The following is a 57,671-nucleotide window of genomic DNA, read 5'->3' as shown; positions in this document are numbered from 1 at the left end:
TGGGTCGGACACAAGGCAAGCAAGCAGCAGGGAGCGCATGACGTGCGGCCGGTAGGCAGCAAGTACCTGCTCGAGGAGCCGCTCGGACGCGGCGCCACGGGCACCGTCTGGCGAGCCCGCCAGCGTGAGACCGCGGGCGCCGAGGCGGCCGTGCCCGGCCAGCCCGGCGAGACCGTCGCCATCAAGGTCCTCAAGGAGGAGCTGGCGAACGACTCGGACGTCGTGATGCGGTTCCTGCGGGAGCGGTCCGTCCTGCTCCGCCTGACCCATCCGAACATCGTCCGGGTCCGCGACCTGGTCGTCGAGGGCGATCTGCTGGCGCTGGTCATGGACCTCGTCGACGGCCCCGACCTGCATCGCTACCTGCGTGAGAACGGCCCCTTCACGCCCGTCGCCGCGTCCCTGCTCACCGCGCAGATCGCCGACGCGCTCGCCGCCAGTCACTCCGACGGCGTAGTGCACCGCGACCTGAAGCCGGCGAACGTCCTGCTCCAGCAGCACGGCGGCCAGATGCACCCGATGCTGACCGACTTCGGCATCGCGCGCCTCGCCGACTCGCCAGGCCTCACCCGCACCCACGAGTTCGTCGGCACGCCCGCGTACGTCGCCCCCGAGTCCGCCGAGGGCCGTCCGCAGACGTCCGCCGTCGACGTCTACGGCGCCGGGATCCTGCTGTACGAGCTCGTCACCGGGCGTCCGCCGTTCTCCGGCGGCTCCGCGCTCGAGGTGCTGCACCAGCACCTGAGCGCCGAGCCCCGCCGGCCGTCCACGGTGCCCGACCCGCTCTGGACGGTCATAGAGCGCTGCCTGCGCAAGAACCCGGACGACCGGCCCAGCGCCGAGAGCCTCGCACGCGCTCTGCGCGTCGTCGCCGACGGCATCGGCGTGCACGCGAACTCCGCGCAGATCGCCGCCGCGGACGCGGTCGGCGTCCTGCTGGCGCCCGACCCCAGGCCCGCCGCGGTCCCCGGGTCCGCCGACCCGACCCAGGTGCTGCCCACGGGCCAGGCGCACGGGGCGTACGACCCGAACGCGGCGACCAGCGTCCTTCCGCACACCGGGGGGCCGGTCGGCGCCGCCGACCCCACCGCCGTACTGCCCAACACCGGACAGCAGCAGCCGGGCAACCCCGCGGAGCCGCACCCGTGGCAGTCCCAGCTGCGGGCCGCCCGGGACCGCAACGAGCAGACGCAGATCCAGTACCTCGACCCCGGCGAGGACCCGCTGCGCCGCCGTCCGCAACGGCAGGTCGCCCCCCGGCCGCAACAGCAGCAGCAGTCCGCCCAGCAGCAGCGGCCCCAGCAGCGCGGCCGGCAGGGTTATCAGGGCCAGCAGGGTCAGCAGGGCTATCAAGGCCAGCAGGGCTATCAGCAGGGACAGGGGTATCAGCAGGGGTACGGCTACCCGCAACAGCAGCCCCAGCAGCAGCCGAGGCAGCGGCAGCAGTACGCGCCGCCCCAGCAGCCGCAACAGCCCCAGCGGCCCGCGCGGGAGCCCAGGGAACCCCGGCAGCGCAGCGCCAACCCGACGAAGATCCCGGGTCTGGGCTGTCTGAAGGGGTGCCTGTTCACGATCGTCATCCTGTTCGTCGCCGCGTGGCTGATCTGGGAGCTGAGCCCGTTGCAGGAGTGGATCGGCACGAGCAAGAGCTTCTGGGGTGAGATCACCGACATGTACAAGCAGGTGTCGGGCTGGGTCGGAGGCCTCGGCGGCGGCGGGTCGCCGAGCGGCGACGGCAACTGACCCGACGACGGTGTCCGACGTCACCTGATCGCCAGCTTGGTGACTTGTCGACATCCGGCGGGTGATTTCCGCCCCGGCGGTGAAGGTTGGCTCTCCGGACGCGTAGTTTTGGCGACAACACGCGTCCGTAGGAGCAGCCTTGGCACGGAAGATCGGCAGCCGGTACGCCGCCCACCAGATCCTGGGGCGCGGCAGCGCCGGCACGGTGTGGCTGGGTGAGGGGCCGGAGGGGCCCGTCGCCATCAAGCTGCTGCGCGAGGACCTCGCGTCCGATGAGGAACTCGTGGGCCGCTTCGTACAGGAGCGCACGGCGCTGCTGGGGCTCGAGCACCCGCACGTGGTCTCCGTGCGGGACCTCGTCGTCGACGGCAACGACCTGGCGCTGGTCATGGACCTCGTCCGCGGTACGGATCTGCGCACCCGCCTGGACCGCGAGCGACGGCTCGCGCCCGAGGCGGCGGTGGCGATCGTGGCGGACATCGCGGAGGGCCTGGCGGCGGCGCACGCGGCCGGGGTCGTGCACCGGGACGTCAAGCCGGAGAACGTCCTGCTGGACATGCAGGGCCCGCTCGGTCCGGGCGGCGCCCACCCGGCGCTGCTGACGGACTTCGGGGTCGCGAAGCTGATCGACTCGCCCAAGCGGACCCGCGCCACGAAGATCATCGGAACGCCGGACTACCTGGCGCCGGAGATCGTGGAGGGGCTGCCGCCGCGGGCCGCGGTGGACATCTACGCGCTCGCGACCGTGCTGTACGAGCTGCTCGCCGGGTTCACGCCCTTCGGCGGCGGGCATCCGGGCGCCGTGCTGCGGCGGCACGTGACGGAGACGGTGGTGCCGTTGCCGGGCATCCCCGACGAGCTGTGGCAGCTGATGGTGCAGTGCCTGGCGAAGGCGCCGGCGTCGCGGCTGCGGGCCTCGGAGCTGGCGGCACGGCTGCGGGAGCAGCTGCCGACGCTGGCCGGGATGCCGCCGCTGGACGTGGACGAGCCGGACGTGGAACCCGGGGAGGACACGGCGGACGAGGCGGAGGAGCCGGCCGCGCCCGTCCGGGACCGGGGGGTGCGGCGGGGCGCCGTACCGCTGGTGCCGGGCGCCAGGCCGGACTCCAACCGGGACACGCACACGTCGATGCGGGTGCCGGGGCCGGACGAGCTGGCCGGCGGGGCGCGGGGCACCGCGCGGGCACCGCGGGCCGCGGGAGCGCCGCGTCCCGGGTCCGCGCGGCACCGGGCGTCGGCGCGGCGGCGCCGGGTGACGCTGGGGGCGGCCGCGGTGCTGCTGGTGGCCGCCGTGGGCGTCGGGACGTGGTGGGCGACGGCGGGGGACGACGCGGGGGCGACACCGCAGGACACGAAGCACTCGGCACCGCAATCCCCGTGACCTGGCACCGGCCTCCGTCGCCCCGGCGCTCGCCGCTTGGCGGAGCCGTTACGCTGGATGCGTGGCAGTCGTCGATGTATCCGAAGAGCTCAAGTCCCTCTCCTCGACCATGGAGTCGATCGAGGCCGTTCTGGACCTCGACAAGCTGAGGGCAGACGTCGCCGTGCTCGAGGAGCAGGCGGCCGCCCCGTCGCTGTGGGACAACCCGGACGAGGCGCAGAAGATCACCAGCAAGCTCTCCCACCTCCAGGCCGAGGTCAGGAAGGCGGAGGCGCTGCGTGGGCGGATCGACGATCTCGCCGTGCTGTTCGAGATGGCCGAGGAGGAGGACGACCCCGACACCCGTGCCGAGGCCGAGTCCGAGCTCGCCGCCGTCAGGAAGGCGCTGGACGAGATGGAGGTCCGTACTCTGCTCTCCGGGGAGTACGACTCCCGTGAGGCGCTCGTCAACATCCGCGCCGAGGCCGGTGGCGTCGACGCCGCCGACTTCGCCGAGAAGCTTCAGCGGATGTATCTGCGGTGGGCGGAGCAGAAGGGCTACAAGACCGAGATCTACGAGACCTCGTACGCGGAAGAGGCCGGCATCAAGTCGACCACCTTCGCCGTGCAGGTGCCGTACGCCTACGGCACCCTCTCGGTCGAGCAGGGCACGCACCGTCTGGTGCGGATCTCCCCCTTCGACAACCAGGGGCGTCGGCAGACCTCCTTCGCCGGTGTGGAGATCCTTCCCGTCGTCGAGCAGACCGACCACATCGAGATCGACGAGACCGAGCTGCGCGTGGACGTGTACCGGTCCTCCGGTCCCGGTGGTCAGGGCGTCAACACCACCGACTCCGCGGTCCGGCTGACCCACCTCCCCACCGGCATCGTCGTCTCCTGCCAGAACGAGCGCTCGCAGATCCAGAACAAGGCGAGCGCGATGAACGTGCTCCAGGCCAAGCTGCTCGAGCGGCGCCGCCAGGAGGAGCAGGCCGCGATGGACGCCCTCAAGGGCGACGGCGGCAACTCCTGGGGCAACCAGATGCGTTCGTACGTGCTGCACCCGTACCAGATGGTCAAGGACCTGCGCACCGAGCACGAGGTCGGTAACCCCGAGGCCGTGTTCAACGGCGAGATCGACGGCTTCCTCGAGGCCGGAATTCGCTGGCGCAAGCAGCAGGAGAAGTAAACAGCCGGACGATTTGTCGACAAGGCAACTGCGGCCAGACTGGCGGCAGTTGCCTTTCGCGTCCCGGATGTCTGGGCTTTACATCACACTCACACCTTCACAGCCAGGCAAAGGCCCCGTAGCTGGACATCGCGTACGCAACGGCCTTGACGTTGCTTTGAAAAGTGGGAAGGGTAAAGCGCGGCATGCGTATCTATGGGGCGCATGTGAACCGGGGGCGCCACACAGATGCACAGCTGTCCCCGTCGATCACCGCCCCGGACGCGGCCCTCACTGACGATCGGCTACTGGGGGTAGCAAACAGATGACCAAGAAGACGCGCATCCGCGTCGCGCGGATAGCCGCCGGCGCAGTGATCGCTGCCGGTGCCTCGCTGACGGCGGCCGGCGCCGCCTCGGCCCTCGACATCGGCGTGTCCGTGTCCGTCGACGGCGACGACTCGGGCGGCACCTCGGAAGGTGCCACCGAGGGTGCCTCGGTCGGTGTGACCGAGGGCACGTCCACGGGCACCTCCGCGGGTACCTCGACGGGTACGTCCGAGGGCACCTCGACCGGTACCTCGGAGGGCACGTCCACGGGTACGTCCGAGGGCACCTCGACGGGTACGTCCGAGGGCACGTCCACGGGTACGTCCGAGGGCACCTCGACCGGCACCTCGGAGGGCACCTCGACCGGTACCTCGGAGGGCACGTCCACGGGCACCTCGACGGGTACGTCCGAGGGCACGTCCACGGGCACGTCCGAGGGCACCTCGACCGGCACCTCGACGGGTACCTCCGCGGGCACCGACAGTGGTGGCTCGGACACCAGCGGCGGCTCCGACAGCACCGGGGGCAACCAGGCCGACCCCAACGGTGGCAACGACAACTCCGCGCAGGAGGAGGGCTCCTCCGCCCTCACCGACACCTCGGAGTCCAACACCTCCGCCCAGGGCAGCGGTGACCAGCTCGCCGAGACCGGTGCCGCGCAGACCACGTTCCTGCTGCTCGGTGCCGCCACGATGATCGCCGGTGGCGTCGGCTTCCGGGTGCTGCCGCGCCTCATGGGCGGCCGCGGCGGTGCGGCTGCCTGACGGTAGCCGCTCGGGTGCGGAACGTACCCGCACGCACATATGCGAAAGGGCCCGGAGCGAAGCCATCGCCCCGGGCCCTTCGTGCGTTCGCTGCGTCCCTACGCGGTCTGGTGGGCCAGCAGTGCCACCGCCGCGATCAGCACCGCGAGCAGAGCGATCAGCGCCATCGGGTTGAGGCTTGTGACGAAGTTCTCCTGCTGCAGCCGCTCACGGTTGGCGCGGCATACGGGGCATCGGCCCTCGTTCACGGGCGCCGCGCAGTTCGCGCACACCAGCCGGTCGTACGTCATGCGCTCGCCCTCCTTGCACCGGTTTCACGCCTACAACGCTCGGGGAAGCGGGAACGTTCCCACTTCCACTGTGCCAGGTTCCGCGGATTTCGGCGCGGTCCGCCTTATCCTGCCCGCCGTCTCGCCGGGCAGTCGCCGTTTTCCGGCCGGAAAGTGCCGTACAAAACCGCCCAATCCTCGCGCATCTCTGGTCGGTGCCTGCGCTTGCGCACCCAGGTCGCGTATGGTCACGCTCATCTACCCCCGGCGACCCGTGGTGCATCCGTGATCCGATTCGACAACGTCTCCAAGGTCTACCCCAAGCAGACCCGCCCCGCGCTCAGGGATGTCTCCCTCGAGGTGGAGAAGGGCGAGTTCGTGTTCCTCGTGGGGTCCTCCGGCTCCGGAAAGTCCACCTTCCTGCGGCTGGTGCTCCGCGAGGAGCGGACCAGCCAAGGCCAGGTGCACGTCCTGGGCAAGGATCTCGCGCGCCTCTCCAACTGGAAGGTGCCGCAGATGCGCCGCCAGCTGGGGACGGTCTTCCAGGACTTCCGGCTCCTGCCGAACAAGACGGTGGCGGAGAACGTCGCCTTCGCGCAGGAGGTCATCGGCAAGTCGCCCGGCGAGATCCGCAAGTCCGTGCCGCAGGTGCTCGACCTGGTCGGGCTCGGCGGCAAGGAGGACCGTATGCCGGGCGAGCTGTCCGGTGGTGAGCAGCAGCGCGTCGCCATCGCGCGGGCCTTCGTGAACCGGCCCAAGCTGCTGATCGCCGACGAGCCCACCGGCAACCTCGACCCGCAGACCTCCGTCGGCATCATGAAGCTGCTCGACCGGATCAACCGGACGGGCACCACGGTGCTGATGGCGACGCACGACCAGAACATCGTGGACCAGATGCGCAAGCGCGTCATCGAGCTGGAGAAGGGCCGCCTCGTCCGCGACCAGGCACGCGGCGTCTACGGCTACCAGCACTGACCGCACCGTCCACCGAAAGGCACAACCAGACGCCATGCGCGCCCAGTTCGTTCTGTCGGAGATCGGTGTCGGTCTCCGCCGCAATCTGACGATGACCTTCGCGGTGATCGTCTCCGTCGCCCTGTCACTCGCCCTGTTCGGCGGGTCGCTCCTCATGAGCGACCAGGTGACCACCATGAAGGGCTATTGGTACGACAAGGTCAACGTCTCGGTCTTCCTCTGCAACAAGAGCGAGGCCGAGTCCGACCCCCACTGCGCCAAGGGTGCTATCACCTCGGACCAGAAGAAGCAGGTTCTCGCCGACCTGAACAAGATGACCTCGGTCGTGCAGAAGGTCACCTACGAGTCCCAGGACGAGGCGTACAAGCACTACAAGGAGCAGTTCGGCGACTCCCCGCTGGCCAGCTCCCTCACGCCGGACCAGATGCAGGAGTCGTACCGGATCAAGCTGAAGGACCCGGAGAAGTACAAGGTCATCGCGACCGCCTTCGACGGCCGGGACGGCGTGCAGTCCGTGCAGGACCAGAAGGGCATCCTGGACAACCTGTTCGGCCTGCTCAACGGCATGAACTGGGCCGCGCGGGCGGTGATGGCGCTGATGCTCGTCGTCGCGCTGATGCTGATCGTCAACACCGTGCGCGTCTCGGCGTTCAGCCGACGGCGTGAGACGGGGATCATGCGGCTCGTCGGCGCCTCCGGCTTCTACATCCAGGCGCCGTTCATCATGGAGGCCGCGGTCGCCGGACTCATCGGCGGCGGCGTCGCCTGCGCGTTCCTCGTGGTCGCCCGCTACTTCATCATCGATCACGGCCTGGACCTGTCCCACAAGCTGAATCTGATCAACTTCATCGGCTGGGACGCGGTGCTGACGAAGCTGCCGCTCATCCTCGCGACGAGCCTGCTGATGCCCGCGCTGGCCGCGTTCTTCGCGCTGCGCAAGTACCTGAAGGTGTGACGCACGCCAAAAGGGCCGTCCGGGCAACCGTCCGCCCGGCCCTTCGCGTTGTCCTAGACTCACCGCCATGTCAGGTAGTGACCGCTTCTGTCAGCCCCGCCGCATCCGCCGCGGGGCCGCCCTGACATTGGTGTTCGCGAGCATCCTCGCCGCCGGTGCGGCCACGGGCTCGTTCCCCGACCCTGACGGTAAGGACGCCTCCGGCCCCGCCCGTTCGGCCGACCGGGCCGAGCCCGCCGGCCACCACGAGGACGTCGCCAGGGCGGCCGCCGAGGCGATGGCCGACGGCAAGTCCCCCATGGAGGCCGCCGAGCGCGCCGTCAGCCGCAGCGGGGACCGCTGGGCCGCGGTGTACTCGCAGGGGGAGTACGAGGAGTTCGAGGCGGCCCTCGACGGCCAGTACACCGGCGTCGGCCTGTGGGCGCGGCGCGAGCGGGACGGCCGTATCGAGGTGTCCAAGGTCGCCGCCGGGTCGCCCGCGGCCACCGCCGGGATCCGCGAGGGCGACCGGCTGCGCAGCGTCGACGGCGCGAAGGTCGACGGGCGGCCCGTCACCGAGGTCGTCTCCTTACTGCGCGGGGACGCCACCGACGCGGCCGCCGGCACGGCGGTCACCCTCGGTCTGGAGCGCGGCACGCACGCGTGGACCCGGACCCTGCGCCGGGCGACGCTGTCCACCGACTCCGTGACCGTGCAGAAGCTCGCCGGCGGTGTCACCGTCATCAGGGTCGCCGCGTTCACCAAGGGTGTCGGCGAGGACGTGCGCACCGCCGTGCGGCAGGCTCCGGCAGGCGCGGGGATCATCCTCGACCTGCGCGGCAACTCCGGCGGGCTGGTCACCGAGGCCGTCACCGCCGCGTCCGCCTTCCTCGACGGCGGCCTGGTCGCCACGTACGACGTGGACGGCGCCCAGCGGGTCCTGCACGCCGATTCCGGCGGGGACACCTCCAGACCCCTGGTCACACTCGTCGACGGCGGCACGATGAGCGCGGCCGAGCTGCTCACCGGGGCGCTCAAGGACCGGGGCCGGGCGGTCGTGGTGGGGACCAGGACCTTCGGCAAGGGCTCGGTCCAGATGCCGAGCAGGCTGCCGGACGGCTCCGTGGCGGAGCTGACCGTCGGGCACTACCGCACCCCGTCGGGCCGTGGCGTCGACGGGACGGGGATCACGCCCGACCTGGAGGCGGACGCCGCGGCGCTGCCGCGGGCGGTCACCGTGCTGAGCGGTCTGGGCGACACCTCCTGAGCCGGTCGGAATCGACTTTCCCTCGCACCCCCCTGTGGTGCGAAAATGTCAGCACTATGTCCAAGGGAATGTACGTACCGAAAGAGTCCCAGCAGAAGCAGCAGGGGACGGCCGCCAAGTCCAGGGACGGCGAGAAGGGCGGCAAGCGCAAGATCGTCGCGCAGAACAAGAAGGCGCGCCACGACTACGCGATCGTCGACACCTACGAGGCGGGCATCGTCCTGTCCGGCACCGAGGTGAAGTCGCTGCGCCAGGGGCGCGCCTCGCTCGTCGACGGCTTCGTGCAGATCGACGGGCACGAGGCGTGGCTGCACAACGCCCACATCCCCGAGTACAGCCAGGGGACGTGGACCAACCACTCCGTGCGTCGCAAGCGGAAGCTGCTGCTGCACCGCGAGGAGATCGACAAGCTGGAGTCGAAGTCGCAGGAGACGGGTCACACGATCGTGCCCCTCGCGCTGTACTTCAAGGACGGCCGGGCCAAGGCCGAGATCGCCCTCGCGCGGGGCAAGAAGGAGTACGACAAGCGGCAGACGCTGCGTGAGCAGCAGGACCGCCGGGAGTCGGACCGCGCGATCGCGTCCGCCAAGCGCAAGCAGCGGGGCGCGTAGCGGGCGGAATACGGTGGCACGCGTGCGTGTTGTTCACGTACGATGGGCTCGCACCTCACAGCGGGTGCGCACCCCCTCCTCGGAGGGATTGAAAAAACAACATGGGGATGATCGGTTTCGACAGCGGATGTTGAAGCAGGGGAAGCGTGTCGAGGAAGCGGCAATGATCTCGTTAACCATATGTCGCAACCAATAATCGCCAATTCCAAGAGCGATTCCCAGTCCTTCGCCCTCGCTGCCTAATAAGCAGTGAGTGAAGGACCCTTAATGGGTGTCAGCCCGGGGGTGTTCCCGACCCGGACCCTGGCATAATCTAGGGAACTAAACCATCCGGCCCGGTCACGGGGTCGGATGGGAAATCAAACAGTGACTGGGCCCGTCGGCGACTTGTTCGCGTGATCACCGGGGCCGAGAAAATCACAGCGAACTGCACACGGAGAAGCCCTGTTTTTGCACCGTTGGACGCGGGTTCGATTCCCGCCATCTCCACTCATCCCATGTTTTGCACACGACAAAGGCCCTACCGCTTTCGAGCGGCGGGGCCTTTGTCGTGTGTGCTCTCGTCGCGCGGATCGTTGCGCGGGGGCTGAGAAGTCGGACAACGCGGCCTCTGCCCACTCCGGCGCCGGCAAGGCTCGAAGCTCGGGGCTCGTGGCCCGCGCTTCGATCTTCCGGCGGGCGCTGCACCGTCATCATCGCGTACGTCGCGTACACGCCGCCGCTGCCGTCCGTGGGGTCTGAGCCCCGGGCTTCGGGTCGCGGGATTCGAGCTTCTCTTTCAAGGAACGGGTGGGAAGAACCAACCCCCCTCCCGCCCCTCCCCGCGTCGCAACTGCCGCGCACACCTGCGGACATGACTATTTGTGATCGTGTTGCGACGCACCGTCGCGACCCTCTAACGTTCGCGGCAACAAACAACCCCGGCCGGGTGTTAGCAGCACCCGCCGGGGTCTCACCCCAAGATCCGGCTTATGGAGAATCTCGTGGCGTACGAAAACTCTAGCGCTGCCCTGCTCGTACCCGCAGCGCATCCCATGGCCAAACCCGGCTACGGCAAGCGCTCCGTCCCGGACCAGCCGCCGCCTCGGCCCGCCGACTTCGGCCATCTCCCCGCCCGTGAGGCGTACCTCGCGAGCCTGCTCGACCGGCTCTGCGAGAACGCGGCCATGGACGCCAAGACCATCGCCAAGACGCAGCCCCTGTACGGCCAGCAGGCCGTGCGCTCCGCGTTCAACGAGCTCGGCAGGGCCGGGCACCTGCGCCGGGTACGCCGTCGCGCGGAACCCGGGGACGGTCCCGCGACCGGGGCGCGGTGGGTCTTCCACACGTACTGGTCGCGTACCGCACGGGACAGCGAATGGTGGACCAGGTTCCTCGAAGGTGACGCCCGGCCCGCCGCCGCCCCGGAGACCGGCTCCGGTGACGTACCGCCGCGGCCGTCCGAGGACGCGCCGGGTCCCTCGGTCGCCTCCGTCACCCTCGCCCGACTCGGCCTGCGCGAACCGCGCTTGGCGCTGTCCGCCGCGGACTGCGCCGCACTGGAGCAGCCGGCCGCCGAGTGGCTGGAGCGTGGGGTGACGCCCGAGCATCTGACACAGGTCCTCGTCGCCGCGCTCCCCGACCACGTCTACTCGCCCCGCGCCTTCGTCCGGCGCAGACTCGTCGACAAGATGCCTCCCGGGCGCGTCGCCGACGAGCCCCGCGCGCCTCGCCTGTTGATGGAGTGCACCGACTGTGGTGTGCCCGGCCGGCCGGAGGCCCTGCCGGAGGGCCTGTGCCGGGCCTGTCGCGTGGGTGGGGGAAACGGCGCGTCCCGAACACCGGCCCCGATGCGGCCCGGGACTGTGCACGCGCGGGCCGAGCGGGTGCGGGCCTCGATCCGATTGCCCCAACGGCTCTGAGGCTCCCCCCAAAGTGACTGCTCCCCCCGGCACTTGATCTGAATCGGTCGGATTTGCTCCCGCATCGAAGTCGCAGCGGTCCCACTCTTCACAGGGAGCACACATATTGACTACTGTTCGGTAGCACCCTTGGTAACAGGTCATGGCCCGCGCGGACTTCGTCCCGCGCTCCCGTGCCGCGGCCGAGGGAGCCGCGCGCCTAACGGAAGCGACCACTTCCGCGGCCGCGTACGTCAATCAGCGACCGGGGGAACACCGTCGCTACGGGGAGAGGTACATCGTCATGCCGCGACTGCTGGCGCATTCGTTCGCACCGACGCATCCGCATCCACGCCGTACGGAGTCCTGACCGCCTCCACGGCACTTCGCCTCGTCGACCGGGCTCCGGCCTGCCCTCTTCACGAAGAACGGATGCTCTCTTGCGTTCCAGTCCATGGTTCCGCGCGCCATCGAGGCGAAAATCCCGGTTCCTCAACCGACTTGTCCCGCCCGTCCTGGCGCTCGCCGTGCTCGCCACGGTCGCCGCCCAGCCGGATCTGCCCACCCACCACGCCGACGACTTCAGCCCCGTGGCCGACAGCTACGACGGCTTCGACGCGAAGAGCGCCGAGCAGCTCCGCCAGGACCAGTGTCTGCTGGCCGAGGCGCTGCGCAGGGGCGGCCCGACGATGTACACCACCGCGCAGGACGGGCTCAACCAGACCCCGGACAAGCTGCACGTCGCGGCCAACCGCGAGTACTGGAACGACACCCCGCTGTCGACGACGTTCGAGAAGGACAAGACAGCCGCCAGCGCCGAGGGAACGGCGCTCTACGAGCACATCCGGGACTGGGAGATCTCGGGGCTGCCGACGCCCGGGGGCTTCAAGTCGGTCGCCGACTTCGAGGACCCGCCCGGCATGCCCGGTGACAGCCGGGACAACTTCTTCGGCCAGACCGGCCTGTCCAAGTGGATCTGGGAACAGTTCTGGAAGTCCGAGGGCGACTTCTACGAGGACCCCACCCCGAAGGCTGACGCCGCCACGGTCAAGGCGGTCAAGGACCTCGGCACCCCCCTCTACGGCAGTGACCCGGACCCGCACCTGCCCTCTCCGCAGTGGCAGCAGGCGTTCGCCGAGCACCAGGCCTGGGACGGCCTGGTCAACTGGTCGATGGAGCCGACCGCTGCCGACAACGCCCGCATATTCCTCTCCTCCGGCGGCTTCCCGCGCACCGCGCCCGCCCCGGGCAGTGTCGAGTACCGCATAGCCGTGGAGGACCTGAAGTCACGGTTCGCGTCCTGCGCGTGGCGTACCCCGGTCGACCCGAGCAAGGTGCTCGGCCAGGAGGTCGCCGCCGCGTCCGCGGAGTGGCAGCAGGAGATCGCCGCACAGGGCACCCAGCGCAACCAGATCCTCAACGCCAACCGTGACGCGACCAAGGCGCTCGCGGCCGGCTCGAAGGCGCTGGGCGAGATGCTGGGCCAGTCGTGGCTGGCCGACCACCTCACCCGCTGGCAGGACTACTGGTCCGCGGGCGGTCCCGGCTGGATCGGCGACAGCCCGATGATCGTGCACGCGCACGGCGCCACCGACAAGTGCCTGGAGATCGGCGGCGGCAGCAAGGTCGACGGCACGCCGGCGCAGATCTACACCTGCAACGGTTCCGCCGGGCAGAAGTGGCAGATCCGCGGCGACGCGTTCGTCAACGTCAATTCCGGCAAGTGCCTGGACATCAAGGGCAACGGCACCGCGAACGGCACCGTGGTGCAGATCCTGACGTGCAACAACAGCGCCGGCCAGAAGTGGGTGTACAACACCCACGCGACCACGCGCCTGTACAACCCGGGCACCGGCAACTGCCTGGACCTGGCGACGTACGACAACAGCCGTGACGCGCGGATGTGGGACTGCAAGGGCACCGACCCGCAGAAGTTCGACATCGCTCCGTCCGGTCACGCGGGCACCGACGATCTGGACTACCCGACCAAGGCCCAGTTCGACAAGGTGAAGAAGCAGATCACCGACGCGCAGACGGCGGCGAAGAAGCAGCTGGATCTGATCAAGGCGCAGTCCACCGTGGCGCAGAAGTCGGCCACCGACACGGACACCGCCGCGAAGGCCGCCTACGCGATCGCCGACACGGCCGGTGCTCCCCGGGGACGCGGTCTGCTGGTGGGACAGCAGAAGGCACAGGTCACGAAGGCGTCGGCGGCCGCCCTCACGGCCATATCGGCGGCCGGTGACACCGCGTACGCGGCGACCAAGGCCGCGGCCGGGGACAGCGCGACCATCGCGGCGCGGGCGCTGACGCAGGCCGCGCAGTCGAAGGCCGCGTTCCGTACGGCCGCCGCGCAGGAGGCCAACGCGCAGGCCAAGGCCGCCGCCGACGCGGCCGCCGTACAGGCGCAGACCGCGAAGGCGGCGCGTGACACGGCGAAGGCCAAGCTCGCCGAGACCCAGAAGGCCGAGGCCGACGCGAAGGCGGCGGCCGCCACCGCGCACGCCAAGCGGCTGTCGGCGGAGGCCGAGGAGGCGACGGCGAAGGCGGAGAAGGAGACCGCCGCGGCCAAGCAGGCCGAGGCCGCCCAGCACCGGTCCAACGCCGAGGGCTACGCCAGGACCGCCACCGAGGCCAAGGGCCGGGCGGAGGGCGCCGAGTCGACCGCCCGCACCAAGCGCCAGGACGCCGAGGGCGCGCGCGATCGCGCGAAGGGCAAGCGGGACGACGCGTGGGACGCCGAGAGCAAGGCGAACGCGGCGCGCGCGAAGGCGGACGCGAAGGACGCCTACGCCGAGGCGCACGACGCGTCCGACGACGCGGTGGAGTCGCGGGCCGCCGCGGACGACGCGGACAAGGCCGCGGACGACGCGGAGGCGGCGGCGGGTTCGGCCCGCTCCGAGGCGAACGCGGCCACCCAGGCGGCGGCCGACGCCGACGCGGCGGCCACGCGCGCCGAGGCCGCGGCCAAGCGGGCCCGCTCCGACTCGGACGCCGCGCAGGCGGCCAAGCTGAAGGCGGACGCCGCCGTACGCACCGCGACGAGCTCGGCAGCCGACGCGATCAAGGCGTCCCAGGCCGCCGCGAGCGCGGCACGCACGGCTGTTGCATTGGCGGATGAGGCGGAGAAGCATGCCGCCGACGCCAAGAAGCAGGCCGACGCGGCGAAGGCCGAGGCGGCCAAGGCGCTGACGGGGGCGGCCGACGCGGCCGGTCACGCGTACACGACCGCGCAGGCGGCCGACGACGCGGGCGCCGCGGCGCAGCAGGTCGCCGCTCCGGCGAACGACGCGATCCAGCTCGGTTCGCCGTACGTCAACAGCGACTTCGCCGCCGGTCTGGTCGTGCTGGCGGGCCAGTCGTCGAAGTCGATCGCCGAGCAGCAGCAGGCCGTCGCGGAGGCGCACGCGGCCAACGCGCAGAAGAACGCCGAGCAGGCGGCGAGCCTGGCGAACGCGGCGACCGGTGACGCGAAGGCCGCGTACACCATCGCCGCCGAGGCGGCCGGACACGCGGCGGACGCCCGCAAGTCGGCGAAGGAGGCGCTGGGTTACGCGGCCGAGGCGGCGAAGTACGCCTCCGACGCGCAGCTGTCGCTGGCCCGCACGATCGACTACGACCAGCAGGCCACCGAGGACGCGGCGGCGGCCGACCGGGCCGCGGGCCGGGCCGAGGGCTACGCGACGGACGCCCGTTCCTCCGCCGACCAGGCGGCCCTGGACGCCTCGGCCGCCCGCGCGGCGGCCGCCGAGGCCGAGCAGGCCGCCACCGACGCCCGCGCGGCAGCCACCCGCGCCGACGCGGAGGCCACCGCGGCCGAGGAAGCGGCGAAGGACGCCCAGAAGTACGCGGACTCGGCCCAGCAGGCGGCTGACCAGGCGGAGCGCAACGACGCCAACAAGCAGGTCCAGACGGGCGCCGGAACCGGCGTCGGCGGTGTCTTCTACATCATCGACAAGATGACGGAGGCGGCACCGGGCAAGCAGCTCAACCCGTGCGACTACACGCTCCAGGGCTGCACGGTGACGTACGAACTCCATCTCGACGTCACGGTCAGCTACTACTTCTGTGAAAATCCGGACGTTCCGGCCACCCAGTCCGGCTGCCCGCCGGAGGACACGGTCTTCCTCAAGACGGAGGTGCTGAAGAACCAGAAGCAGGAGTGGACCCACCACTTCACCGCCGGCGACATCACCCGGCTCGGCTGGCAGGCCCTCTTCGGCGACACGCTCGGCGCGGTCCTGTACGAGGTCGTGCTGGGCGACGCCGTCCGCTGCTACCACGGCGACGCGGCCGGCTGCGCCTGGTTCGCGTCCAACTTCATCCCGGGCAAGGTCTTCGAGAAGGCCGCCGAGTTCCTCCGCGCACTCGACGCCGCGATGAAGACCGGAGTCGGGGTCGCGGACGCGTTCAAGGCGCTGAAGGCCCTGGACGTGGACCCGGCGACGCTGGCCCGGATCGAGGAGGGCGTCAACGTCTTCGAGGACGCGGTGACGGCCTGTGTACGGAACAGTTTCCCCGGCACCACCGAGGTGGTCCTGGCCGACGGCGGCCGCAAGGCGATTCGCGACGTACGGTTCGGCGACCTGCTCCTGGCGACCGACCCCACCACCGGCCGCACTGTGGGCGAGCCGGTGACCCGTACGTTCTCGCACCCCGCCGACGACCTGCTGGACGTCACTCTGGCGGACCGCGGGAGCCTGACCAGCACACCGGGGCACAAGTTCTACGTCACCGGGCGTGGCTGGATCCTCGCGTCCGACCTGCGCGTCGGCGACAGCCTGCGCAGCACCGACGGAACCCTCCGCACGGTGGCCGCGGTCCTTGACCGGGACGAAGCGGCGCCCCGGACCGTGTACGACCTGACAGTGTCCGGCCTGCACACGTTCTACGCCGTGGCGGGAAGCACGCCGGTCCTGGTCCACAATTGCAACGACATCGTGTTCGACGAAGCCAAGTTCCCCGGCCAGGCGCACACGCTCGGGGACCATGTGCGGCCCAACCGTGCGGCGGCCGAGGACAAGGCCATCGAGAAGACGCGCAAGAACGACGGCCGGGACACTCCGAACAGCGTGTTCACCGACCAGGACACGGCGCAGAAGGTCGTCGACGCCGCCCTGGCCGAGAAAGCAAGCATGATCGCCAACTGGATGACGAAGAGTTCCAAGAGCGAGCTGGAGTGGACGGGCACCATCGGGCGGAGGGACGACTCGCTCGGCACGGTGTACTACGCGGACAGAAGGACTCCGACCGCCGCGGGCAACGGCTATTACATAAAGCTGGTGCGGGTGCCGAAGGTCAAGGGGCAGCCGAAACACCCTCGGGGCTATTACGTGCAGACGTGCTACCCGAAGTAGGGAGGAGACACCCGGTGCAGCGATTCACCGAGTTCGGATTCGGCGTGCCGTGGGTGATGGGTTTCTTCCACCAGGATTGGACCTACGACGGGCCCACGGCCGCCGACGTCGTGGCGAAACACCTCGCGGAGGAGAGCGGCGAAGAGGTCCTGGCTGTCCGCCGCGATGCCCGGACACTCGCCGACAACCTGCCCTCGGACACGCTCGAGGTGCTCTGGACCGCCGGAGCTCAGTACATGCCGGGCTTCGTGAGGACCACGGGGACCGAGTGGACCCGGACGGTGGTCGGCCTGTGTGAGGCGAGGCTGTCCGCGCGGGCAGACGTCCGTCCCCTCACCGGAGCCGACACGGAGGACGGCTGGTCCCGACGGGACGCGGTCGTCGCCGAGATCGGGCGGGTGGGATTCCTGGCCGCCGAGGTGCGCGAGGCGCTCGTCGACTGTGCCCGCCGCTGCACGCCGGACCTGGCGTTCCGGGTGCTGCTGCGGGCCGTCGTGAACGCCCCCGGCGCCATGTTGTCCGCCGACCAGTACGAGAGGATGCAGAACATCGGGTCGGACCTCCACTACGGCGAGTTCGTGGTGGACGGTGTGCGGTTCCTGGTGGAGCCGTCCTGACCGTGGGACCGGGGCCCGCACTCACCGAGTGCGGGCCCCTTCTCATACGGTCGTCCGTGCCGCCGTACTCGCCCGCCGGGTGAGCTCCGGTGCCAAGAGGGTCGCCTCCGGGACGGTGTCACCAGCCAGCTTGGCCATCAGTAGGTCCACCGCCCGCGTGCCCACCTCCGTCGACGGCAGTTCGACGGAGGTGATCCGGAGGCGGTCGGCGAGTTCGGTCGGGCAGATCGCCGTGATCGACAGGTCGGCCGGTACGCGCAGGCCGAGTTGCTCGAAGGCGTCGATCAGGGGTTCGAGGACCGCCTCGTTGTGGACGACGACGCCCGTCAGCGCGGGCTGTTCCCGCAGGAGTTGTTCCGCGGTCCGGCGGGCCGCCGTCGCCGTCGCCTCGCAGGGGTGGACGGCCGAGGTCATGCCCGCCCGGTCGGCGGCCGCGGTGAAACCCTGGACCACGCGCTGGGCGAAGGCCGTCCCCCGGACGTACACCTCCGGCGGTGAGCCGACCAGCGCCACCACCCGGTGGCCGAGCCGCGCCAGATGGTCCACGCAGGCCTCGCCCGCCGCCCGGAAGTCGAGGTCGATGCAGGTGATCCCGTCGGCCTCGGCGGGGAACCCGATCATCACCGAGGGCAGGTCCAGCGCGCGCAGCAACGGCAGCCGGGGGTCGTGGAGCTGGACGTCCATCAGGATCAGCGCGTCCACCAGGGCCGTGTCCGCGACCCGCCGCAGCCCCTCCTCGCCCTCCTCCTGCGTCAGCAGCAGCACGTCGTGGTCGTGCCGGCGGGCGGTGGTCACCACCGACACCGCGAACTGCATCACCACCGGCACATGGATCCCGGTCCGCAGCGGCACCACCAGCGCCAGGACGTTCGATCTGCTGGTGGCCAGCGCGCGGGCGCCGGCGTGCGGCCGGTAGCCCAGCTCGCGGATGGACGCCTGCACCCGCTGCCGGGTCTCCTCGGAGATCGGCCGCTTGCCGCTGAGCGCGTACGAGACGGTACTGGGGGAGACCCCCGCGTGCCGGGCCACATCAGTGATCTTCACCATCGCTCCAGCTCCACCGTCGGTCCGGCCACCATCACCATCGATCCACGCACCGTCGATCCACGCACCGTCGAGCCGGCCGCCATCAGTTCAGCTCCAGCGTCAGGAATCCGGCCCCGGCACGCGCCCGCACCTCCCGCTCGCCCGCCGCCAGGCCCCACCGTGCCGAGGGGTCACCGCACGACGCCCGCAAGGTGTCCCCCTCCCGTACGACGGTGAAGGTCACGTCCCCGGCCCGTACCGTCACCTGGGCGCCCCGCTCCAGGCCGTACGCCCGCAGGGTGACGTCGTCGGCGAAGGCGTAGTCGGGCCGGTCGGTCACCGCGCCGACCGGGATCACCGCCCCCGGCCGCACCAGCAGCGGCACGCTGTCGAAGCCGTGCCGCTCGCGCATCCAGCGCGGCCCGCTCACCGTCCGGCCGGTGAGGTAGTGCGTCCAGGCGCCCTCAGGGACGTAGTAGGTGACCTCGCCCTCGTCGCTGAACACGGGCGCGACCAGCAGGTCGGGGCCGAGCATGTACTGCCGCTCCAGGTGCGCGCACCCGGGGTCGTCCGGGAACTCCAGCGCCATCGCCCTCATCACCGGCGTGCCCTCGGTGTGCGCGACGCGCGCGGCCTCGTACAGGTACGGCATGAGGCCGAGCTTGAGCCGGGTGAACAGCCGCAGCACGTCCACCGATTCCTCGTCGAACAGCCACGGCACCCGGTAGGAGGAGCTGCCGTGCAGCCGGCTGTGCGAGGACAGCAGCCCGAAGGCCAGCCAGCGCTTGAACAGCGCGGGGGTCGGCGTGCCCTCGAAGCCGCCGATGTCGTGGCTCCAGTAGCCGAACCCGGACAGGCCGAGGGACAGCCCGCCGCGCAGCGACTCCGCCATCGACTCGTAGGTCGCCTCGCAGTCGCCGCCCCAGTGCACCGGGAACCGCTGGCTGCCCGCCGTGGCCGACCGCGCGAAGACGACCGCCTCGCCCTCGCCGCGGTGCTTGCGCAGCACGTCGAAGACGGTCCGGTTGTAGAGGTACGGGTAGTAGTTGTGCATGCGTTCCGGGTCGGAGCCGTCGGCCCACGCCACGTCGACCGGCACCCGCTCGCCGAAGTCGGTCTTGAAGCAGTCGACGCCCTGTGCGAGCAGCGCCTCCAGCTTCCCCGCGTACCAGTCACGGGCCGCCGGGCTCGTGAAGTCGACCAGCGCCATCCCCGGCTGCCACAGGTCCCACTGCCAGACGCTGCCGTCGGGCCGCCGCAGCAGATGCCCGAGTGTCCTGCCCTCCGTGAACAGCGGTGAGCGCTGGGCGATGTACGGGTTGATCCAGGCGCTGACGCGCAGCCCGCGCTCCTTCAGCCGGGCCAGCATGCCCTCCGGGTCCGGGAACACCCGTGGATCCCACCGGAAGTCGCACCAGTTGAACTCGCGCATCCAGAAGCAGTCGAAGTGGAAGACGGACAGGGGCAGTTCGCGCTCCCGCATGCCCTCGATGAACGACGTCACCGTCTCCTCGTCGTAGGAGGTGGTGAAGGACGTCGACAGCCACAGCCCGAACGACCAGGCGGGCGGCAGGGCCGGGCGCCCGGTCAGGGCGGTGTACTTGCGCAGGATCTCCTTGGGGGTCGGGCCGTGGACGACGTAGTACGTCAGTTGCTGCGACTCGACGCTGAACTGGACCCGTGACACCGCCTCCGAGCCGACCTCGAAGGACACCCTGCCCGGGTGGTCGACGAAGACGCCGTAGCCCGCGTCGGTCAGATAGAAGGGGACGTTCTTGTAGGCCTGCTCGGTCGCGGTGCCGCCGTCGGCGTTCCAGACGTCGACGACCTGGCCGTTCTTGACGAGCGGCCCGAAGCGTTCACCGAGGCCGTAGACGCTCGTGCCCACCTTCAGACGGAGCTGCTCGCGCAGGTAGTGCGCGCCCGTCGCGTCCCGCATGATGCCCATGCCCTTGGGGCCGCTGCCGGTGAGGATGCGGCCGTGGGCGAGGAAGTCGACGCGCCAGGGACCGGTGCGGGACACGTTCAGGGTGAGAGCGCCGGAGGTCAGCGTCGCGTGCTCGTCGTCGTAGCCGACCTGGGGGCTGAACCCGGTGTGGCGGAGCTCGAATTCGGGGCCCCGCGGCTGTTCGCCCGCGAAGTGGGTGAAGGTGACGCCGATGACGTCGGGCAGCGGGGCGTGGGCGGTGATCGTCACGACCGGCCCCTTCAGCAGGTCGCCGCGGTGGCGGATGGGCTGGGTCGGCGCGTGGATCTCCAGCGTGCCGTCGTCCGGGGCGGTGACGTCGAGGACCTCGACCGGGTGGGCCGCGGTGACGCCCTCGCGCAGCAGCCAGTAGCCGTCGGTGAACTTCACGTGGGGTCCTTACTTGACGGCACCGACGGCGATGCCGCGGGTGAGGGTCCGCTGGAAGACGAGGAAGAAGACGATCGCGGGGAGCACACCCAGCAGGGCCGCCGCGTTGGTCATCGTGGCGTCCATCAGGCGCTGGCCCTGGAGGACGCCGAGAGCCACCGACACGGTCTGGTTGTCGTTGGAGATCAGCATGACCAGGGGGAGCAGGAACTCGTTCCACGTCCAGATGAAGAAGAAGACCAGCAGCACACCGAGGGTGGGGCGGCTGACCGGGACGACGATCCGCCACAGGACCTGCCACTTGTTCGCGCCGTCGATGCGGGCGGCCTCGATGATCTCCCGGGGGAAGCGGCCCAGTACCGAGGAGAGCAGATACGTGCCGAAGGCCGACTGGATCACCGTGAAGACGATGATCACGCTCAGTCTGGTGTCGTACAGGCCCGCCTCCTTGCTCAGGTAGTAGACCGGGTAGACCAGCGCCTCCTGCGGCAGCATGTTCGCGAGGACGAAGAAGGCCAGCACCCAGGTGCGGCCCCGGACGCGGCCGATGCCGATCGCGTACGCGTTGAGGACGGACAGGACGGCCGCTCCCAGCGCGACGGAGGCGCTGATCAGCACCGAGTTGGCCAGCTTGTGGCCGTAGTCGACGCGGTTCCAGAAGTCCTTCAGGCCGTCCAGGTAGACGCCGTCGGGCAGGCTGAGGGGGCCGTGCTGCGCGTACTCCGTGGGCGACTTGACCGCGTTGACCGTGACGATCACGAAGGGCACGATCATGAACAGGGCGGCCAGGCAGAGGGCCACGAGGACCGGGTAGCGGCGTACGGCGGTCATGTCCGGACCCCTTCCTCCGCGTCCTCCGCCCGGGTCTGGAGCTTCAGTCCGACCAGCGAGAGGGCGAGGATGATCACGGTGAGCACGGTGGAGATCGCGGCGCCGTAGCCGACCTGGGTCTTCTCGAAGAACGTGGTGAAGGAGAAGTAGGACGGGACGTCGGTCGCGCCGCCGGGTCCGCCCTTGGTGAGCACGTACACCGCGCCGAACACCTTGAGCGCGGCGATCGAGCACCAGGTCAGCACGACGTACATCTCCGGCCGGATCTGCGGCAGCGTGATGTGCCGGAAGCGGCGCCACCAGCCGGCGCCGTCCAGCTCGGCGGCCTCGTACAGCTGCGGGTCGACGCGTTGAAGTCCCGCCATGAAGACGACCAGCGGGAAGCCGAGCTGCACCCACACCATCACGCCCATCACGCTGTAGAGCGCGAGGTCGGGGTCGCCGAGCCAGTCCTGCTGCCAGGAGCCCAGGCCGACGGCCCTCAGCAGTGCGTCGAGCGCGCCGTCGTCGGGGGCGAGGATCCAGCTCCAGACGATGCCCGCGACCGCGATCGGCAGCACCTGGGGAAGGTAGAAGCAGGCGCGCAGGACCGCGGCGATCCGGCTGCCGAAGTGCTTGCCGACGTAGTCGAACAGGGCCGCGGCCAGCACGAGTCCGAGCAGGGTCGGGATCACCGCCATGGCGACGACCATGAACAGGCTGTGCCGGAAGGACGCCCAGAACGCGGAGTCGTCCAGCAGGTCACGGTAGTTGGCGAGCCCTGACCAGGTCGGGTTGCCCACCCCCTGCCAGTCGGTGAAGCTCACGGCCGTGTTCATCAGGAACGGCACGACGACGACCGCGAGGAAGGCGAGCGCGCCCGGCAGCAGGAACAGCGCGTAGGAGTCACGGGGGCGGCGCGGGGGCCTGGAGCCGGGGCTCCTGCCGGCCACCCGCGCGTCCCGTTCGACGGTGACCGTCATCGCCGGGGTACACCCTTGTCGTACGCCTTCTGCAGGGCGTCGAGGTAGGCGTCCGGTTGCTCGCCGCCCGTGATCAGCTTCTGGGTCTCGGAGACGAGGACGTCGTAGAAGCCGGGCACCGGCCAGTCCGGGTAGAAGGCGAGGCCGTCGCGGGCCGAGAGGGTGTTGAAGTCGGCGATGAGCTGCTTGGACTTCGGGTCGGTCACCGCGCCCGGGTCGGCGGCGACCGGGACGCCGCCCCTGTTGCCGAGCAGGTTCTGGATCTTCCGCGACATGGTGATGTCGATGAAGTCGTAAGCCAGTTCCTTGTTCTTCGCGTGCTCGGGGACGACCCACAGGTTGCCGCCGGAGCCGAGGGTCAGGTCGGAACCGGGCCACAGGAAGCTGCCCCAGTCGAAGGTGGCCTCCTCCTGGAAGCGGCCGTACCACCAGCTGCCGGAGAACAGGATCGGCGCCTTGCCCCGGATGAAGGAGACCCCCGCCTCCTCGGCCTTGGTGCCGCTGGAGGTCTTGGCGAGGTAGCCCTTCCTCACCCAGTCGGCGAAGGTGGTCGCGGCGTACGTCCAGGCCTGGTCGTGGAAGTCGGTCCTCCCCTGGTACAGCTCGTAGGAGTCGACCCAGGAGCGGTCGGCCCGGGAGAGGGCCAGCTGGTACAGGTACTGCTGGGCCATGTACTCGGCGCCGGCGTTCGCGAGCGGTGTGACCTTGTTCTCGACGAACACGTCCATGGCGGCGGTCAGCTCGTCGAGCGTCCGCGGCTCGGCGATCTTGTACTTGGCGAAGAGGTCCTTGTTGTAGAACACCTTCGTGTACTCGGCGTAGTTGGGCACGCCGTACCACTTGCCGGAGCCCATGACGCCCTGGGCGTCGTATCGGCTGGTGGTCCTGACGCCCGCGCTCAGCTTCTTGTCCCAGCCGCGCTTCGTCGCCTCGGCGGTCAGGTCGGTGAGCAGTCCCTGCGTGGAGAGCAGGCCCGCCGTGGCGTTGCCCTTGTTGTACTCCATGACATCGGGCGCGTCGGAGGAGTTCAGGACCATCTGGGCGGTCTTCTGGATCTGTTCGAAGCTCTTCTCCTCGTACGTGACCTTCACTCCCGGATGCGTCGCCTCGAACTCCTTGACGGCCTCGGTCCAGGCCACGCCCATCGCGCTGGTGGGGCCTTCGTAGTGCCAGAGCTTCAGGGTTCTGCCGTCGGAGGAGCCGCCGTCCGAGCCGCCGCAGGAGGTCAGGAGCAGGGATCCGGCCAGGATCACCGCGCCCGCCGCCACTCGCCTTCGTGCCGTCAACATCCCGTGCCTCCAGGGGAGTCGGATGGGAATCGGGGCCGTCACGCGGTGGGGCGTCGAACCGGTTCGATGCGTGACGTCGAAGCGCTTCGACGGGGGAAGGTAGGTGGCGGTCGTGAGCGCGTCAATGGGGTACGCGGGAATTACTCGCTGAGGGTCTGGTGCCCGAGGCGGATCAGCAGGGCCAGCGCCGCCGCCGTGACCGGCACGCCGAACCCGGCCGTCGGCGAGACGTGCTCGGCCACCCAGCCGCCGGTCGCGCTGCCGCAGGCGATGCCGCCGAGCAGGCCGGTCACGGCGAGGGTCATGCCCTCGTTGAGACGGCCCTCGGGGGTGCGCTCCTGCACCAGGGCCATCGTCGTGATCATCGTGGGGGCGGTGGCCGTCCCGGCGACGAACAGCGCGAGCGCCAGCAGCGGCAGCGATCCGCTCAGGGCGGCCGCGAGCAGTGGGAGCGTCAGCAGCGCCGCCATCGCGGCCAGGCACCAGGGATGGCGCCACTCGGCGGGACCGGACGGCTTCAGCGCACCGTAGGCCAGCCCCGCCGCGCAGGACCCGGCCGCCTGCAGGGCCAGCACCGCGCCCGCCGCCGCGCGGTGCCCGTGCGCGTCCGCGAACGCGATGGTGACGACCTCCGTCGCCCCGAACACCGCGCCCGTGGCCAGACATCCGGCGAGCAGCGGGGGCATACCGGCGGCGCGCAGCGGGGAGCGGGCCGTCGTACGGCGGTGCGGCGGCGGCTCCGTCGAGCGCTGCGCGGCGAAGACCAGCACGCCGGTCACCAGCAGCGCCGCCCCGACCAGGGTGCCCGCCTCCGGGAAGAAGGCTCCGCACAGGAAGGCCGCGAGCACCGGGCCGAGCATGAAGCACAGCTCGTCCGCGGCCTGCTCGAAGGAGTTCGCGGTGTGCAGCGCCTCGGGGGAGTCCCGCAGCAGATGGGCCCAGCGGGCCCGGGACATGCCGCCGGTGTTGGGGGTCGTCGCGGTGGCGGCGTAGGCGGCGAACAGGGTCCAGTCCGGGGCGCCGTGGTGCACGCACAGGAGAAGAGCCAGCGAGCCCAGCGCCGCCAGCAGCGCGGCCGGCACGGCGACGCGGGCCTGGCCGTACCGGTCGACGAGCCGGGCGACCCAGGGCGCGACCAGCGCGGTCGCGGCGAGCCCGGTCGCGGTGACGGCCCCGGCGAGGGCGTACGAGCCCCGGGCGCCGGCGATCATCACGACCGCGCTCACGCTGAACATGCCCATCGGCAGCCGGGCGAGCAGGTTCCCGGCCGTGAAGGCGCGGGTACCGGGGCGGGTGAAGAGGCGACGGTAGGGGCCGGGCGGGCGGTCGCCGCGACGGGAGGCGAAGTCGACGGCGACGAGGGCGTCGGCGGTGACCGTGTAGAACGGCGCTCTCTGGAGGTCGGGTTGCGGCATGGACCCACCGTGACGCGGGCCCGGGCCGGGGGTCCAACACCTTCCGCGTACCGATTCACGCACCTGCGTTGTAAGTTCGGCGGATGTCCGCTCCCCGTCACCTCGACCCCCGCCTTCTGCGCGCCTTCCTCGCCGTCGCCGAGGAACTGCACTTCACCCGCGCCGCGGCCCGCCTCTACGTCGCGCAGCAGGCGCTGAGCCGGGACGTACGGCGGCTGGAGCGTGAGCTGCGGGCCGAGCTGTTCGTGCGGACCACCCGGCAGGTGACGCTGACCGCCGACGGCGAGCGGCTGGTGCCGTCGGCGCGCCGGGTGCTCCAGGCGCAGGACGACCTGCTGGCCGCGTTCGGGCAGGCCCGGCCCCTGCTGGTGGACCTCAACTTCCCGGACCAGGCCACCGCCCGCCGGGTGCTGCGCCGGGCCCGTGAGCTCGCCCCCGAGCAGGAGCTGATGGCCCGCTACGAGAGCGGCCTCGCGGGTGCGGCGGGGGAGATGGTGGCGGGCCGGCTGGACGTCTCGTTCGGGCGGTTCGCCGGTCTGGACCCGGCGCTGCGGGTCCGGCTCGCCCATCAGCCGGTGCGGTACGAGCCGATGGCCGTCGTCCTGCCCGAGGACCACCGGCTGGCGGGACTGGAGGCGGTGCCGCTTGACGCGCTGTGCGGCGAGACGGTCTACGCGGGCGCGGGAAACCCGCGCACGACCGAGTGGACGGACCTGGCGCGCCGCCTGTTCGAATGCCGGGGGATCGGGCTCGCGGCCCCGCTGCCCCTGGCCGTCGGCGACGAGGAGTTCCAGCGGATCATGGCCAAGACGCGGAACCCGATCCTCGCCGTGGTGGGCTTTCCGGCCATGCGTGGAACGGTGCTGCGGCCCCTTGTCGACCCCGTCCCCCTGTCGCCTGTGTCACTGGTGTGGCGAAAGGGGCTGGTCCATCCGGGATTCGATGCTCTTCGACAGGCTGCGGCCGAGATCTCCGCCGCGGAAGGATGGCTGCGCCGGCCTGCGGATGGGTGGATTCCAGCCACTGACGTGAGCATGATGGATGCCCACATTTAACGCTTAACGCACAAGCGTCCCCCGCGTGCGCTACATTCTTGGGCCTGAGCACGGTGTGGTAATGGGGGGCGTTCGAATCGGGTGGGGGCCCGGTTCGACGACGGGTGCTCGGCGTCGAACGCGCTTCCAGAACCGTCCCGTGGGGGGAAGTGCGCACGTGAAAGAGTGGCGGAAAGACGCCCAACCGGAATGGCCCGCGGCCGCGTCAGCGACCCAGGACCTTCCGATGACGGGGGGAACACCCCAGAGCCACCAGAGCCTTTCGGAAGCCGGGCGAACCGCGTTCCCGGTGGCCGAAAGAATCGAACGACCCGAACAAGCCGACCGGCCCGGCCGCGCGGCCCGCACCGGCCGCACCGGCCGGGGCGGACGGCGGCGCGACGGCAGAGGTGGTGGCCGGGCGCGTACCGCCGGGCCGGCCGAGCCCGGGACCGAGATCCTCGCGTCGTTACCCGGCGGAGCCCGCGCCGCCGCGCTGCGCGACCCCTGGGACGAGTCCGGCGCGACGGCACCGGAGAACGCGAACGCCCACGATCCGCACGAGGTGACGATCCAGCTCGACGCCGTCCAGTTCGGCGGGGCACCCGTACAGCCGGTCAAGGGCGGCGGCCAGGAGGCCTCCGACGCTCCGGTGTTCGTGGACGAGTCGGGGCGGCGCAGCCGAACCTTCCGGCGCATCGGGATAGCCGTGGGGCTGTCCTGCGCGGCCTACGCGGCCGTCATCGTCGTCACTTTGCTGTCGGGCAACTCCAGCGCCCCGTGGCTCCCGGTCCCGGGCCAGGACGACGACAAGCCGGCCGGGCAGGTCGACACCTCCCCGGCACCGCGTGTCTCGTCGGATCCGGCCCGCGCGGGCCGCAGCGGCGTCCCGGTGTCGAACCCCTCCGTCCCGGGCGGCCCGTCGGCCACCTCGGCGAACGGCCCGCTGCCCAGCACGTCCGCCGCCAGCGGCAAGCCGAGCACCTCCGCCGATCCCGGACCGTCGGCCAGCACCTCCGCGCAGCCCAGCCCGAGTGCCGGCACCAAGGACCCGGTGGCGGAGTCGCCCCCGCCGGTCGTCTCCTCGCCGCCGCCGTCACCCTCGTCCCCGTCCAGTGAAGGCCCGGTCGCTCCCTCGTCGCAGCCCCCGGCCGGCGGTACGGGCCCGGTCGCGAACGGACCCGCGGACCCGGTCCCCGTCCAGTCGAGCCCGGCCGGCGCACCCGCGTCCTCCGCGCCCGTCACCTCGTCCACGGAGAACGTCCTCTGATGGCATCCCGCTCCAGCCGCCGCTCCACGGGACACGCGGCCGTCCGGCGTCGACGGCTGCCGCTGCGCCAACTGCTGCCGCTTACACTCCTGTTCGCGATGCTCGGCATGCTGATGCTGCGCGGCTACGTGCACAGCGAGATCCTCGCCGACTTCCGGGTGCGGCCCGAGGCGGCCACCGACAAGGTCCCGGAGAAGATCCTCGACGGCGGACCCGTCATCGACACCCGCGGCGGCAAGGCCACCAGCCTGCGGGTGCCGGATCACCGCGTCGTCCTCACCTTCGACGACGGCCCCGACCCGAAATGGACCCCGAGGGTCCTCGACATCCTGAAGAAGCACCACGCGCACGCCGTCTTCTTCGTCACCGGCACCATGGCCTCCCGCTATCCGGACCTGGTCAAACGCATGATCGCCGAGGGCCACGAGGTCGGCCTGCACACCTTCAACCACCCCGACCTCTCCTACCAGTCCAAGGCGCGCATCGACTGGGAGCTGTCACAGAACCAGCTCGCGCTCGCGGGCGCGGCCGGCATCCGCAGCTCCCTGTTCCGGCCGCCGTACTCCTCCTCCGCCGACGCCATGGACGACCGGTCCTGGCCGGTCACCGAGTACGTCGGCAGCCGCGGCTACCTCACCGTCGTCAACGACACCGACAGCGAGGACTGGCGCAGGCCCGGCGTCGACACCATCGTCCGCAACGCCACGCCCCACGGCGGCAAAGGCGCGATCGTCCTGATGCACGACTCCGGCGGCGACCGCCACCAGACCGTGCGGGCACTCGACCGCCTGATCCCCGAACTCCGCGCCGAGGGATACGCGTTCACGAACCTCACCGAGGCCCTCGACGCCCCGAACGCGGACACCCCGGTCGTCGGCGCCGACCTGTGGAAGGGCAAGGCCTGGATCTTCCTGGTGCGGGCCTCCGACGACCTCACCGGCGTCCTGGTCGTCGGCCTCGCGGTCATCGGCGTGCTGGTCTTCGCCCGCTTCGGCCTGATGCTGCTGCTGTCCGCCCTGCACGCCCGCCGCACCCGCCGCCGCGGCTTCCGCTGGGGCCCGCGGCCGGTCACCGAACCGGCGTCGGTCCTGGTGCCCGCCTACAACGAGGCCAAGTGCATCGAGAACACCGTGCGTTCCCTGATGCGCAGCGAACACCCCATCGAGATCCTGGTCATCGACGACGGCTCCAGCGACGGCACGGCCCGGATCGTGGAGGAGCTGGAGCTGCCGAACGTCCGGGTGATCCGCCAGGTCAACGCGGGCAAGCCGGCCGCCCTCAACCGCGGTCTGGCCAACGCCCGGCACGAACTGATCGTGATGATGGACGGCGACACCGTCTTCGAACCGGCCACCGTCCGCGAACTGGTCCAGCCGTTCGCCGACTCGCGCGTCGGCGCCGTCGCGGGCAACGCCAAGGTCGGCAACAAGGACACCCTCATCGGTGCCTGGCAGCACATCGAGTACGTGATGGGCTTCAACCTCGACCGCCGTATGTACGACGTCCTCCAGTGCATGCCCACCATCCCCGGCGCGGTCGGCGCCTTCCGCCGCTCCGCCCTGGAACGCGTCGGCGGCATGAGCGACGACACCCTCGCCGAGGACACCGACATCACGATGGCCATCCACCGCGACGGTTGGCGGGTGGTCTACGCGGAGAAGGCCCGCGCCTGGACCGAGGCCCCGGAGTCGGTCCAGCAGCTGTGGTCCCAGCGCTACCGCTGGTCGTACGGCACCATGCAGGCGATCTGGAAACACCGCCGCGCACTCTTCGAACGGGGCCCCTCGGGCCGCTTCGGCCGCGTCGGCCTGCCGCTGGTCTCCCTCTTCATGGTGCTGGCGCCGCTGCTGGCCCCGCTGATCGACATGTTCCTCGTCTACGGCCTGCTCTTCGGCCCGACCCAGAAGACGATCGTGGCCTGGTTCGGCGTCCTCGCCGTCCAGGTGGTCTGCGCGACCTACGCCTTCGCCCTCGACCGCGAACGCCTGACCCCGCTCATCTCGCTGCCCCTTCAGCAGATCCTCTACCGCCAGCTCATGTACGTCGTGCTGCTCCAGTCCTGGATCACGGCACTCACCGGCGGCCGGCTGCGCTGGCAGAAACTGCGCCGCAAGGGCGGGGTGTCGGCGCCGCCGAACGAGCCCGTGCCGGGTCAGCGCGTCATGGACGGGAGGCCGGTCGCATGACCACGCACGATCACGAAGCCGCCATGACCACGCAGGCACCGGCCTCGCGGCGGACACCGGTACGGATACCCGAGCAGCCGTCGGGACCTGAGCGGCCGTCAGGGGCGGCGCCCGCCGAGGCGCCGCCCCGCGCCTCCGGACGCGACCGCTACTTCGACCTGCTGCGGGCGGTCGCGCTCTTCCGGGTCGTCTTCTACCACCTGTTCGGCTGGGCCTGGCTGCCGGTGGTGTTCCCCTCCATGGGCGTGATGTTCGCCCTGGCCGGCAACCTCATGGCCCGCTCCCTGAGCAAACGCCCCGCCGTCGAGGTCGTCCGCGGCCGTATGCGGCGCCTGCTGCCACCGCTGTGGCTGCTGGGCGCGGTCGGCGTGACCGGCATGCTGCTCGGCGGCTGGGGACCCGACTCCGAGGGGCACCCCGGCTGGTGGTGGCTGCACCTCGCCTTCTGGATCCTGCCGCTGAGCGACCCGCCGTCCGCCGCGGACGTGCCCGGCATCCACGGCCTGATCGGCGACGACTGGGCGGTGGAGCTGGCCGTCCCGCTCTGGTACATCCGCGCCTACCTCTGGTTCGTCCTGCTGTCCCCGCTGCTGCTGCGCGCCCTGCGCAGGCTGCCCTGGCCGACGATCCTCGCGCCGATCGCCCTGTCCGCGGTGCTCGAATTCGGCTGGATCTCCGTGCCCAGCCCGCGCCTCGACACCAATCTCAGCGACTTCGGCGCGTTCGGCGCGTGCTGGCTGCTGGGCATGGCCCACCAGCAGGGCGTCCTCAAACGCCTGCCCCGCTACGTCGTGCCGTCCCTCGCACCGGCGGTGGCCGCCTTCGGCCTCTGGTACGCGCTCACGCACGGCTTCGCACCGGGCCACGACCTGGACGACATGCCCTTCGCCCAGTCGCTGTGGTCCTTCGCCACCGTGCTGCTGCTCCTGCACATCAGCCCCTCCTGGTCCGAGTGGCCTCGTCCCCTGCGCCGTTGGGACCGGCTGATCACCCTCTTCAACTCCCGCGCGGTGACCATCTATCTGTGGCACAACGTGTGCATCGTCGCCGCGGAGCCCCTGTGGGACCGCCTTTGGGGCGTCTCGTTCCTCGAGGAGCACGCCCCCTGGTTCCTGGAGAGTTCCTGGCCCCTGCTGGTGGTGGTCTGGGCCCTCACCGCCTGCTGCATCCTGTGTTTCGGCTGGATGGAGGATCTGGCGGCGAAGCGGAGGCCCCGGCTCTGGCCGGACGGGTCGCCGTCGCGCGCGGGAGCGCACCGGGCCTGACGGCACGTCCGCCCGCCCGCACTGGTGTCAGCAGGCGAAGCCCCGCTACCGTAGCGGGGCTTCGCCACTACGACACAGGAGCCTCCCGTGACCCGCCGTCCTCGCCTGATCGCCACAGCCGCCGCCGGAGCAACGGCGCTGCTACTGCTCACCGGTTGCGGTGGCGGAGACGGGGGATCGAAGGACAACGACAAGATCGCGGGCGCGGACACGGAGACGTCGGCGTCGGCGTCCCCGAGCACGTCGGCACCGGAGGCGGCGGGGCGACCGAAGATCGAGCTGCCGTCGGACGACATCCTCACGTTCACCCCGGACAAGGCGGGCGACGCGGTCAAGGACGCGATCCTCGGCGACAACGCGGAGTTCATCCGGGCCATGGACGCGGCCATCGTCGCCCAGAACCCGCGTCTTCCCGCCCTGGAGTACTACACGGAGGGCGAGGGGGCCGTCGCGGCCCAGAAGTGGGTCCAAGGGTTCAAGGACGCCGGTCTGACGGTGACCGGGACCGTGCGCTACTTCGACCGCCAGGTCGACGTCCAGTCCAAGGACAAGGCGTCGCTGACCTACTGCGGCGATGAGAGCAAGGGCTTCAACAAGGTCGTCAAGACCCAGAAGATCCAGCGGACGAAGGCGACCAAGAACAGCTATGTCCTCTATGGCGTTCAGGTCGAGAAGAACGACAAGGGGGTCTGGGAGCTCGTGAAGATCGTTTCTACCCGGGGGGCCGACAGGTGCCAGCCGTGATACGTATCTCCCGCGGTATTGCGGCCTCCCTGATCGCGGTGTCGATCTGCGTGCTCTCGGCGCCCTCTGCGATGGCCGACCGTACCAACCCGGGAGGCGGGTCGGTCGGCGGCGGTTCCGACACCGACACCTCCGGCAACGTCGACGGCGACACCGTCTCCGCCTCCGCCGGTGGGGTTGTGTTCGACACCTCCAAGAACGGCAGCGGCGCCTCCGTGGGGCCCGTCGCGTCCAGCAACGCCTCCTGGAGCCCGCCCGCCTGCTGGTACGCGCCGAAGTACACGCCCGAGCAGCTCCAGAAGACGATGGAGCCGATCTGGCAGGCGGGATCCACCGGGGACCAGTGGGATCTGGAACAGCGCGAGAAGTACGTCAACGGCAACCCGTACAAGGACTTCAACAAGGACAAGACCGGCAAGGGCTACTTCTGGGACTCGTTCGTCGACAGGAGCTACCCGCCCGGGTGGGACAAGTGCACCAAGGAGATCTTCTGGGTCGACAGGGGTGACCCGCCGCCCGCCGACGCGGTGAACGCCGTGACGCCCGAGGTGCTCGCCGCGCTCGCCTACGCCCAGGTCCGCGTCCCCACCGAGAAGGTGACCCTGAAGCCCGAGGGCACCACCAAGGTCAACCTGCCGACCTGGACCTGGCTGGACGGCGCCGACTTCAGGCCCGTCTCCGTCACCGCGCGCGTCCCGGTGCTCGGCATCTTCGCGACCACCACCGCCGAACCGGTCTCGCTGCGGATCGAGCCCGGAACGTCGGACGCCGTGACCTATCCGGCGTCCGGGGTGTGCCGGATCGCCGACGGCCGGATCGGCGAGCCGTACGCCCCGGGCAAGGCCAACGAGACACCGCCGTGCGGGGTGAAGTACCTGCGGTCCTCCGGTGACGGCTCGTACCACCTCAAGGCCACCGTCACCTGGAAGATCCACTGGGAGGGCTCCGGCGCCACCGGCGGCGACCTCCCCGACGGTACGTTCGGGGCCGACCAGGACGTCGTCGTCCAGGAGATCCAGTCCGTCAACCGCTGAGTGCGTCCGCGGGCCGTCCCGGTTCGCGGACGGAGGGCGCGTAACACCGGTGTCATCCAGCCGACCCGAACCTGTCACGCGCTGTTGGCAGGCTCGCCCGGCAGACAGGCGCCCTCCACTCCAGCGCGGGACGAGAGTCTATGTACGACGAAGAGCGACGCCCGGTGCCCGGACCCCTCGCGGGGTTCACCGTCGGGGTGACGGCCGCGCGCCGGGCCGACGAGCTGGGCGCGTCGCTCCGGCGTCGCGGGGCGGCCGTGCTGCACGGGCCCGCGCTGCGGACCGTGCCCCTCGCCGACGACGGGCAGTTGCTGGCGGTGACGAGGCAACTGATCGACCAGGCACCGGACATCGTCGTGGGCACCACGGCCGTCGGCTTCCGCGGCTGGGTCGAGGCCGCCCACGGCTGGGGGCTCGGCGAGCCGCTGCTCGACCGGCTGCGGGGGGCGGCAGTGCTGGCACGCGGGCCCAAGGTCAAGGGCGCCGTACGGGCCGCCGGACTGACCGAGGAGTGGTCGCCGTCGGGCGAGTCGATGGCGGAGGTGCTCGACCGGCTCCTCGACGAGGGCGTCGGCGGGCGCCGTATCGCCGTACAGCTGCACGGCGAACCGCTGCCGGGGTTCGTGGAGGCACTGCGGGCGGCGGGCGCCGAGGTCGTCGCGGTGCCCGTGTACCGCTGGATGCCGCCCGCGGACATCGCACCCCTGGACCGGCTGCTGGACGCCACCGTCTCGCGCGGGCTGGACGCGGTCACCTTCACCAGCGCTCCGGCCGCCGCGTCCCTGCTGTCCCGGGCCGGGGAACGGGGGCTGCTGCCCGAGCTGCTCGCGGCGCTGCGGCACGGCGTGCTGCCGGCCTGCGTCGGGCCGGTCACCGCGCTGCCCCTCCAGGCCCAGGGCGTCGACACCGTCCAGCCCGAACGCTTCCGGCTCGGCCCGCTCGTCCAGCTGCTCTGCCGGGAACTGCCCGGACGGGCGCGGTCGTTGCCGATCGCCGGGCACCGGGTGGAGATCCGCGGACACGCGGTGCTGGTGGACGGCGACCTCAAACCCGTGCCGCCGGCGGGCATGTCCCTGCTGCGTGCCCTGTCCCGGCGGCCCGGCTGGGTGGTCGCCCGCGCGGAACTCCTGCGGGCGCTGCCGGGCGCGGGCCGCGACGAGCACGCGGTGGAGTCGGCGATGGCCCGGCTCCGTACGGCCCTCGGCGCACCGAGGTTGATCCAGACGGTGGTCAAGCGGGGGTATCGGCTGGCGCTGGACCCGGCGGCGGACGCGAAGTACGCGGACGTGTAGGACGGCACCCGGCTCCGGTGCGAGCGTCGTCGGGGGGCGCCACCCCTCCCGAGCCTCCGCTTCGTCCTGAACGGCCGCGTCCGCGAACGCCGGACGGGCCGACACAAAGCGGACGGGTCGGGAACTCCGAGGAGTTACTGGGGGTTCCGGCTGCGCAACTGGGCGGGCACTGTGGGAGGGAACGGTTCTCGCAGCCCTCCCACCGGGGCAACCCCTAGGCGGTGAAAGGCACATGGCACTGGGTACGGCCACGGCCCCGTACGAGATGCGGTTCGACGCCGGGCGGATCTGCCTGGATCTCCTCGCGACCACTCATCCTGAGGAACGGTTCGGCTCGCTCGCCCCGTTGTGCGCGTGGATCACCCGGTCCGGACTGGTGCCACCGGGCACCCCCCTCACGCACGCCGACGGGTCCTGGCTCGCCGGGTTCCGTGAACTGCGCGCTCAGACCGGGCGTTTGGTGCACGGCTGTCTCTCCGCCCCGGCCCGCCCGTACGACCCCGCCCCGGCCCGCCCGCATGAGCTCGCCCCGGTCCGTCCGTACGAGCTCGCTCTGGCCTGTGTCAACGAGTTCGCCCGGCCCGCGCCACCGGTCCCGCGCGCGGTCCGCACCGAGGACGGCACTCTCGTCCGCGAGTTGGACGGTCCGCCGGAGTGCGCCGCGCTGCTCGCGGCCGTCGCCAGGGACTGCGTGGAGCTGCTCACGGACCCCGTCGCGCGGGCCGGGCTGCGACAGTGCGAAGGGGACAACTGCCCCATCGTCTACCTCGACACGTCCCGGGGCGGCAGGAGGCGTTGGTGCTCCAGTGAGGTCTGCGGAAACCGCGAAAGGGTGGCTCGGCACCGTCGTCGCGCTGCCCTCACCCAAGCCTAGGTGTCGGCTTTGCGGCTTCTGTGAGGGGAGGGTCGGAGAGTCGTCGAAGTGATTTCGACAACACTCCGTTTGCCCCCGGCGCGGCGCGGGCAGTCACGGCGATCTTGTCGGCGTGGGGGAAATGTAAAGATCGCGCGGTGGGAATGTGCGCCCATGTCCGTCACGTCATGGCACGCCGAAGAAAACTGTCGCCTCGGTTTGAACACCACGCACACCTCATCCGTACCCGTGCACGAGCGACCGACTGGGGGAACCCCCGGACACCGGAGGTGGGCGTGCGCAAGGATTCCGCCGTGGCCAATGAACATGGATCGAGGGCCCGACATCGCATGTCCCAGCCCTCGGAACCCGACGAGGAGCTGATGCGTGCTCTTTATCGGGAGCACGCCGGACCCCTCCTTGCGTATGTGTTGAGGCTGGTCGCCGGAGATCGGCAGCGCGCCGAGGACGTCGTACAGGAAACACTCATCCGTGCCTGGAAGAACGCCGGTCAGCTCAATCGAGCGACCGGATCGGTACGCCCCTGGCTGGTGACGGTCGCACGGCGCATCGTCATCGACGGCCACCGCAGCCGGCAGGCCCGGCCGCAGGAGGTCGATCCGTCGCCGCTGGAGGTCATCCCCGCGGAGGACGAGATCGACAAGGCGCTTTGGTTGATGACGCTGTCGGACGCGCTGGACGACCTGACCCCCGCCCACCGGGAGGTGCTCGTCGAGACGTACTTCAAGGGACGTACGGTCAATGAGGCGGCCGAGACGCTGGGGATACCGAGCGGCACGGTCCGTTCGCGGGTGTTCTATGCCCTGCGGTCGATGAAGCTGGCACTGGAGGAGCGGGGGGTGACAGCGTGATGAGCGTTTACGGGGGGTTCGGAACGGGTGGTTCGGGTATGTCTGGTCCCATGCAGGGATCTCCGGCACCGAACGAGCACGAGACCGTCGGCGCCTACGCCCTCGGGATTCTCGACGACGTAGAGGCAACCGCTTTCGAGTCCCATCTCGCGACCTGTGAATGGTGTGCCCAGCAGCTCGACGAGCTCGCCGGGATGGAGCCCATGCTGGCCGCGCTCGCGGACCTGCCGGGCGCCGGCACTCCCGCGATCGGTGAGTCCCTGTCCGCCAGGCCCAGCCCACGGCTGGCGGAGAAGCTCGTCGACGAGGTCTCCGAGCGTCGCGCCCTCAAGCGCCGGCGCGGGTTCTTCCTGGTGGCGGCCGCGGCCGCGCTGATCATCGGTGGCCCGCTGACGGTGCTGGCGGCGACCGGAGGCTCGGACAACGGCGGCAACGCCGGCAATATGGCGGCCGGTCCCGCTCAGAGCGCCTTCCAGACCATGAGCGACAAGAAGTCCGCCACGGACCCGACGACGCACGTCACCGCGACCGTGGCCGTGGAACAGAAGGCGTGGGGTACTCATGCCGTCCTCCAGCTCAAGAACGTCGCAGGCCCCGAGAAGTGCTCGCTCATCGCCGTCGGCAAGAACGGCGAACGCGAGACCGTCACCTCCTGGGCGGTGCCGAACTGGGGCTACGGACTGCCGGACGCCAAGACCGAAGAGGCGAAGAATCCGCTCTACGTCCACGGCGGTGCCGCCTTCACCCCCAACGAGATCGACCACTTCGAAGTGATGACCTTCGGTGGTAAGCGGTTGGTGGAGGTGGACGCGTAACTTCCCGCGCGGGGCCCCCTTCGCGTACGGTTGACGGCTGCCCAGCACGTCAGAAGGGGGCCCGGTGGCCGCTCAGGCTCAACAGGAAACCGCGGTCGGTTCGGTTCACGACGAAGCGCAAGATTCCGTACGTGACCGGGAGATCGGCATCGAGCAGGAACACCTGGACCGGGTGTACCGCAGGCTCGAGGAGAAGATCCATGAGGCCGAGTTCCTCATGAACGACGCGGCCCAGCGAGGCCAGGTCGGTACACCTGGCGCGCTCGCGGAGCGCGACGCGCAGGTTTTCCGGGCGGGGGTCCACCTCAACCGGCTGAACAACGAGTTCGAGGACTTCCTCTTCGGCCGTATCGACCTGCTCCTCGGCAAGGACGGCAAGAAGGGGCCCGACGGCGCCTACACCGCCGTCGAGCCCGCCGAGGGCGCGGTCCGCGACGACAACACCGCCGACATCGCCGAGACGCTCCACATCGGCCGGATCGGCGTCCTCGACCAGGACTACGCCCCCCTGGTCATCGACTGGCGGGCCCCCGCGGCCGCGCCCTTCTACCGCTCCACCCCGGTCGACCCCGGCCGGGTGGTGCGCCGCCGGGTGATCCGCTCCAAGGGCCGCCGCGTCCTCGGCGTCGAGGACGACCTGATGAGACCCGAGCTGACGGCCCTGCTCGACGGCCGGCGGCTGCCCGTCATCGGCGACGGCGCCCTGATGGCCGCCCTCGGCCAGGCCCGCAGCCACACCATGCGGGACATCGTCGCCTCCATCCAGGCCGAGCAGGACCTGGTGATCCGCGCCCCCGCCGCCTCGGTGACGTACGTCGAGGGCGGCCCCGGCACCGGCAAGACGGCCGTCGCCCTGCACCGGGCGGCGTACCTCCTCTACCAGGACCGGCGCCGGTACGCGGGCGGCATCCTGATCGTCTCGCCCACGCCCCTGCTGGTGGCGTACACCGAGGGTGTCCTGCCGTCCCTCGGCGAGGAGGGCCAGGTCGCCATCCGGGCGATCGGTTCGCTCGTGGACGGCGCGGAGGCCACGCTGTACGACTCCCCGGCGGTGGCCCGCGCCAAGGGCTCGCACCGGATGCTGAGGGTGCTGCGCAAGGCCGCGCGGGGCGCCCTGGAGTCGCCCGACTCGCCCACCCGGCTGCGCGTCGTCGCCTTCGGGCGCCGCCTCGAACTGGAGGCGGGGCAGCTGGAGCGCGTCCGGCACAACGCCCTCGGCGGCACCGCGCCCGTCAACCTGCTGCGACCGCGGGCCCGCAAGCTGCTCCTCGACGCCCTGTGGGAGCAGTCCGGCGCGGGCGGGCGGCACACGGACCCCGAGCTCGCCGCCGAGCTGCGCTCCTCCTTCGACGAGGACGTCGCCTCCGAGGACAGCTTCATCGAGTTCCTGGACGCCTGGTGGCCCGAGCTGGCCCCGCGGGCCGTGCTGGCGGCGATGGCCGACGACCGGCGACTGGGACGCTGGGCCCGGCGGATCCTCAACCCCGGTGAGGCGCGCAGGGTCGCCCGCTCGCTCAGACGGGACGGCCTGTCCGTGCACGACGTGGCCATGCTGGACGAGCTGCAGGCCGTCCTCGGCGCCCCGGCCCGCCCGCGCAAGCGCCGCGAGCTGGACCCGCTCGACCAGCTCACGGGTCTCGAGGAGCTGATGCCCGTGCGCGAGGAGTCGCAGCGCGAGCGGGCCGAGCGGCTGGCGCAGGAGCGCACCGAGTACGCGCACGTCATCGTCGACGAGGCGCAGGACCTCACACCGATGCAGTGGCGGATGGTGGGCCGGCGCGGCCGGCACGCCACCTGGACGATCGTCGGCGACCCGGCCCAGTCGTCCTGGTCCGACCCCGACGAGGCGGCCCAGGCCCGCGACGAGGCCCTGGGCAGCCGCCCGCGCCGCCGCTTCCAGCTGACGGTGAACTACCGCAACCCGGCCGAGATCGCCGACCTCGCGGCCAAGGTGCTCGCTCTCGCCATGCCGGGCTCCACGTCCCCGTCCGCCGTCCGCTCCACGGGCGTCGAGCCGCGCTTCGCGGTGGTCCGGGACACGCTCGCCGGGACGGTCCGCGAGGAGGCCGCCCGGCTGCTCGACCGGGTCGACGGCACGGTCGGCGTGGTCGTCGCGATGAACCGCCGCGAGGAGGCCAGGCGCTGGCTCGCCGGGCTCGGCGACCGGGTGGTGGCGCTCGGCAGCCTGGAGGCCAAGGGCCTGGAGTACGACGCGACGGTCGTGGTGTCGCCCGCGGAGATCGCGGACGAGTCGCCCGCGGGGCTGCGCGTGCTGTACGTCGCGCTGACCCGGGCCACCCAGCAGCTGACGGTCGTCTCGGCCGAGCGGGACGAACCGGACGCGACGGGGGTGCCCGACCTTCTGAGGGACTGACGCCGGTGAACCGGTGAACCCGAAGGCGGTTTCCTGTGAACTCTCCTGACGGGAATGGTCTTGCGCGATCCGTTTGTTAGCCTGGGTGTGACACCGGCTCGATCCAAGCCCCCGGGCCCAACCTTCGTCGCTACGAGCGACCACTTGCCGCGAGGCGAGCATGGCGGGCCGGTGTCATGAACGTCGAAGAGGCCCACGTCACCCTGTGATGTGGGCCTCTTCCTTTGCCTGATCGTCTCTCGTATGGTGAAAGTCTGTTTCCGAAATTGGCGCGGACTTACGAACAAAAGGTTCGCAATCCGGGGCGGCTACCACGTACTCGGGGGTAGGTGCGACGATCGGACGGCACAGCTCAGCGACACGGTGAAAGCAGAGGAAGTCGGCCATGGCAACGGCGCCCAGCGTCTCCTACTCGATGACGATCCGGCTGGAGGTGCCCGCGAGCGGAACCGCCGTCTCGCAGCTCACCAACGTCGTGGAGTCCTCCGGAGGCTCCGTGACCGGCCTCGACGTCACCGCGTCCGGCCACGAGAAGCTCCGGATCGACGTCACGATCGCGGCCACCTCGACCGGGCACGCCGACGAGATCGTCGAGAAGCTCCGCGGCATCGAGGGCGTCACCCTCGGCAAGGTCTCGGACCGTACGTTCCTCATGCACCTCGGCGGCAAGATCGAGATGCAGTCCAAGCACCCCATCCGCAACCGTGACGACCTGTCCATGATCTACACGCCGGGCGTGGCCCGGGTGTGCATGGCGATCGCGGAGAACCCCGAGGACGCGCGCCGCCTCACCATCAAGCGCAACTCCGTTGCGGTCGTGACGGACGGCTCGGCCGTGCTGGGCCTGGGCAACATCGGCCCGAAGGCCGCGCTGCCGGTCATGGAGGGCAAGGCGGCCCTGTTCAAGCGGTTCGCCGGCATCGACGCCTGGCCGCTGTGCCTGGACACCCAGGACACCGACGCGATCGTCGAGATCGTCAAGGCCATCGCGCCTGGCTTCGCGGGTATCAACCTGGAGGACATCTCCGCCCCCCGCTGCTTCGAGATCGAGGCCCGGCTGCGCGAGGCACTCGACATCCCCGTCTTCCACGACGACCAGCACGGCACCGCCATCGTCGTCCTCGCCTCCCTGACGAACGCCCTGCGTGTGGTGGGCAAGGCGATGGAGAACGTGCGCGTGGTCATGTCGGGCGCCGGCGCGGCCGGCACGGCCATCCTGAAGCTGCTGCTCGCCGCGGGCGTGAAGAACGCGGTCGTCGCCGACATCCACGGCGTCGTGCACAGCGGCCGCGAGGACCTGGTCGGCGCCGCCGCCGACTCGCCGCTGCGCTGGATCGCCGAGAACACCAACCCCGAGGGCCTCACCGGCACGCTGAAGGAGGCCGTGCGCGGCGCGGACGTCTTCATCGGCGTCTCCGCCCCGAACGTCCTGGACGGCGACGACGTGGCGACGATGGCCGAGGACGCGATCGTGTTCGCGCTCGCGAACCCGGACCCCGAGGTGGACCCGGCAATCGCTCGTCAGAGCGCGGCAGTTGTGGCCACCGGCCGCTCCGACTTCCCCAACCAGATCAACAACGTGCTGGTCTTCCCGGGCGTCTTCCGCGGCCTGCTGGACGCGCAGTCCAGGACCGTCAACACGGAGATGATGCTCGCGGCCGCCAAGGCTCTCGCCGACGTGGTGACCGAGGACGAGCTCAACCCGAACTACATCATCCCGAGCGTCTTCAACGACAAGGTCGCGGGCGCCGTCGCCGGAGCGGTGCGGGAAGCCGCGAAGGCCGCGGGCGCGTCGGCCTCGTAGGCTCGGATACGCGGGAAACCCGGCCGCGGTGCGGGCGCTGTGACGATTGCCACGGTCGGGTTCCGCCCCGGCGCGTCGCGGAACGGGGGCCCCGATGGCCCTCTATCGTGACGGCCGGACTCGGACCCCTCTTTTCGTGTGACTCCCAAGGGTGTTCTCACGACTCCTGCGGGTGCCGGATTGGCTTTCCCGCCGCAGGTGGGGGCAGGATGCGTCTCTGGGCGCGAGGGTCTGACGACGGACCCGGGTCCGGGGCCTGTCCGAGGACCCTGGCAGCATCGACTTCGCTGTGCCCAATATGCGGCTCCGCCGCGTGGCACGCCTCAACGGCAAGAAGAACACGGGAGTAACAACATGAACCGCAGTGAGCTGGTGGCCGCGCTGGCCGACCGCGCCGAGGTGACCCGCAAGGACGCCGACGCCGTGCTGGCCGCGTTCGCCGAGGTCGTCGGCGACATCGTCTCCAAGGGCGACGAGAAGGTCACCATCCCCGGCTTCCTGACCTTCGAGCGCACCCACCGTGCCGCTCGCACCGCGCGCAACCCGCAGACCGGCGACCCGATCCAGATCCCGGCCGGCTACAGCGTGAAGGTCTCCGCGGGCAGCAAGCTCAAGGAAGCCGCGAAGGGCAAGTAGCCTCCGCGTGCGTCTCGGGACGACGTACGAGACTCAGTGACGCCAATGGGGCGGCCCCCCTCACCGGGGACCGCCCCATCGTCGTACCCACGTGTCGCCGCTACCCGAGCGCCTTGCCCGGCAGCTCCACCTTCGCGCCGAGCTCGACGAGCTTCTCCATGAAGTTCTCGTAGCCCCGGTTGATCAGGTCGATGCCGTGGACGCGGGACGTGCCCTGGGCCGCCAGGGCGGCGATGAGGTACGAGAAGCCGCCGCGCAGGTCGGGGATGACCAGGTCGGCACCCTGGAGCTTGGTGGGGCCGGACACGACCGCGGAGTGCAGGAAGTTGCGCTGGCCGAAGCGGCAGTCGGAACCGCCCAGGCACTCGCGGTAGAGCTGGATGTGCGCGCCCATCTGGTTGAGCGCGGACGTGAAGCCCAGGCGGGACTCGTAGACCGTCTCGTGGATGATCGACAGGCCCGTGGCCTGGGTCAGCGCGACCACCAGGGGCTGCTGCCAGTCCGTCTGGAAGCCCGGGTGCACGTCCGTCTCGAGGGCGATGGACTTCAGCTGGCCGCCCGGGTGCCAGAAGCGGATGCCCTCGTCGTCGATCTCGAAGGCGCCACCCACCTTCCGGTAGGTGTTCAGGAAGGTCATCATCGAGCGCTGCTGGGCGCCGCGGACGTAGATGTTGCCCTCGGTCGCCAGCGCCGCGGACGCCCACGAGGCGGCCTCCAGGCGGTCCGGCAGGGCCGCGTGGGTGTAGCCGCCGAGCGAGTCCACACCGGTGATGCGGATCGTGCGGTCGGTGTCCATCGCGATGATGGCGCCCATCTTCTGCAGGACGCAGATGAGGTCCTCGATCTCCGGCTCCACGGCGGCGTTGGCGAGCTCGGTGACGCCCTCCGCCAGAACGGCCGTCAGCAGCACCTGCTCGGTGGCGCCGACGGACGGGTACGGCAGCCGGATCTTGGTGCCGCGCAGCCGCTGCGGGGCCTCCAGGTACTGGCCGTCCGCCCGCTTCTCGATCTTCGCGCCGAACTGCCGCAGCACCTCGAAGTGGAAGTCGATCGGCCGGCCGCCGATGTCACAGCCGCCGAGCCCGGGGATGAACGCGTGGCCCAGCCGGTGCAGCAGCGGGCCGCAGAACAGGATCGGGATGCGGCTCGAACCCGCGTGCGCGTCGATGTCGGCGACATTGGCGCTCTCCACGTGCGAGGGGTCCAGCACCAGCTCGCCCGGCTCCTCACCAGGACGGACCGTCACCCCGTGCAGCTGGAGCAGTCCGCGTACGACCCGCACGTCACGGATGTCGGGAACATTGCGCAGGCGACTCGGCGCGCTGCCCAGCAGGGCGGCGACCATGGCCTTCGGTACGAGGTTCTTCGCACCGCGGACACGGATCTCACCCTCCAGCGGGGTTCCGCCGTGGACAAGCAGTACGTCGTCATTGCCGTTGACGGTCATGTATCTCGCGTTCCGATGAGGTGGGCATGGGGCGATGAGACAGACTAATCGCCGCGCACCCCTCTCACATAAGCCCAAGTACCGCTCAGCGACGTCATAGCTGTGCCACAACACGAACGGTTCCGCGGCGGACACGCGGGGTCACGGACGTCGGCGTGCGCGTCGGATGCGTCCGTGCGCCCTGAGCTGCCGTCACTCCCGTGCCCGCATCGGCTCCCCACTCGACGGGCAGATGCGGGATCATGTCTGGCATGACCGAGGTGTCCTCGCTCACAGGGCGGCTGCTCGTGGCAACGCCCGCCCTGGCGGACCCGAACTTCGACCGTGCGGTGGTGCTGCTCCTCGACCACGACGAGGAGGGCTCCCTCGGTGTCGTCCTCAACCGTCCTACGCCGGTGGGGGTGCGCGACATCCTGGAGGGCTGGGCGGACCTGGCGGGCGAGCCGGGCGTGGTCTTCCAGGGCGGTCCGGTCTCCCTCGACTCCGCGCTGGGCGTCGCGGTGATCCCGGGCGGTGGTTCGGCCGAACGTGCGCCGCTGGGCTGGCGCCGGGTGCACGGCGCGATCGGGCTGGTGGACCTGGAGGCTCCGCCGGAGCTGCTCGCCTCGGCCCTCGGTTCGCTGCGGATCTTCGCCGGTTACGCCGGCTGGGGTCCCGGCCAGTTGGAGGACGAACTGGTCGAGGGCGCCTGGTACGTCGTCGAGTCCGAGCCGGGCGACGTCTCCTCCCCGTCCCCCGAGCGGCTCTGGCGCGAGGTCCTGCGCCGTCAACGGAACGAACTGGCGATGGTGGCCACGTATCCGGACGACCCGTCGCTCAACTGACGCGGGTGAGTTTCAGTACCCTTGGCCGTATGAGCACTCTCGAGCCCGAGCGCGGGACTGGTACGGGGACCCTCGTAGAGCCGACGCCACAGGTGTCCCACGGCGACGGCGACCACGAGCGCTTCGCCCACTACGTCCAGAAGGACAAGATCATGGCGAGCGCCCTCGACGGGACCCCCGTCGTGGCGCTGTGCGGCAAGGTCTGGGTGCCGGGCCGTGACCCGAAGAAGTACCCGGTGTGTCCCATGTGCAAGGAGATCTACGACTCCATGGGCGCCGGCGGCGGCGACGGCAAGGGCGGCAAGGGCGGCGACGGCAAGTAGCAACCCCTCGGACTTCCAGAAGGCCCCCGGAGTGCGCTTTGGCGCCCTCCGGGGGCCTTCGTGTGTTTTGCCGTTGCAAGGAGTGCATCGGCCGGTCACAGAGTGGTTGAGACCTCTTGTGGGCGTGTTCATGAAGTCCCTAGCCTCCGCAGTGTTGTGCACAGCGAAACCGTCATTGCGCATGTTGCAACGCATTCGGAGGAGCACCTCATGAACATGAAGCTGTCCGTCCGACGCGCCGCGCCAGCGGCGCTCCTGCTCGCCCTCGGCCTCGTCGGCGCCGCCTGCGCCCCCCAGACCTCCGCCGACTCCACCTCGGACAAGGACGACAAGACCGGCACGCTGCGCGTCTGGCTCTTCCAGGAGGTCGGCAACAAGCCGAAGGAGCAGGTCGTCGACTCGGTCGTCGCCGCCTTCGAGAAGGCCCACGAGGGCACGAAGGTCGACGTCGAGTACATCCCCGTGGAGACCCGCGCCCAACGCGTCAAGGCAGCCTTCAACGACCCGAAGTCCGCCCCCGACGTCATGGAGTACGGCAACACCGACACCGCCGGCTACGTCCACGACGGCGGACTCCTCGACATCACCGGGGAATTCGGCACCTGGAGCGAGGCCAAGGACACCGACCCCACGGCCCGCCAGTCGGTCACCGTCGACGGCAGGGTCTACGGCGCGCCCTTCTACGTCGGTGTCCGCGCCCTGTACTACCGCACGGACGTCTTCGAGGAGCTGGGCCTCGAGGTGCCCCGGACGATGGCCGAGCTCGCCTCGACGGCCCGTACGATCCGTGCCGCCAAGCCCGACCTCTACGGCCTGGTCGTCGGCGGCGCCTACACCTACGGCGCGATGCCGTTCATCTGGGCCAACGGCGGCGAACTGGCCGACGGCAAGAACGGCTCGTACGCCTCCGCCATCGACAGCGCGGCCGCCCAGAAGGGCATCAAGGCCTACACCTCGCTCTTCTCCGACGCCAACTGTCCGGCCGCCAAGTGCGCCGGCATGGGCGGCAACGACACGGTCACCGCGTTCGCCGCGGGCAAGGCGGGCATGGCGATCGGCGGCGACTTCAGCCACACGGCCGTGGAGGCCGGGAAGGTGAAGGGCAAGTACGCGGTCGTCCCGCTGCCGGGCGTCACGGCCGGCTCGATCGCCCCGGCGTTCGCGGGCGGCAACAACATCGGCGTCCTGAAGAGCACCTCGCACCGCACCCTCGCCGTCGGCCTCATGGAACAGCTCGCGTCGAAGCGGTCCCAGACCGAACTCTTCGGCGCGATGGGCTTCCTGCCCACGTTCACGGACGTCCGCGAGAAGGCGGCCGCCGAGAAGCCGTACGTGAAGCCGTTCGTCGAGACCCTCTCGGCCGGCGCCAAGTTCGTCCCGGCCTCGCCCGCCTGGTCCCAGATCGACTCCTCCCTCGTCCTGCCGACCATGTTCCAGGAGGTCGTCAGCGGCCGGAAGGACGTGGCGGCGGCCTCGAAGGACGCGGCGACGAAGATGAACGACGCGTTCGGTTCCGCCGGGTGAGGCGGATGGGCAACCGCGCCACCTGGACCCCCTGGCTCTACCTGGCCCCCGCCCTCGTCGTCCTCGGCGGCCTGCTGGCCTACCCGATCTACCAGCTCGGCCTGATCTCGTTCTTCCGGTACACCCAGGCCCAGGTCAGCGGCGGCGAGCCGACCACCTTCCAGGGCTTCGGCAACTACGCGGCCCTCTTCGGGGACGAGCGGTTCTGGCAGGTGCTGCTGGCGACCGTGCTGTTCGCGGCCGCCTGTGTGATGTCGACCCTCGCCGTCGGGTGCGCGCTCGCCGTGCTGCTCACCCGTGTGCGGGCCGTGCCCCGGCTCGCCCTGATGCTGGCCGCGCTCGGCGCCTGGGCGACCCCGGCCGTCACCGGCTCCACGGTCTGGCTGCTCCTGTTCGACCCGGACTTCGGACCGGTGAACCGGATCCTCGGACTCGGCGACCACTCCTGGACGTACGGGCGCTACAGCGCCTTCCTCCTGGTGCTGCTGGAAGTGGTCTGGTGCTCCTTCCCGTTCGTGATGGTGACGGTCTACGCCGGTATCCGCGCCGTACCGGGCGAGGTGCTGGAGGCGGCCGAACTGGACGGCGCCTCGCAGTGGCGCGTGTGGCGTTCGGTGCTCGCGCCGATCCTGCGGCCGATCCTGACGGTGGTCACCATCCAGTCGGTCATCTGGGACTTCAAGGTCTTCACCCAGATCTACGTCATGACCAACGGCGGCGGCATCGCCGGCCAGAACCTCGTCCTGAACGTGTACGCCTACCAGCAGGCCTTCGCGTCCTCGCAGTACGGCCTCGGCTCGGCGATCGGCGTCGTGACGCTGCTGATCCTGCTCGCCGTCACGCTGGTCTACCTGCGGCTGCTGCGCAGGCAGGGGGAGGAACTGTGAGAGTCGTGAGGGGCCTGAAGGTCACCCGGCCCGGGCGCGCGCTCGCCGAGACGGCCGCGCTGCTGATCGCGGTCGTGGTCGCGTTCCCCCTGTACTGGATGGTGCTGAGCGCCTTCAAACCGGCCGGGGAGATCGAGTCGGCCGAGCCGCGGCCCTGGACCCCGGCGCCGACCCTGGATTCCTTCCGACGGGTGTTCGGACAACAGGAATTCGGCCGCTACTTCCTCAACAGTCTCGTCGTGTCGTCTTCCGTCGTGATCGCCTCCGCGCTGATCGCGTTTCTCGCCGCGACCGCCGTGACGCGATTCCGCTTCCGCTTCCGGACCACCCTGCTGATCATGTTCCTGGTGGCCCAGATGGTGCCCGTGGAGGCGCTCACGATTCCCCTGTTCTTCCTCATGCGGGACGCCGGCCGGCTGAACACCCTGGGGTCGCTGATCCTGCCCCACATCGCCTTCTCGCTGCCGTTCGCGATCTGGATGCTGCGGGGGTTCGTGAAAGCCGTACCGGAGGCACTGGAGGAGGCCGCGTACATCGACGGAGCGAGCCGCGCGCGATTCCTCTGGCAGATCCTTTTCCCGCTCGTCCTGCCGGGGCTCGTCGCCACGAGCGTGTTTTCCTTCATCTCCGCCTGGAACGACTTCCTGTTCGCCAAGTCCTTCATCATCAGCGACACCTCCCGGTCGACGCTGCCGATGGCCCTTCTGGTGTTCTACAAACCCGACGAGCCGGACTGGGGCGGCGTGATGGCCGCCTCGACGGTGATGACGATCCCGGTGCTGATCTTCTTCGTACTCGTACAGCGACGGCTGGTCTCCGGACTGGGCGGAGCGGTAAAGGACTGACGTGACTTCTTCGACGGACCTGATCCCGGCCCCACGCACCATGGCGGGGCCCATGAGCTGCGGTGTCGCGCTGGACGAGGACACCACCGTATGGGCCGCGCCCGGCACGGGCGGCACGGAACGCTGGCTGCGCGGCACCCTCGGCCCGGCCCTGGGCCTGTCCCTGCCGCCGGGTCCCGAGGACGCCCCAGGCTCACTTCGACTGCGCCTCGACGACACCCTGGAGCCCGAGGCGTACAAGCTCGCCGTCAACGCCACCTGGGGCATCGAGATCCGGGGCGGCAGCGCGGCCGGGGTTTTCTGGGGCGCTCAGACACTGCGTCAGCTCCTCGGGCCCGACGCCTTCCGGCGGGCCCCGGTCCGGCCGGGCGTCACCTACGGAATCCCGCACCAGACCATCGAGGACGGGCCCCGCTTCCGCTGGCGCGGCCTCATGCTCGACGTGGCCCGGCACTTCATGCCCAAGGAAGGCGTGCTGCGCTATCTGGATCTGATGGCCGCGCACAAACTCAACGTCTTCCACTTCCATCTGACGGACGACCAGGGCTGGCGCGTCGAGATCAAGCGGTATCCGAAGCTGACGCGGACCGGTTCCTGGCGGTCGCGCACGAAATTCGGCCACCGGGCCTCCGCGCTGTGGGAGGAGAAGCCGCACGGCGGCCACTACACCCAGGACGACATCCGCGAGATCGTCGCCTACGCGGCCGAGCGGCATATCACCGTCGTCCCGGAAATCGACGTGCCGGGGCACTCGCAGGCCGCGATCGCCGCGTATCCGGAACTCGGCAACACCGATGTCGTCGACACCTCCGCCCTCACCGTCTGGGACAACTGGGGGATCTCGCCGAACGTGCTCGCCCCCACCGACGCCACCGTGCGCTTCTACGAGGGCGTGTTCGAGGAACTGCTCGACCTGTTCCCCTCGGAGTTCGTCCACGTCGGCGGTGACGAATGCCTCAAGGACCAGTGGCGGCGGTCGCCCACCGCGCAGGCCCGCATCAAGGAGCTCGGACTCGCCGACGAGGACGCCCTCCAGGCCTGGTTCATCGGGCACTTCGACACCTGGCTGGCCGCGCGCGGGCGCAGGCTCATCGGCTGGGACGAGATCCTGGAGGGCGGGCTGGCCGCGGGCGCGGCCGTGTCCTCCTGGCGCGGCTACGAGGGCGGGATCGCCGCCGCGCGGGCCGGCCACGACGTCGTGATGTGTCCCGAGCAGCAGGTGTACCTGGACCACCGGCAGGATCCCGGCGCGGACGAGCCCGTCCCGATCGGATATGTCCGCACCCTGGAGGACGTCTACCGGTTCGAGCCCGTTCCCGCGCAGCTGACGGAGGAACAGGCCCGGCACGTGCTGGGCACGCAGGCCAACGTGTGGACCGAGGTGATGGAGGACCAGGCGCGCGTGGACTACCAGGCCTTTCCGAGGCTCGCGGCGTTCGCCGAGGTCGCCTGGGGGCTCCTGCCCGAACCCGCGGAACGGGACTTCGCCGACTTCGAGCGGCGGATGGCCCTCCACTACCGGCGACTTGACGCCCTCGGCGTCGGCTACCGGCCGCCCGCCGGCCCGCACCCCTGGCAGCGGCGCCCCGGCGTGCTCGGCCGCCCGATCGACGGTCCGCCCCCGAGCCGGTAGGAGCGGCGGCACCGCCGGGGCCGCCCCGAACAGGTCACGGAAAAGCCGCACAAGGGTCACCGAAGAGTGTCAATCGGCACGCACCGGTGATGCCGTGCGAAACCGGACCATCTCCGCAATGAGGTGGGCGAATGCCTCCTAGCGGACCCCCGCGTTCGGGTCCCGCGAAGATGTGCCAGAGTTGCCACGTCCGCCCTGTCAGCACGTACCGTACGGCAGCACAGGTGGGACCAGGTGGGGCAGCGGGAAGGGGCAGCCGGTTTGACCACGCACGCACCGCAGGCGGCGCAGGCCGTGACGCTGCCCACGACGCTGGACGAGGCCGTGGCGGCACTCGCCGCCATGCCCGCCGCCGTGCCGGTGGCCGGCGGCACCGACCTCATGGCCGCGGTCAACTCCGGCCAGCTCCGGCCGGCCGCCCTGGTCGGCCTCGGCCGGATCAGCGAGATCCGCGGCTGGCAGTACCAGGACGGCCACGCGCTGCTCGGCGCCGGCCTCACCCATGCGCGGATGGGCCGCCCCGACTTCGCCGCCCTGATCCCCGCCCTCGCCGCCGCCGCGCGCGCCGCGGGCCCCCCGCACATCCGCAACGCGGGCACCCTGGGCGGCAACATCGCCTCGGCGTCGCCCACCGGGGACGCCCTTCCGGTGCTGGCCGCCCTGGAGGCGACGCTGATCATCGCGGGCCCCGGCGGCGCCCGCCGCGAGATGCCCGTCTCGCACCTGCTGGCGGGCATGGAGATGCTGCGCGCCGGCGAACTCATCGGCTACGTGCGCGTGCCGCTGCTGCACGCCCCGCAGGTCTTCCTGAAGGCGACCGGCCGTACCGGACCCGGGCGTGCCACCGCGTCCGTGGCGCTCGTCCTGGACCCCGCCCGGCGCGGCGTCAGGTGTGCCGTCGGAGCCATAGCGCCGATGCCGCTGCGCCCCCTGGAGGCCGAGCAGTGGGTCGCCCGGCTCATCGACTGGGACAACGGCCGCGCGATCGTCCCGGAGGCGCTGAACGCCTTCGGCGAGTACGTCGCCGCGGCCTGCATCCCGGACCCGGTCCCGGAGGCGGACGGCTCCGTACCGCAGCTTCCGCCCGCCGTACTGCACCTGCGGCGCACCGTCGCCGCGCTGGCCCGACGAGCACTGGGGAGGGCGCTGTCGTGACCGACGACCAGCACGGACAGGACACGCCCCGGAGCGGGAGCCGCTGGGACCCGCTGCCCCAGGGCGACTACGACGACGGCGCCACCGCCTTCGTGAAGCTTCCCGAGGGCGGCATCGACGCCCTGCTGGCCGCGCGCGGCGACAGTCCGCTCGCCGCGCCCGGTCACGGTTACGTGCCGCCGCGCATAACGGCCACGTCCCACCCGGACGCGTCGACCGACCCGGCGGCCACCGGCACCTGGTCGGTGCCCGCCGACGCCGTCCGGTGGCCGGACTCCGACGCCGTGCCCCAGGAGACGGGCGGCGGCGACCGGTTCACGTACCACCCCGGGTCCACCGGCCAGTGGACCTTCGAGGACACCGCGGCCGCCGAGTCCGCCCCGGCACCCGGCCACGACGTGACCGGCCAGTGGTCGATCCCGGTGGCCGGAGGCGACCTTCCGGACGAATCGGGCGAGTTCACCACATCGGCACTGGTGGAGCAGTGGGGCGGCACCCCGCCCGCCACCCTCCCCGGCGGCGCGTCCGCGCCCTGGGCGACCGGTGAGACCAGCGGGGCCGGACAGCCCTGGGGCGAGCAGGCGCTCGCGCGGCCCGACGAACAGCCCGGCCACGCCCAGCCCGTGCGGGAGACCCACGCCGAGCCGTACACGCCCGCACAGCCCGCTCCCGCGCCTCTGGAGGCCCGGGAGGCCGATGGCGTGCCCCTGGACGCCCACGGGGCCGCTGGGGCCCCTGAGGGGGCACCTGAGCCCGCGGCCGAGGACGCCACCGCGCCCGCGCAGGAGCAGGCACCGGCGGACGAGCCGACGGCCGGCCCCGCCCCGGACTCCGAGGCCGCCGCCGAACCTCCCCACGACGACCACCCCCTGGCCTCCTACGTCCTGCGCGTCAACAGCTCCGACCGGCCCGTCACCGGCGCCTGGATCGGCGAGTCGCTGCTGTACGTGCTGCGCGAACGGCTCGGGCTCGCGGGCGCCAAGGACGGCTGCTCGCAGGGCGAGTGCGGAGCCTGCAACGTCCAGGTCGACGGCCGGCTCGTCGCCTCCTGCCTGGTACCCGCCGTCACCGCCGCCGGCAGCGAGGTCCGTACCGTCGAGGGCCTGGCCGTCGACGGACACTCCTCGGACGTGCAGCGGGCGCTCGCCAAGTGCGGCGCCGTGCAGTGCGGTTTCTGCGTGCCCGGCATGGCGATGACCGTGCACGACCTCCTGGAGGGCAACCCGGCCCCGACCGAGCTGGAGACCCGCCAGGCCCTGTGCGGCAACCTCTGCCGCTGCTCCGGCTACCGGGGCGTCCTGGACGCCGTACGCGAGGTGGTCGCCGAACGCGAGGCGCACGCCGCGGCCGAGGCCGAACCGGACGCGGACGAGCCCCGTATCCCGCACCAGGCGGGTCCGGGCGCGGGCGGCGTCAACCCGTCGGCGTTCGACACCCCAGGGGCCCCCGGGACACCGGGACCGCACGACCGGACGTACGGCCAGGACGGAGGCCAGGCGTGAGCAACGAAACCGCCACCGCGACCACCGCCGCGGAGCCGACCCCCGCCCCCGAACCGATCCCGCACGGCCTCGGCGCCTCGCTGCGCCCCGCCGACGCCCGCGCCAAGACGGAGGGCACGTTCCCGTACGCGGCCGACCTGTGGGCCGAGGGCCTGCTGTGGGCCGCCGTGCTGCGCTCCCCGCACCCGCACGCGCGCATCGTCTCCATCGACACCAGCCACGCGCGCGACATGCCCGGCGTACGCGCCGTCGTCACCCATGAGGACGTTCCCGGCAGCGCGCTGCACGGACGTGGCAGAGCCGACCGCCCGGTGTTCGCCTCGGAAGTCGTCCGCCACCACGGCGAGCCCATCGCCGCCGTCGCCGCCGACCACCCGGACACCGCGCGCATGGCCGCGGCGGCCGTCATCGTCGAGTACGAGGTCCACGAGCCGGTCATCGACCCCGAGCAGGCCTTCGAAGCCGAACCCCTGCACCCCGACGGCAACCTGATCCGCCACATCCCGCTGCACCACGGCGACCCCGACGCGGTCGGCGAGATCGTCGTCGAGGGCCAGTACCGCATCGGCCGCCAGGACCCGGCCCCCATCGGCGCCGAGGCCGGTCTCGCCGTGCCCCGCCCCGACGGCGGCGTCGAGCTCTATCTGGCCTCCACCGACCCGCACGCCGACCGCGACACCGCCGCCGCCTGCTTCGGCCTCGAACCGGAACGCGTCAAGATCGTCGTCACCGGTGTCCCCGGCGCCACCGCCGACCGCGAGGACCAGGGCTTCCAGCTCCCGCTCGGCCTGCTCGCGCTGAAGACCGGCTGCCCGGTGAAGCTGACCGCGACGCGCGAGGAGTCCTTCCTGGGGCACGTCCACCGGCACCCCACCCTGCTGCGCTACCGCCACCACGCCGACGCCGAGGGCCGGCTGGTGAAGGTCGAGGCGCAGATCCTGCTGGACGCCGGCGCGTACGCAGACACCTCCGCGGAGGCGCTGGCCGCCGCTGTCTCCTTCGCCTGCGGCCCGTACATCGTCCCGAACGCCTTCATCGAGGGCTGGGCCGTCCGCACCAACAACCCGCCCTCCGGCCACGTCCGCGGCGAGGGCGCCATGCAGGTGTGCGCCGCCTACGAGGCGCAGATGGACAAGCTCGCCAAGAAGCTCGGCCTCGACCCCGCGGAACTGCGCCTGCGCAACGCCCTGGCCACCGGGGACGTCCTGCCCACCGGCCAGAGCGTGACCTGCCCGGCACCGGTCGCCGAACTCCTCCAGGCCGTACGGGACTTCCCGCTCCCGGCACTGCCCAAGGACACCCCCGAGGACGAGTGGCTGCTGCCCGGCGGCCCCGAGGGCGCGGGCGAACCGGGCGCGGTGCGCCGGGGTGTCGGCTACGGCGTGGGCATGGTCCACATGCTCGGCGCGGAAGGCGCCGACGAGGTCTCCACGGCGACGGTGAAGGTCCACGACGGCGTGGCGACCGTGCTGTGCGCCGCGGTGGAGTCCGGCCAGGGTTTCACCACGCTGGCCCGCCAGATCGTCCAGGAGACGCTGGGCATCGACGAGGTGCACGTGGCGCCGGTGGACACCGACCAGCCGCCCGCGGGACCTGGCAGCCGCGGCCGCCACACCTGGGTGTCCGGCGGCGCGGTCGAACGCGCCGCCAAGATGGTCCGTACGCAGCTCCTCCAGCCCCTGGCGCACAAGTTCGGCATGTCCACCGAGCTGCTCCAGATCACGGACGGCAAGATCACGTCGTACGACGGCGTCCTGTCCACCACCGTCACGGAGGCCCTGGAGGGCAAGGAGCTGTGGGCCACGGCCCAGTGCCGCCCGCACCCCACCGAACCGCTGAACGAGTCCGGCCAGGGCGACGCCTTCGTGGGGCTCGCCTTCTGCGCGATCCGCGCGGTCGTCGACGTCGACATCGAGCTGGGCGCGGTCCGGGTCGTGGAACTCGCCGTCGCGCAGGACGTCGGCCGGGTCCTGAACCCGAACCAGCTGGTCGCGCGCATCGAGGCGGGCGTCACCCAGGGCGTCGGTATCGCCCTCACGGAGAACCTGCGCACCCCGCGCGGGCTCGTCCGCCACCCCGACCTCACCGGGTACGCCCTGCCCACCGCCCTGGACACGCCCGACATCCGCATCGTCAAGCTGGTCGAGGAGCGGGACGTGGTCGCGCCCTTCGGCGCGAAGGCCGTCAGCGCGGTGCCGGTCGTGACGTCGCCCGCGGCGATCGCCTCGGCCGTACGCGCCGCCACCGGCCGTCCCGTGAACCGGCTGCCGATCCGCCCGCAGGCCGCGGTGGTGACGTCCCAGTGACCGCGCCCGAGCCCGGGTTCCCGCGCTACGAACCGGCACCCGGCGTCGGCAGGCTGCTGATGTGGGTCGTGCTGTTCGTGCCGGCGGCGCTGGCCGTGGTGCTGGGCGGCGTGTACTTCACCTGAGCACAGTCCGGGTCACCTGACTGCGGTCACCGGCCACGAGCTCTGTCCGTCACCGGACTACGGCCACGGGCCACCGGTCACCGGCCGCTGTCCACCGGCCACCGGTCACCGGCCGCTGTCCACCGGCCGCTGTCCACGGGCCGCCGGTCACCGGCCGGTGCGAGGCGGGAACGGTCGGGGCCGTCGCGACGTCTGTTCAAGTCGGGGCCGTTGTCAGTGGTGCCGCGTAGTGTTCCGGGCAGTGGGACGAACCAGTGGTCCCGACCGGTGCGACCGGCCGGGGGACGGCCCGCCGCGGGGCACCGGCTCCAAGGGGACGTCCTCGGGAGGGCACCGGCTCCGGAGGGGACAGCGACTCGCACAGCGACTTCACGCACGGGGGAACGATGAGCACGACCGACGCCGCCGGCACCGCGGTGATCACACTCACCGCGGACGAACTGGATCCGTACGTCACGCACGCGCCGACCCGCCGCTGGCTGAGCGGCCCCGGGCTGCCCGCCGACGGCGACCTGCTGTCCTTCGACGCCCTGCGCACGGACGGCCTGCGCACGGTCGCGGACTCCACCGGCGACCCCGACCGTCTGGCGGCCGAGTTGCGCGACCGGCTGGTGATAGGCGGGATCCTGGGCGCGGACGGCCGCGAGACCGAGTCGGTCCTGCTCGACGGCGCGACCGGCGAGATCTCGACGACGTACTTCTTCCACGACCGCCCCGACCTGATGCACACCCGCCCGCTGGCGCCCTCGCTGGAGAAGCTGGTGCGGTTCGCGACGGCGACGGACGAACTGGCGGCCCTGCGCGGCCAGTTCGCCTCGTACGCGGGCCGGCTCGGGCCGCAGGTGGTGACCGAGGCGTCCCGCCGTCTCCTCGCGCTGTTCGAGGAGGGCACGGACGGCGATCCGGGCCCCTTCTGGAGGATGACGGCGGTGATCCGACCGCTGGCCCTGGTGGCGGGCCCGGGCACCGCGTCCGGGCTGGCGCTGGACCTGCCGTCCCGCCTGCTCGACGACGCCTTCGGCGCGGGCCGGATCGCCCGCTTCGAGGACGTCGACTTCCCGTCCGGGCTCACCCACGAGCCGACCCGCCGCTTCCTGCGGGAGGCGGGCCTGCCGGAGGACGGCTACTGGTTCTCGCTGGACACGGACGTGCCGCTGCCGTCCCTCGCCGAGTACTACGCCACCGAGCGGGAGGACGGCCAGGACGACGGCATCGCCTCCTACCTCCCCGCCGACGCGGAGCGCCTGATACGCCTCGGCCACCTCCTGGAGGACACCAGCCTGCTCGTCGACGGCACCACCGGCGCGGTCCTGTGCTGGAGCGAGGTCGACGTCACCCTGCGCCCTCTCAACGCCGACGTGTCCACCCTCGCGTTCACGCTGTGGCTGATCAACCAGGAGAAGACCCTCGACACGGTGCACGGCCTGACCGACGCCTACGACCAACTGGCCGAGACGATGTCCCGCACCCTGGCCTCGACCGACCCGATCGCCTGCGACCCGACCCCGTCGACCCCCATGGACGACGGCTGGCGCTACTGGCCGGAGATGTTCGGTGACCAGGCGGGCGGAGGGCTGTACGCGTAGAACACCCTGCCGCCCGTCCGGATCCACTGGAGGCCGTGGCGGGAATCGAACCCGCGTAACTCGCTTTGCAGGTTTGTCCGGGCAGGTCAGAGCATGATCCAGGGGCGTTCATCGGCGTTCGTGCCCGTACGGACACCGTGCTCTGTCGGGCCGGGCGTACGGCTCCGGCCGGCCGCGTACGGGCATGAATGAGACGGAAACTGAGACGGTAGGTCCATCAGTGCGTGTGCAGGCGCCTACCGTGACCGCAGCATGGGGCGATCCGAGGGGTGGGCATGGACGTTGCGGTGTGGCTGACCGGACTCAGTGCACTGGTGGGTGTTTGGTTCGGCGGTCTGTTGTCGTCTCGGGCGCAGGATCGGGCGTGGAGGCGTGAGGAGGCAAGGCTCTGGCGGGAAGTCCGGCGCGTGGCGTACGGGGCCTTGGTTGCCTCAGTCAGAGACTACCGGCTCAACGTATCTGGCCCCCACGTTCAAATTGAGGTGCGGGCCCGCCCTGGGAGGGATGAGATAGGCCAACGTCTCATCCCTGGCATTGGGACGGAGGGTGCCAAGTACCAAGAGGCCATGGAATCGGCCTTCACCGAGGTGCAGCTGATAGCTCATGACCAAGAGACGATTGATCGAGCACATCTGCTCACGAGCATTGCGCGTCGCATCGCGGTTGCTCGGGCTGTGCATGGCGCCGGCGGCGTTCCCAGCGATCTAGACGAGAGTTTGTTCGTGGCAGAGCGCGCCTTCGTCAACTCAGCGCGCCGTGACCTCGGCCTTCGTAGCGTGAACGCGCCCCCGTTTCCCGACGCGCTCTGGCAGATCGATGTCGACCTGCTTCAGGCATACCGAGACCGCAACCCGGGATCTCCACCGGATTCCAGTGACTGAGGCGGTGCTTCAACCCGGCGGGCAAAGTCTGACCGCTTTGCAGGTTTGTCCGGGCTGGTCAGGGCATGATCCGGGGTCTTCAGGCGCGTCAATCCCGTGCGGACGGCGTGGACGGCAGGGCTGAGGGGACGGTCCTGAACGACCGCGCACGGCTGCGAACGAGACGGAGCTAGGACGGCTGACCTGGACGACGCCCCCCGCACGCGGGCAGAGGGGCGGGACCCTGTGCGGGGGTGCCGCCCCTTCGGGCATTCTCTGCGGCGACTGTAAAGGTACGTCGCTGACCAGGCAGAACGGCGTTTGCGGGCGTTGGCTGCTGTTGAAGCGATGCTGTTGTGCCCTCGTTGTGCCCTCTCCGGGGCGGCGGGTTCCGTCCACGGTTCGGAGGAGGTGAGCACGCTTTAGGAGTTCGATTGCGGACCTCATCCGCTTCGGGTAACGCGCCCGTGGGGCTGCATCAGCTTTCGGGTCGTGGCCGCCCCTGTGCGCTCCGGTCCGTCGTCGTTGATGTCAACCGGTGATGTCAGGCTGTGGGCCTCTACGCGCTGATGGGAAGTTCCTTGGCCCGCTGCCGTGCTCTGGCTCGGATCTCCTTGAGCTGAGCGTGGAAAGCATTGTCGCCGTTCTGGTCTAGGTTCAGCGGCAGGTCCAGTTGCGAGATGAGCTCAGACTCCAGCGTCCAGGGCTCCTCATGCTCTACCCAACAAACGCGAGCGTTGTCCGCCATCCACTGGCTGAGTTTCGCCTCGCCGGCCTGGCCGAACGTCATCCGCTTGCCACTGCCCACTCGTCGCAGCTCCAAGTCGAGCAGACAGCCGAGAGACTTCCGCAGCGTTGACCCTTCGGCGTTGCCCCGGAAGTGGTAGCGCACGCGGTCCCGAAGATTCTGCGTGCTGGTCCGGTTCGCCATGTACCGCGGTGCTATGCCGACATAGAGCATGCGTCCGGCAACCAGCCCCGGGTGGGGTGCCTGCTCGAAGTACCACCCGTACACACCGGATGCCGCGGGCACGGGGTTCGACCGGCTCAAGACCTCCTGCGCCGCCCACAACCTAGTGGGATTCGTGAGGGCGGTAGCTGCCATGGAGCCTCCCTTGTGTCGGCGTGATCGCCGCAGGCTACCTGTTGCCGCTGACACTGATCCGCTCCATCCACCAGTGGGCCTGGCCAGGTGGCAAAGCGATGCTGTGGTCAGGGAGCCCAGGTGCTTAGACGTCGTTTCAGTTGGTGAGTCGGCGGTGGCAGATGAGGGCTGCGGCTATGCCGACGAAGGCAAGGAAGTGTTCGGATTTCCGCTCGTA

The 57,671-nt window shown here is 70.8% G+C and carries 45 protein-coding genes and 1 other RNA gene; 37 read left to right on the top strand and 9 right to left on the bottom strand.

The features are described from left to right. Window positions 1–42: 42 nt before the first annotated feature. The 4 genes from ACFV0T_RS30350 (at window position 43) to ACFV0T_RS30335 (ending at window position 5,364) form a co-directional block, all read left to right on the top strand. Window positions 43–1,743, top strand: a complete 1,701-nt coding sequence (locus tag ACFV0T_RS30350) for a serine/threonine-protein kinase (RefSeq protein ID WP_385785916.1) — start codon at window positions 43–45, stop codon at window positions 1,741–1,743. Window positions 1,744–1,882: 139 nt separating this feature from the next. Next, window positions 1,883–3,124 carry a serine/threonine-protein kinase gene (locus ACFV0T_RS30345; protein WP_385785914.1) on the top strand — a complete coding sequence of 414 codons (1,242 nt, stop codon included), beginning with the start codon at window positions 1,883–1,885 and terminating at the stop codon, window positions 3,122–3,124. 61 nt (window positions 3,125–3,185) lie between these two features. Next, window positions 3,186–4,292 (top strand): peptide chain release factor 2, encoded by a 1,107-nt coding sequence (gene prfB / locus ACFV0T_RS30340; protein ID WP_385785911.1) that lies wholly within the window; start codon window positions 3,186–3,188, stop codon window positions 4,290–4,292. Between the two features lie 304 nt (window positions 4,293–4,596). After that, window positions 4,597–5,364, top strand: coding sequence for a hypothetical protein (locus ACFV0T_RS30335; RefSeq protein WP_385785908.1), 768 nt, complete (start codon window positions 4,597–4,599; stop codon window positions 5,362–5,364). Window positions 5,365–5,462: 98 nt separating this feature from the next. Here the strand turns inward: ACFV0T_RS30335 and ACFV0T_RS30330 are convergent, their stop codons facing one another. Next, window positions 5,463–5,654 (bottom strand): hypothetical protein, encoded by a 192-nt coding sequence (locus ACFV0T_RS30330; protein ID WP_385785905.1) that lies wholly within the window; start codon window positions 5,652–5,654, stop codon window positions 5,463–5,465. Between the two features lie 264 nt (window positions 5,655–5,918). Here ACFV0T_RS30330 and ftsE point away from each other — a divergent pair, with 264 nt between their 5' ends. The 8 genes from ftsE (at window position 5,919) to ACFV0T_RS30290 (ending at window position 17,274) form a co-directional block, all read left to right on the top strand. Beyond that, window positions 5,919–6,608 carry a cell division ATP-binding protein FtsE gene (gene ftsE / locus ACFV0T_RS30325; RefSeq protein WP_385785903.1) on the top strand — a complete coding sequence of 230 codons (690 nt, stop codon included), beginning with the start codon at window positions 5,919–5,921 and terminating at the stop codon, window positions 6,606–6,608. Window positions 6,609–6,642: 34 nt separating this feature from the next. Continuing rightward, complete coding sequence (ftsX, locus tag ACFV0T_RS30320) at window positions 6,643–7,563, top strand: permease-like cell division protein FtsX (protein WP_385785901.1); 921 nt, start codon at window positions 6,643–6,645, stop codon at window positions 7,561–7,563. 67 nt (window positions 7,564–7,630) lie between these two features. Continuing rightward, on the top strand, window positions 7,631–8,809 hold the full coding sequence (locus ACFV0T_RS30315) for a S41 family peptidase (protein ID WP_385785898.1): 1,179 nt from the start codon (window positions 7,631–7,633) through the stop codon (window positions 8,807–8,809). Between the two features lie 68 nt (window positions 8,810–8,877). Next, on the top strand, window positions 8,878–9,420 hold the full coding sequence (gene smpB / locus ACFV0T_RS30310; RefSeq protein WP_385785896.1) for an SsrA-binding protein SmpB: 543 nt from the start codon (window positions 8,878–8,880) through the stop codon (window positions 9,418–9,420). Window positions 9,421–9,523: 103 nt separating this feature from the next. Beyond that, window positions 9,524–9,912: a transfer-messenger RNA gene (gene ssrA / locus ACFV0T_RS30305) on the top strand. A 491-nt stretch (window positions 9,913–10,403) separates the two neighbouring features. Continuing rightward, the gene (locus ACFV0T_RS30300) at window positions 10,404–11,321 is read left to right on the top strand and encodes a hypothetical protein (RefSeq protein ID WP_385785893.1); all 918 of its coding nucleotides are present in this window, start codon (window positions 10,404–10,406) and stop codon (window positions 11,319–11,321) included. A gap of 419 nt (window positions 11,322–11,740) precedes the next feature. Further along, window positions 11,741–16,657: a ricin-type beta-trefoil lectin domain protein gene (locus tag ACFV0T_RS30295; RefSeq protein WP_385785891.1), complete on the top strand. Its 4,917-nt coding sequence runs from the start codon at window positions 11,741–11,743 to the stop codon at window positions 16,655–16,657. Between the two features lie 14 nt (window positions 16,658–16,671). Then, window positions 16,672–17,274 carry a contact-dependent growth inhibition system immunity protein gene (locus ACFV0T_RS30290; RefSeq protein WP_385785888.1) on the top strand — a complete coding sequence of 201 codons (603 nt, stop codon included), beginning with the start codon at window positions 16,672–16,674 and terminating at the stop codon, window positions 17,272–17,274. Window positions 17,275–17,316: 42 nt separating this feature from the next. On the opposite strand, the gene ACFV0T_RS30285 is transcribed toward ACFV0T_RS30290, so the two are convergent. The 6 genes from ACFV0T_RS30285 to ACFV0T_RS30260 form a co-directional block, all read right to left on the bottom strand. Then, window positions 17,317–18,321 (bottom strand): LacI family DNA-binding transcriptional regulator, encoded by a 1,005-nt coding sequence (locus ACFV0T_RS30285; protein ID WP_385785885.1) that lies wholly within the window; start codon window positions 18,319–18,321, stop codon window positions 17,317–17,319. An 82-nt stretch (window positions 18,322–18,403) separates the two neighbouring features. Further along, on the bottom strand, window positions 18,404–20,656 hold the full coding sequence (yicI, locus tag ACFV0T_RS30280; protein WP_385785883.1) for an alpha-xylosidase: 2,253 nt from the start codon (window positions 20,654–20,656) through the stop codon (window positions 18,404–18,406). 9 nt (window positions 20,657–20,665) lie between these two features. After that, entirely contained in the window at window positions 20,666–21,487 is an 822-nt protein-coding gene (locus tag ACFV0T_RS30275; RefSeq protein WP_385785880.1) for a carbohydrate ABC transporter permease, read from the bottom strand. Then, entirely contained in the window at window positions 21,484–22,449 is a 966-nt protein-coding gene (locus ACFV0T_RS30270; protein WP_385785878.1) for a carbohydrate ABC transporter permease, read from the bottom strand. The genes ACFV0T_RS30275 and ACFV0T_RS30270 overlap by 4 nt, the downstream gene beginning before the upstream one ends. After that, window positions 22,446–23,738, bottom strand: a complete 1,293-nt coding sequence (locus ACFV0T_RS30265) for an extracellular solute-binding protein (RefSeq protein ID WP_385785875.1) — start codon at window positions 23,736–23,738, stop codon at window positions 22,446–22,448. Before ACFV0T_RS30265 ends, ACFV0T_RS30270 begins: the two co-directional genes overlap by 4 nt. Before the next feature lie 140 nt (window positions 23,739–23,878). After that, window positions 23,879–25,153, bottom strand: a complete 1,275-nt coding sequence (locus ACFV0T_RS30260) for an MFS transporter (protein WP_385785872.1) — start codon at window positions 25,151–25,153, stop codon at window positions 23,879–23,881. Between the two features lie 83 nt (window positions 25,154–25,236). On the opposite strand from ACFV0T_RS30260, the gene ACFV0T_RS30255 reads away from it, so the two are divergent. The 13 genes from ACFV0T_RS30255 to ACFV0T_RS30195 all read left to right on the top strand — a co-directional run bounded on the left by ACFV0T_RS30255 (window position 25,237) and on the right by ACFV0T_RS30195 (window position 41,332). After that, window positions 25,237–26,208, top strand: a complete 972-nt coding sequence (locus tag ACFV0T_RS30255) for a LysR family transcriptional regulator (protein ID WP_385785869.1) — start codon at window positions 25,237–25,239, stop codon at window positions 26,206–26,208. 289 nt (window positions 26,209–26,497) lie between these two features. Beyond that, entirely contained in the window at window positions 26,498–27,457 is a 960-nt protein-coding gene (locus tag ACFV0T_RS30250; RefSeq protein WP_385785868.1) for a hypothetical protein, read from the top strand. Beyond that, window positions 27,457–29,643: a glycosyltransferase gene (locus ACFV0T_RS30245; protein ID WP_385785865.1), complete on the top strand. Its 2,187-nt coding sequence runs from the start codon at window positions 27,457–27,459 to the stop codon at window positions 29,641–29,643. The genes ACFV0T_RS30250 and ACFV0T_RS30245 overlap by 1 nt, the downstream gene beginning before the upstream one ends. Before the next feature lie 23 nt (window positions 29,644–29,666). Further along, on the top strand, window positions 29,667–30,908 hold the full coding sequence (locus tag ACFV0T_RS30240; protein ID WP_385785983.1) for an acyltransferase family protein: 1,242 nt from the start codon (window positions 29,667–29,669) through the stop codon (window positions 30,906–30,908). Between the two features lie 87 nt (window positions 30,909–30,995). Continuing rightward, on the top strand, window positions 30,996–31,652 hold the full coding sequence (locus ACFV0T_RS30235; RefSeq protein ID WP_385785863.1) for a hypothetical protein: 657 nt from the start codon (window positions 30,996–30,998) through the stop codon (window positions 31,650–31,652). Then, window positions 31,640–32,686: a hypothetical protein gene (locus ACFV0T_RS30230; RefSeq protein ID WP_385785860.1), complete on the top strand. Its 1,047-nt coding sequence runs from the start codon at window positions 31,640–31,642 to the stop codon at window positions 32,684–32,686. The genes ACFV0T_RS30235 and ACFV0T_RS30230 overlap by 13 nt, the downstream gene beginning before the upstream one ends. Window positions 32,687–32,826: 140 nt before the next feature. Beyond that, window positions 32,827–33,978, top strand: coding sequence for a uroporphyrinogen-III synthase (locus tag ACFV0T_RS30225; RefSeq protein ID WP_385785858.1), 1,152 nt, complete (start codon window positions 32,827–32,829; stop codon window positions 33,976–33,978). 232 nt (window positions 33,979–34,210) lie between these two features. Then, complete coding sequence (locus tag ACFV0T_RS30220) at window positions 34,211–34,852, top strand: CGNR zinc finger domain-containing protein (RefSeq protein ID WP_385785856.1); 642 nt, start codon at window positions 34,211–34,213, stop codon at window positions 34,850–34,852. A gap of 329 nt (window positions 34,853–35,181) precedes the next feature. Then, window positions 35,182–35,703: a sigma-70 family RNA polymerase sigma factor gene (locus ACFV0T_RS30215; protein WP_010039908.1), complete on the top strand. Its 522-nt coding sequence runs from the start codon at window positions 35,182–35,184 to the stop codon at window positions 35,701–35,703. Beyond that, a complete protein-coding gene (locus tag ACFV0T_RS30210; RefSeq protein ID WP_385785854.1) occupies window positions 35,703–36,518 on the top strand; it encodes an anti-sigma factor family protein in 816 nt (271 codons plus the stop codon). Before ACFV0T_RS30215 ends, ACFV0T_RS30210 begins: the two co-directional genes overlap by 1 nt. A gap of 64 nt (window positions 36,519–36,582) precedes the next feature. Next, window positions 36,583–38,892 (top strand): HelD family protein, encoded by a 2,310-nt coding sequence (locus tag ACFV0T_RS30205; protein WP_385785852.1) that lies wholly within the window; start codon window positions 36,583–36,585, stop codon window positions 38,890–38,892. A gap of 385 nt (window positions 38,893–39,277) precedes the next feature. Beyond that, the gene (locus ACFV0T_RS30200) at window positions 39,278–40,696 is read left to right on the top strand and encodes an NAD-dependent malic enzyme (protein WP_385785849.1); all 1,419 of its coding nucleotides are present in this window, start codon (window positions 39,278–39,280) and stop codon (window positions 40,694–40,696) included. A 354-nt stretch (window positions 40,697–41,050) separates the two neighbouring features. Further along, window positions 41,051–41,332, top strand: coding sequence for an HU family DNA-binding protein (locus ACFV0T_RS30195; protein ID WP_004000874.1), 282 nt, complete (start codon window positions 41,051–41,053; stop codon window positions 41,330–41,332). A gap of 100 nt (window positions 41,333–41,432) precedes the next feature. Here ACFV0T_RS30195 and murA read toward each other — a convergent pair whose 3' ends face one another. After that, complete coding sequence (murA, locus tag ACFV0T_RS30190) at window positions 41,433–42,779, bottom strand: UDP-N-acetylglucosamine 1-carboxyvinyltransferase (RefSeq protein ID WP_385785845.1); 1,347 nt, start codon at window positions 42,777–42,779, stop codon at window positions 41,433–41,435. Window positions 42,780–43,030: 251 nt separating this feature from the next. Between murA and ACFV0T_RS30185 the strand changes: the two genes are divergently transcribed. From ACFV0T_RS30185 to ACFV0T_RS30130, 12 genes are all read left to right on the top strand, one after another. Continuing rightward, window positions 43,031–43,603: a YqgE/AlgH family protein gene (locus ACFV0T_RS30185; RefSeq protein WP_385785842.1), complete on the top strand. Its 573-nt coding sequence runs from the start codon at window positions 43,031–43,033 to the stop codon at window positions 43,601–43,603. Window positions 43,604–43,632: 29 nt separating this feature from the next. After that, window positions 43,633–43,926 carry a DUF3039 domain-containing protein gene (locus ACFV0T_RS30180; RefSeq protein WP_385785840.1) on the top strand — a complete coding sequence of 98 codons (294 nt, stop codon included), beginning with the start codon at window positions 43,633–43,635 and terminating at the stop codon, window positions 43,924–43,926. A 216-nt stretch (window positions 43,927–44,142) separates the two neighbouring features. Further along, a complete protein-coding gene (locus ACFV0T_RS30175; RefSeq protein ID WP_385785980.1) occupies window positions 44,143–45,450 on the top strand; it encodes an extracellular solute-binding protein in 1,308 nt (435 codons plus the stop codon). A 5-nt stretch (window positions 45,451–45,455) separates the two neighbouring features. Beyond that, the gene (locus ACFV0T_RS30170) at window positions 45,456–46,337 is read left to right on the top strand and encodes a carbohydrate ABC transporter permease (RefSeq protein ID WP_385785837.1); all 882 of its coding nucleotides are present in this window, start codon (window positions 45,456–45,458) and stop codon (window positions 46,335–46,337) included. Next, entirely contained in the window at window positions 46,334–47,182 is an 849-nt protein-coding gene (locus ACFV0T_RS30165; RefSeq protein WP_385785834.1) for a carbohydrate ABC transporter permease, read from the top strand. Before ACFV0T_RS30170 ends, ACFV0T_RS30165 begins: the two co-directional genes overlap by 4 nt. 1 nt (window position 47,183) lies before the next feature. Then, complete coding sequence (locus ACFV0T_RS30160) at window positions 47,184–48,815, top strand: beta-N-acetylhexosaminidase (protein ID WP_385785831.1); 1,632 nt, start codon at window positions 47,184–47,186, stop codon at window positions 48,813–48,815. Between the two features lie 261 nt (window positions 48,816–49,076). Continuing rightward, entirely contained in the window at window positions 49,077–49,970 is an 894-nt protein-coding gene (locus tag ACFV0T_RS30155) for an FAD binding domain-containing protein (protein WP_385785829.1), read from the top strand. Next, the gene (locus ACFV0T_RS30150; protein WP_385785827.1) at window positions 49,967–51,472 is read left to right on the top strand and encodes a 2Fe-2S iron-sulfur cluster-binding protein; all 1,506 of its coding nucleotides are present in this window, start codon (window positions 49,967–49,969) and stop codon (window positions 51,470–51,472) included. Before ACFV0T_RS30155 ends, ACFV0T_RS30150 begins: the two co-directional genes overlap by 4 nt. Next, on the top strand, window positions 51,469–53,778 hold the full coding sequence (locus ACFV0T_RS30145) for a xanthine dehydrogenase family protein molybdopterin-binding subunit (protein ID WP_385785824.1): 2,310 nt from the start codon (window positions 51,469–51,471) through the stop codon (window positions 53,776–53,778). The genes ACFV0T_RS30150 and ACFV0T_RS30145 overlap by 4 nt, the downstream gene beginning before the upstream one ends. After that, on the top strand, window positions 53,775–53,903 hold the full coding sequence (locus tag ACFV0T_RS30140) for a hypothetical protein (RefSeq protein ID WP_385785821.1): 129 nt from the start codon (window positions 53,775–53,777) through the stop codon (window positions 53,901–53,903). Before ACFV0T_RS30145 ends, ACFV0T_RS30140 begins: the two co-directional genes overlap by 4 nt. A 386-nt stretch (window positions 53,904–54,289) precedes the next feature. Beyond that, entirely contained in the window at window positions 54,290–55,489 is a 1,200-nt protein-coding gene (locus ACFV0T_RS30135) for an SUKH-4 family immunity protein (protein WP_385785818.1), read from the top strand. 566 nt (window positions 55,490–56,055) lie between these two features. After that, window positions 56,056–56,370 (top strand): hypothetical protein, encoded by a 315-nt coding sequence (locus ACFV0T_RS30130; protein WP_385785816.1) that lies wholly within the window; start codon window positions 56,056–56,058, stop codon window positions 56,368–56,370. A gap of 538 nt (window positions 56,371–56,908) precedes the next feature. Here ACFV0T_RS30130 and ACFV0T_RS30125 read toward each other — a convergent pair. Further along, a complete protein-coding gene (locus ACFV0T_RS30125; RefSeq protein WP_385785813.1) occupies window positions 56,909–57,454 on the bottom strand; it encodes a GIY-YIG nuclease family protein in 546 nt (181 codons plus the stop codon). Between the last annotated feature and the right edge of the window lie 217 nt (window positions 57,455–57,671).

This window comes from Streptomyces sp. NPDC059582, from assembly GCF_042735715.1.
Taxonomy (GTDB): domain Bacteria; phylum Actinomycetota; class Actinomycetes; order Streptomycetales; family Streptomycetaceae; genus Streptomyces.
The sequence above is the reverse complement of the archived record's forward strand: the minus strand, read 5'-3'. Positions and strand labels throughout refer to the sequence as shown.

Excerpts from the sequence above, each read along its gene's own strand:
- ACFV0T_RS30220 (WP_385785856.1), top strand. The coding sequence starts at position 34,211 with ATGGCACTGGGTACGGCCACGGCCCCGTACGAGATGCGGTTCGACGCC.
- ftsX (WP_385785901.1), top strand. The coding sequence starts at position 6,643 with ATGCGCGCCCAGTTCGTTCTGTCGGAGATCGGTGTCGGTCTCCGCCGC.
- ACFV0T_RS30135 (WP_385785818.1), top strand. The coding sequence starts at position 54,290 with ATGAGCACGACCGACGCCGCCGGCACCGCGGTGATCACACTCACCGCG.
- ACFV0T_RS30335 (WP_385785908.1), top strand. The coding sequence starts at position 4,597 with ATGACCAAGAAGACGCGCATCCGCGTCGCGCGGATAGCCGCCGGCGCA.
- ACFV0T_RS30240 (WP_385785983.1), top strand. The coding sequence starts at position 29,667 with ATGACCACGCAGGCACCGGCCTCGCGGCGGACACCGGTACGGATACCC.
- ACFV0T_RS30260 (WP_385785872.1), bottom strand. The coding sequence starts at position 25,153 with ATGCCGCAACCCGACCTCCAGAGAGCGCCGTTCTACACGGTCACCGCC.
- ACFV0T_RS30265 (WP_385785875.1), bottom strand. The coding sequence starts at position 23,738 with ATGTTGACGGCACGAAGGCGAGTGGCGGCGGGCGCGGTGATCCTGGCC.
- ACFV0T_RS30180 (WP_385785840.1), top strand. The coding sequence starts at position 43,633 with ATGAGCACTCTCGAGCCCGAGCGCGGGACTGGTACGGGGACCCTCGTA.
- ACFV0T_RS30330 (WP_385785905.1), bottom strand. The coding sequence starts at position 5,654 with ATGACGTACGACCGGCTGGTGTGCGCGAACTGCGCGGCGCCCGTGAAC.
- smpB (WP_385785896.1), top strand. The coding sequence starts at position 8,878 with ATGTACGTACCGAAAGAGTCCCAGCAGAAGCAGCAGGGGACGGCCGCC.
- ACFV0T_RS30215 (WP_010039908.1), top strand. The coding sequence starts at position 35,182 with ATGTCCCAGCCCTCGGAACCCGACGAGGAGCTGATGCGTGCTCTTTAT.
- ACFV0T_RS30170 (WP_385785837.1), top strand. The coding sequence starts at position 45,456 with ATGGGCAACCGCGCCACCTGGACCCCCTGGCTCTACCTGGCCCCCGCC.
- ACFV0T_RS30255 (WP_385785869.1), top strand. The coding sequence starts at position 25,237 with ATGTCCGCTCCCCGTCACCTCGACCCCCGCCTTCTGCGCGCCTTCCTC.
- ACFV0T_RS30245 (WP_385785865.1), top strand. The coding sequence starts at position 27,457 with ATGGCATCCCGCTCCAGCCGCCGCTCCACGGGACACGCGGCCGTCCGG.
- ACFV0T_RS30270 (WP_385785878.1), bottom strand. The coding sequence starts at position 22,449 with ATGACGGTCACCGTCGAACGGGACGCGCGGGTGGCCGGCAGGAGCCCC.
- ACFV0T_RS30210 (WP_385785854.1), top strand. The coding sequence starts at position 35,703 with ATGAGCGTTTACGGGGGGTTCGGAACGGGTGGTTCGGGTATGTCTGGT.
- ACFV0T_RS30195 (WP_004000874.1), top strand. The coding sequence starts at position 41,051 with ATGAACCGCAGTGAGCTGGTGGCCGCGCTGGCCGACCGCGCCGAGGTG.
- ACFV0T_RS30185 (WP_385785842.1), top strand. The coding sequence starts at position 43,031 with ATGACCGAGGTGTCCTCGCTCACAGGGCGGCTGCTCGTGGCAACGCCC.
- ACFV0T_RS30225 (WP_385785858.1), top strand. The coding sequence starts at position 32,827 with ATGTACGACGAAGAGCGACGCCCGGTGCCCGGACCCCTCGCGGGGTTC.
- ACFV0T_RS30175 (WP_385785980.1), top strand. The coding sequence starts at position 44,143 with ATGAAGCTGTCCGTCCGACGCGCCGCGCCAGCGGCGCTCCTGCTCGCC.
- ACFV0T_RS30275 (WP_385785880.1), bottom strand. The coding sequence starts at position 21,487 with ATGACCGCCGTACGCCGCTACCCGGTCCTCGTGGCCCTCTGCCTGGCC.
- ACFV0T_RS30130 (WP_385785816.1), top strand. The coding sequence starts at position 56,056 with ATGGAATCGGCCTTCACCGAGGTGCAGCTGATAGCTCATGACCAAGAG.
- murA (WP_385785845.1), bottom strand. The coding sequence starts at position 42,779 with ATGACCGTCAACGGCAATGACGACGTACTGCTTGTCCACGGCGGAACC.
- ACFV0T_RS30125 (WP_385785813.1), bottom strand. The coding sequence starts at position 57,454 with ATGGCAGCTACCGCCCTCACGAATCCCACTAGGTTGTGGGCGGCGCAG.
- ACFV0T_RS30315 (WP_385785898.1), top strand. The coding sequence starts at position 7,631 with ATGTCAGGTAGTGACCGCTTCTGTCAGCCCCGCCGCATCCGCCGCGGG.
- ACFV0T_RS30200 (WP_385785849.1), top strand. The coding sequence starts at position 39,278 with ATGGCAACGGCGCCCAGCGTCTCCTACTCGATGACGATCCGGCTGGAG.
- ACFV0T_RS30285 (WP_385785885.1), bottom strand. The coding sequence starts at position 18,321 with ATGGTGAAGATCACTGATGTGGCCCGGCACGCGGGGGTCTCCCCCAGT.